Source organism: Flavitalea flava (genome assembly GCF_054461575.1).
In genome coordinates this window covers 1-42,048 of the sequence record NZ_JBTLQH010000053.1, presented here as the reverse complement: position 1 = coordinate 42,048, position 42,048 = coordinate 1, and the positions used below count along the sequence as shown (strand labels likewise).

Sequence of the window (42,048 nt, the reverse complement as noted above, 5' to 3'; positions counted from 1 at the left end):
GTATCATGGAAGCCACTATTCTGAAATGGCACAAACAACCCGGCGATGCCGTTAAGCAAGATGAGACTATATTAGAGATCGCCACTGACAAAGTGGACTCCGAAATTCCTTCCACGACGGAAGGAATCCTGGAAGAGATCTTATTCCAGGTGAACGATGTCGTACCGATAGGAACGGTGATCGCCAGGATCCATACCGGCGCAGGAGTCTCCGCTCCGGTACATGAGGCCAGCCGGGAACAGCTACCGTCCGGCGGATCTATTAATTCAGGCAATTCAGGCAACAATAACCATTACAAGGCATCCTCCTCTTCATCCATCGAACAACGTAACAGCCACCCGGCCCATAGCACGGCAGGCCGGTTCTACTCACCTTTGGTACTTAACATTGCAGCCAGTGAAGGAGTACCGCTCGGCGAACTGGAATCAATTCCCGGAACAGGCAGTGAAGGCAGGGTAACCAAGAAAGACATACTTCAATATATCTCGGAAAGAGGGCCTTCAGAAAGAGGATCATCAGAAAGAGGAGCCTCAGAAAAAGGACCATCAGAAAATAAAGGTCAGGCCGGTCTTCAGAGATCTCCGGCAACCTCAGGCGGCGTCCGGCAACCCGAATCCGAAAATAAGGACCCTAAAGAGGCAAAAGCAGAAGTACCGCAGACATCCTCCCCTGCCGCTGCTTCCTATTCAGGTAATGTAGAGATCCTGGAAATGGACAGGATGCGCAAGCTTATTGCCGATCATATGGTCCGAAGTAAGCACACCAGCCCTCACGTGACCAGTTTTATGGAAGCGGATGTGACAAACCTGGTGAATTGGAGAGAAAAGGTGAAGAAGGAATTTGAAAAAAGAGAGAATACCAGGATTACGTTCACTCCTTTATTTATCGAAGCCATCGTTCGTTGCATCAAAAGGTACCCTCTGGTGAACAGCTCCGTGGATGGAGATAAGATCATCATTAAAAAGGACATCAATATTGGCATGGCCACGGCCTTGCCCAGTGGTAACCTGATCGTTCCCGTGATCAGGAATGCCGATCATCTCAACCTGGTCGGTCTGAGCAAACAGGTCAATGCGCTTGCGGATAGTGCCCGCAATAACAAACTGCGTCCGGAAGATACCCAGGGAGGCACATTTACCATGACCAATGTTGGCACCTTCGGGAGCCTTATGGGTACCCCGATCATTAATCAGCCCCAGGTGGCTATCCTGGCCGTAGGAGCCATTAAGAAGCGCCCGGTCGTTCTGGAAACACCTGAAGGCGATGCCATCGCTATCCGGCAAATGATGTACCTGTCCCTCTCTTATGATCACCGGATCGTGGATGGCAGCCTGGGTGCATCCTTTCTTACCGCAGTGGCACGGGAACTGGAAAATTTCTCTCCGGACCGGGAATATTGATCTTTCGGTTAACCCTCATACTTAATTTTTAATTTCCCCGTTAAATTCGTAGATTCAATAAGGGCATCCTGATCAGCTATTCTTTTGGGGTGCACTCGCCTCCTATAACCAAAATCGTAGCAAATGAAAACCCTTTCTGAAACCTGGTTTGCCGATGGATACATTGATTTTGAATTAAAAAAATACACGCTGCTGGCCTACCTCCAGGAGATCCATCAATGTTTTTCCCAGCACAGGTTATACCCCCAGCTGGCAGATATCATTTTTCATTATAATAATCTGGCGGCTTTCCGGGAAAACAAAAAATTCCTGCAGGAGCAATTCCCCAAGAAACTGACGGGCATCCAGATCGAGAAACTACAGGTACTATATGAACAGATGATCGAGGACGATGATCTGATGCAGGAACTGGAAGAGATCATCAATTATTCTACCACGGAAATGAAAAATGTCATCAGCAATGGCGCGGAGATCTATGAATTTGTAGAAGAAAAGCTGGTTATATTCCCTGTCGGCCTGGTTCCGCTGGATATCCATGAAGGTTATTTTTTCCTGAGTGAAGGCAATTATACCAGCACAAGGGTATACCGGTACCATCTGAGCTTTTTTGAAAAACATGATGAGAAATACCGGAGCATCCGGACCGAATATATCGACAGCTGGCGCCGTAGTCTCGTCAATACTTATGAGAATATAAAAGGAGAACTCCTCCGGATTAAAAGGGATCTGCCTAACCCGGCTGTTTATTCCATCGAGACGGAATTAAAATTCCCGGTGGAAGAGACCTTATTACCCATTGCTAAAAGAAGCCTTGTCCGGTATATCAGTACTCAGGCGGCCTAGAACCGTCCGGTATCGGTTTTCTTTTCGACCAAAGCCGGACCATCTGCAGAACGATGGAAAGAATGATCAGCGCAAAACCAACGTAGAACCCACCGTTCAGATGTTTATCCTCCCTGAATAAGACGAAGGCAAGGAGGATCCCATAGATAGGTTCGAGATTATAAGTCAGATTCACTGTAAAAGCAGAGATATGCTTCAACGCGTTCATGGAAAGCGAAAAGGCCAGTACGGTACAAGCCCAGCTTAACACCAGGAGCCATGCCCAGTCACTGAGCCCGGGAAGTATCCCTGCTACCGGGAACCGATGCAGGTAAAAAGGCAGCAGGATACTCAGGAACAAAAAGCCACCGGTTAATTCATACAACGTTACTGTCTGTGCCGGGATCTTTTGCAATAATTGTCTGTTGAATACAGGGAACAGGGATCCGAGCAATGCGGAAACCAGACCTGTTAGAATGCCGGCCTTATAATGGGGGTCCACCTTAAAGATTAAAAATATCCCCGCTATTACCAGCAAGCCTAAGAACAATTCCACTTTATCTGCCTTATGGCGAAAGATCAGGGGTTCAAACAGCGCGGTAAAAAATCCGATGGCTGAGAAACAGACCAGGGCGACAGATACATTTGAATATTTGATACTGCCGTAGAAAGTCACCCAATGGATCGCAGCAATGGCGCCGACCCCGAAAATACGCCCCAGGTCTTTCGGATTGATCCGGACAGGTTGGCGACGGGCAATGGCCAGAATCCACAAAGTCACGGCAGTAAGCAGCAGACGGTACCAGACCAGGAGGCCTTCATTCAGCGTGATCAATTTGCCGAGTACCCCCGTAAGCCCCGCGAGCAGTACGGCGATATGCAATTGAATAAAAGCTTTTTTCAATTTATTTACTTTCCGTCACAGGTTCCGGTGAAAAGGGTTTCATGGACGAACCTTCGCGGTTCTTGACCCGGTTACGGTAATTCTTAAAGAGAGAATGCCAGCGGAGGTTGAGAACCCCGAGGATACCTTCTTTTACAATGCCTTTATTCATTTTCGAAACGCCGTATTTGCGGTCTTCAAAAATGATGGGCACTTCTTTTATCTTAAAGCCCAGTTTCCAGGAAGCGAACTTCATTTCTATCTGGAAGGCATACCCTACAAACTTGATATGATCGAGGTTGATCGTTTCCAGTACTTCCCTCCGGTAACATACAAAACCCGCAGTAGGATCCTGGACAGGCATCCAGGTGATGATTTGCGTATAAAAGGATCCTCCTCTTGATAATAACACCCGATCACGTGGCCAGTTTACATTACCTCCGCCCTTGACATAACGGGAACCCACGGCAACATCAGCGCCGTTGAACTTGCAGGCTTCGTACAAACGTTCCAGGTCTTTGGGATTATGCGAGAAATCCGCATCCATCTCGAAAATAAAGGAATAATTATTACGGATTGCCCACTTAAATCCATGAATATAGGCTGTACCCAGACCAAGTTTACCCTTTCTTTCTTCCAAAAAGAGTTGGCCGGGATATTTAAGCTGTATTTGCCGGACGATATCGGCTGTGCCATCCGGAGAACCGTCATCGATCACCAAAACATGAAAATGTTGACCCAACTGGAAAACAGCTTCCAGAATGGTAGTTATATTTTCTTTTTCGTTATAAGTGGGTATAATGACAATCTTTTCCAAAAGCCTGTTATGTTAAGGTGTAAAATTACAAATTTAAAAAATGAATGTCAATCCCTTATTGGTTCATTTTTTTTTGTATTATCGCCCTGCATCTACCAAATCCAAAATACCCAGTTACCCTTTTTTCAAGAGGGTCCTGTTAAAGATTTCCGTGAGTTTTTGTTTGGTGTGCAGAGGAAAATCGCCTTTCATCATCCAATCATAATACTGGGGCTCAGCCTTGAGGATATCGGCAACAGCGCGCCCCTTATGTTTTCCAAAGTTAAATACTTCTATTCCATTTTCCATAACAAATCTTCTGGCAAAATCAACGACTTGCTCCTCTCCTATGCATTTGAGAACCGAATCGATATTGGTTCCCAATTGTGGATATTTCCCTACCTGGGCAACCAGGACTTCCCAGGTGGCAGAAGCATCCGCTTCGGCTCCATGGGCCCCTTCCAGCTCTTTATTACAGTAAAAACGGTAGGCGGCACTCAGGGTGCGCTGTTCCATCATATGAAAAATCTTCTGAACGTCCAGTAATTTCCGGCCCTTGCCTTCGAATTCCATTCCAATGCGCAAAAACTCCTCCACCAGCAATGGAATATCGAAGCGGTTGGAATTATACCCGGCCAGATCACAATTATCCAGGAACTGTTTCAGTTCATTGGCTACTTGTTTGAAAGTAGGGGCATCCTTGACCATTTCATTGGTAATGCCGTGAATTTCGGTGGAGAATGGTGGAATGGGCATTTCCGGGTTGATCAGTTTGCGTTTTACCAGCTTTTTTTCATCCGGCATGATCTTTACAATCGCAATTTCCACAATGCGATCGGACCCGAGATTGATCCCGGTAGTTTCCAGGTCAATAATGGCCAGGGGGCGTGTAAGTTGTAACATTCCTTCTGTAGTATTCCGTCTTTAGTAAAAGTAAAAAAATCCTTACTGTGTAATCTTGTTGGCAAGGGTAATCAAATCCAATCCATCATAATTACCAGAACTCATTAAAAGCAAATTAGCATTTTTATAAGATTGTTTCATCAACCATGCCAGTAATTCTTCTTTTTCATTGATAATTACCACCCCTTCCTTACCAAAACCAGCCGCTACTTTTTCCTTGGGCAGCTCGGGCAAACGTTTCAATTCCAGGGCATGTTTTGAAAAAAACACCACGGCCTCATCGGCCTGGTCAAGGGCTCCATGATACTGCGACAGGAATTGTTCATTCAGGCTGCTGTACGTATGCAATTCCAGTACCGCTATCAGTTTCCTTTCCGGGAACTGTTTTCGGACGGCATCCATGGTAGCCTTTACCTTGGAAGGCGCATGGGCAAAATCCCGGTATATATTGACCTCCTCCGTCTTTGCCAATAACTCCAGACGTTTGGAAGCTCCGGTGAAGGGAGCCAGCCCTTTCAAAAAAGCGGAGGCGTCGATGCCCAGCTCCCTGCAAGCCAGGTAGGCGGCATGCAGATTTAATAAATTGTGTTCTCCGAAGACCCTTAATAACCCCTCATGGCCGTCGAGGGTAACCAGGGTCGTGCCGTTTTCGATCCGGTGTACGGGAACGCCATACCCGATCTTGCGTATCCCCGGGGCATTGCCCCCTGCGGTAGATTTCCCCACATGTTCCTCCACCAGCTTTTTTAACACAGGATCCGTTTCGTTGTAGATCAGAACGCCTCCGGGTTCGATTTTATCCATAAAGATCCGGAACTGCTCCAGATAGATCTCAAAAGTCGGGAAAACATTTATGTGGTCCCAGGCAATCCCCGTAAGAATGGCAATATGAGGGAAAAGAAAATGAAATTTTGGCCTTTTCTCCAGGGTGCTGGCCGGATATTCATCCCCTTCACAGACAATGACCGGAGCATGGGTAATATTTACTGACTGGGCGAACCCTTCCAGCCGGGCGCCTACCAGCCAGTCAAAATCCTTACCGGATTCCTGTAAAGCCTGCATGATCATCGCTGTGGTGGTGGTTTTGCCATGGCTGCCACCTACGACGATCCGGGTTTTATCTTTACTCTCCTGGTAAATGTATTCCGGAAAGGAATAAATGGAAAGCCCAAGCTCCTGCGCCTTTAACAACTCGGGGTTGTCTCCTTTGGCATGCATTCCCAGAATAATGGCATCCAATGACTTATGTATCTTTTCCGGGAACCAGCCCATGACAGGTGGTAATATACCTTCCTGATCCAGGTTGGTGCGGGCGGGTTCAAAAATTTCATCGTCGCTTCCGGTTACCTTGTACCCCTTTTTTTTAAGGGCGATGGCCAACTGGTGCATTACGCTTCCGCCGATAGCAATAAAATGTACATTCACATAGATTGATTTAGGATCACCAAAACCCGTTTTTTGGGGAATAGGAATAAAAGTATTCAAGATCAGCTTATTAGCAAAAATTTTCTGAATCTTGCTGAACCGGCTTGCAAAATTCGAAAATATGTATTTACTTTGTCTCAGCAAATCAGCTATTCTCATTCAATTCCTGAAACACCCTTCACAAATTATCCGCATCCCTTCCTCTGAATGACCTGGTCCCATTTCCTCTAACCGCCAGGCAATTAATGTTTAATCTTAAATACCACAAAAATGAGAAAGTCTATTTTAATCATCGTACTCGCTATCGCTGTTGCTTCAGTTTTCACCGCTTGCGCTTCTTCCAGGGGCGGATGTAAAATGAGCCAGGGGTACATAGGATACGGCAGCAGCCGCTAATCCAGCCCTTTCTCTCTGATTTACGGGAAAAGAGTACCCGTCCTTTTACAGGATGGCCATCCAACAATATTTGTATTCAGGTTATCTTTGCGGATAACCTTTTTTTATGCCCTGAACCATTCCCGTCCAAAATGGTTATTTAATACAGAGCTACAAAATCAAGCATTAAAGAACGCAATTTTTAATACAACTAATACGTACCATATGAATTGGATTACTCTCCAGGCAGAATCCCAATTGGATGATATCCGTGAAAAATCAGCAGGCAGACCGCAGGTAATCTTCAAACATAGTACCCGTTGTTCTACCAGTGCTATGGTAAAAGGCAGGCTGGACCGGGGAAAACAGCCGGAAATGATTGATTTTTACTACCTGGACCTGCTGAATAACCGCCCGCTGTCCAATAAAATTGCAGAGGTCTTCCAGATCGGCCATGAATCTCCCCAGATATTATTGATCCGCAACGGTAAATGCGTCTATAATGAGAGTCATACAGGCATTTCCATGGATGAGATAGAGGCTGAGGCTTTTTAATTATTCCAGTACTAGAATAATTTATAGTATTAATAGGGTTTTGCACCGATCCTATTACCCGGGGGCGAATACCGGCAAACCAGGAAATCCTTCTTTTTATTGCTGACCAGGGCACAGCCAACGGATGTGGTCGTCTTCCAGATAATTTGCGTGTAATGCCCTACTACAGCGGACTTGCTGGTACTGCAGTCCGGAAAGATCCCATAGACAAAGTCCTTTTTTTCATTCCCCCAGAAACCGACCATTTCGGTAGGCGTAAAACCTCCTGTCGTTCCCCACCATATATTTTCCCCTTCCTTCCCCCGAATTGACATATCGTGAGCTCCTTGATCGGTTTTAGCCAAATGTTGAGCCCAGTTGAGCGCATCTGAAGCGAGGTCGGGAGACCAGGCAAGTGGCGGTAGGTTCAGGGCAGTCCTGTATTGGTTATGCTGATTCAATACGGCATTAATAAAGGTCGTGTCCTGGTAAACAGCCCCCCTGTCCTGGCTAAATCCGGGCAATGAAACTCCAAACTGAACGGAAATCATCAGGCAAATTATCAGCACGTAATCAATTTTCTTAAGGGCGGAAATTTTCTTCCAACGCATAGCGGATCAATTTTACAATGAATAAGTCAAAAACGTCAGTATTTCGTTTTTACTATGGGGGGACTGTTAAAAATAAGTACAAACCCTTAAAATTTATAAGGAACAAACCTTAAATACTCAGGTTTTAACAGAATCAATAGGTACGATTACCGGGTTTAGTTGTTCTCTGATCTCATGTATATAAGTGTAAACACTTATTAATTCCTACTATCTTGCACTTATCAAAATTCGATTTGACCAATATTCTTTGGGGAATTGTCATTATTAACGATATTTAAATTAGAAAATCTACTCTAAACCCTTAGACAAACCTCAGTTGAAACCCTTAATCTGCCCGATTTCCCACGTTCAAACCTTCTCTTTTGATAACCCTTATCCGTTCAGGATTGCTACCATATACCTATCTGTTGAATCATTTACAGGAATTAACCAGTTGATCGCCCGGGTCCTATCCCGGCACTCTTGAAAAGCTTTATCTTATGCAGAGAAGACAGGTATTGTTAGAGACCATTTCGGCCTTGCTGATCTTGTTATTTTTGTATGCCAGCCTAAGTAAATTTCTGGATTTCAAACTTTTTACGGGGGAGATGAATAATCAGCCCTTCTCCAACGCGTTAACGCCTTTCCTGGTATGGGCCATTCCTTTACTGGAGATCGGGATCTCTATATGTTTGATTTTTGAATGGACGCGTCTGATAGGTTTCTATGGATCCCTTGTACTCATGAGCCTTTTCACCATCTACACAGCGGCGATCCTCCTTCATTTTTTTAAATATGTACCATGCTCCTGCGGAGGAGTGATCAAAAAACTGACCTGGAAACAACACCTTATATTTAACCTGTTCTTCACTGGGCTATCCATAACCGGTATAGTCCTGCAAAAAAGGAAAACACACACACTAATACACTTAACAAAAAACAGTCTCGTATGAAAAAGATCAAATTTAGCCTCATGTCCCTTGCCATTATCGTTAGTATTTGCGGCGCCTTTGCTACCCGACCCAGTTTTGACTGCCGGACGGCTACCCAGTATTATTATAATGGCACAGCGTATATTCAGACCGGGACTTATGGAATTGGTTATATCTGTATGGCTGCTGCCGGCGTTACCTGCACCTATACTTATGACTCCGGCACCCAAACCTATACTGGATGCCGCACGGGCAATTATACTCCGTCCCCTACCCGATAAGTTTCTTTTGTGATTCCCATTCCTCCTGGTTTAAGGTCTTTGATTCTGTGGCATCCCGCTGAGCGAGATCACATCGGGGGGAATGGGCAATACATATAAATTGGAGTTAGGTACAAGAGAATCGGTCTGCCCGTTCAAAATTCTTTTTAGGGTAATATTAGCCCCTTCTTTATTTAATCGTCGTAAGTCTGTCCAACGAAGACCCCTGCAGGGCAATTCTTTTCGTCTTTCCACTAAAATAGAATCCAGTGCCTCTGTCGCGGAAGCTACAGCGACCGGGATAAAATGCCCCGCTGCAAAACGGCATTTCAATAAGGCATTCAGATCATTGAGTGCATCGGTTGTTCTTCCTGCCCTTGCTGAACATTCCGCCCGGATCAGGTAAAGTTCATCGGTAGCCAAACCACTAAAGGGGATATTCGTTCCACTATAACTTCCTTTTAAGGAGGGGACTGAAGTAAAATAAAGTTTACGCCGCAGATCATATGTTCCATACGACTGATATAAACCTGAATCTACTTTTACATCCGGAAAAAACAGACCGATTAGGGTTTGTGAATTAATAAAATTAGTTTGATAAAGGGTTTCTTTGTTAAATCTATCAAAAGGCAGATTTCCATTTTTCACGGTATCATAATTAATCAGTTCGTAGTAGATTTTTAAGGCGCTATCCGCATAATTGCCTGCCTGGTCATAATTACCCATACTCAGACAGGTCCTGGCCAGCATAGCCAGGGCTGCAGGTTTCGAGGGGCGGTTAAGATTTGAGGTGGGAATAAATTCCGGAAGCAAATTGCTGGCTAGTTGCAGATCGGTCAGAATCTGGGTATAAGTTTGAGCTATGGTGGACCGGACAGATTTTGTATTGATATCCGAGCTGAGACGGAGTGGAATTCCTAAATCTGAACTGCCTTTATTCCAGTCGTAGACCGGTGCAAAAAGCTGGGCCAGGTTATAAAAGGCATAGGCCCTTATAAAATAAGCACTGCCCTTGATGGCCTTCCAGGTATCCTTTTTGCTGCTGTCCACCTTTAAACCCGGCAATCCATCCAATATGACGTTGGCATAAAAGACCTGCTGATAGGGTACATTCCAGTCATCCACCTGGCCCTGCCCCTGGTAAATATCCGGAACCCAGATATAGGCATTATATTCCCTGGAGTCCAGGTTCTGCCAATATATATCCTTGATATAAAAATTATCGGCAGACAATTCTCCCAGCATCGGCGTTCCTGACATGACGATATCATTGTCCAACAAACCCTGAAAATCTTCCAGGGTAGTCGGCACTACCAGCGTCGTACTGGGTTTTTTATCTAAGAAATCTTTTTTATTACAGGAAAGAAAAAAGGCTATGACAACCAGGAGACTGGCACAAATTATTCTTTTTGAGTATTCGTAATTTTTCATGTCCTTCAATTTTAAAGATCCAGTTTTAATCCGATCGCCAGACTTCTGGGATTAGGAATATCCGATACATAATCCGGGTCGATCCCCTGATGGTTAGCTTTCCAAATAATCCCAATATTGTTGGCATACAGATAGAACCGAATGGATTGTACCGGCAATCTGGGGAATTTCTTTTTTACCAGGTCATAATAAACCTGGATATCCTGGAGACGAATATGATCCCCTTTTTCAATCAGAATTTCAGACGCTGTATAGAAATTATCACTGGCTGGGTTTAGTGGAAATGACATTGAAGGAATACCTGTAATTTTTTCATCCCCACTTTTTTGCCAACGGTTGATAAAATCAGGGTGTCCGCCAGATAATCCTTTAAATAAATCTGAATAATTAATCGAGGCTCGACGGAAAAAATAGCCAAACTTATACAGAATATTAAAAGAAAGGCCCCATTGTTTCCAGGAGAAACTATTCCGCACGCTTCCGAAAAAAGGTGGATTCGCAGGGCCTTTAAAAACCAGATCATGTAGATTGGATGAATTATAAATTGACGGATAATCTTCGCTGACATGTCCATTTAACAGACCTTGCGGGGCGCCGTATTGGAGGTCCAGCCCCATCCATTTTAGCCCATAGACCGAATACAGAGGCCTACCCACCAATGGATTGATTGAAATTGTGTTAAAATACGCTCCCACAGTGGACAGGCTGTCCCGATAGTTCGTAACCCGATCCCGGACAAAACTGAAGAGGAGTACTGTATTCCATTGAAAAAGGCCCTTGGTATTTTTTGTACTTATTACCATATCTACTCCCTTAGCGATCATATTGGCCGTATTGCCGGTGAATTGTACATTGCCGGTTGTAGGATCCAGGGGGCTTTGTCCAATCAGATCCTGTCCGATCTTGATAAAATAATCCAGGCTCCCTTCAATTCGATTATTCTTGGATGAAAAATCTACAGCAGCGTTAAAAATATTTATCCGCTCCCAACGTAGCGATGGATTGGGAGGGTTAACGATGGAGATCGAAGGAACTCCATAAGAATTGGTCCCGGGATCGATCACGGCAGTCGTAAAGGCTGATACATTACGGTCAACATTACCATTATATCCTTCCGTTACCCTTAGCTTCAAAAAAGGCAGCCAGCGGGAGGTATAAAAATGTTCTCGGGAAATCTCCCAGGCCGCCCCTACCGACCAGAGGGGAACCCCTTTTTGATTGGCCTTTACCCCAAAAAGATTCGACTCGTCCCGACGGGCGCTACCCGATAAAGTATAACGTTGTAAATAACTATAGGAGGCATTGGCATAATAAGACAGGAAACGGTCCGTTGTACCAAAGTTTTGATCCGGAAAAGGGATCTTAATTGGATTACCCGGCGTAGTATATTGGTTGAACAAAGTGGTATAATTAACTGCCTGGCTGGTTTCCTGATCTTTATTATAACCATAGAAACGGCTTATAGCAGTTTGGCCTTCTATATCCCGGAGTTCCACGCCGCCGATGGCATTCAGAGTATGATCTCCCCAGATATGATCGAAATTGAGCTGGAAGCGGATATTATTGGCTTGAACGGTCCTTAAGTTCTTATCCAATATTCCACCCAAAGGTATCGGGCGATAAACATTGCCCGAAGAATCCGGTTGACTATATTGATTGATCAGATTCCGGGTGAAATAGGTCTGCTGGCTTTTAAAACTCTGATTATCGGAGGAAGTCCGGCCATATTGGTAGAAGGCATTAGCCTCCATTCCTTTTAGGATAGTATACTTTATTCCAATATTGATTCGGTAATCTGTTAGCCGGGTGATATTATCCGCTTTTCGGAGTTCGTCAAGCGGTCGGTAATTCCAATCCAATAATTTCCCCCCACCTACCGTATCGACATAACCTTGCCGGAGCAAGTAATTAACGGCCAACGGATTTCCATGGGGATCGGCTAAAGATGCATAGGGGTAGATCACACCACTGCTTCCGATATTATTGTTATACGTTTTACTGGAGGTAAAGGCAAAACTGGTACTCAGCTCCAGTTTTTGCGAAATAAGCGAATAAGTATTATTCCCATTCAGGGTCACCCTGTTATATTCATTGCGTACCAGGTTGGCCTGATCCCTGTCATAACCAGCCGATAAATAATATTGATTCCGTTGTGCACCACCACTGAGATTCATCGAATACTGGCTATTGAGACTATGACGGTAAAAATAACGATCCAGGTCATTACGTGTATCCAGTTGACCCAAAGCATACAACTGGGCATTGGCTTCATCCGAACCGATCTGCATATGTCTTTGTTTAAAAAGGATTTCCACGGCTGGGGTCAGCACCAGATGCGTCGGACTATTTTCTTTCCCATCATAAAATCTTTTATCGAATAAATATTCCTCGACCTGGATATAGTCGGCAGATGGCATTATTCGTTTATAGTAAAGATCGGGTTTGTTGCCAATAGTCTGGCTGGTATTAAATACCAGTTTCGGTGCCTGGTTGAATTTCCCTTTTTTGGTAGTGATCACTATTACGCCATTTCCGGAAAAGGCACCCCAGATGGAAGCCGCTGCTGCATCCTTCAGGACAGTAATGCTTTCCACATCGTCCGGGTTGATATTATTGATATCTCCGTTATACGGAAAATTGTCAATGACGATCAGGGGATCGGGATTGCCATAGATCGTACTTCGACCACGTATCGTGACTACGGATTGGTTCGTGCCATTCACAATGTTTTTATTGGTAGCCACCCCGCTGACCACTCCTTCCATACGGTCCAGGATATTCGGAGAAATATTACGGGTAACCAGTTCATTGTCCATTTTGGCGAAGGCGCCCGTGGCCCTTTCTTTGGGAATACGCTGAAATCCTGTATTCACGATCACTTCTGCATGCCCCAGTTGGCTGACCTTTCTTTGGAGATGGATCCGGTTCTCCTTTCCTTCGATCCAGGGCCATTCTACGGGTTCAAAATTAATACTGCTTATGATCAGGATAATATTAGAGAGGGAATGCGATTTATCCAATTGAAGCCGGAACGATCCGTCCTCCTTGCTGGCAATTCCCGAGACAGGTTTGCCGCCTTTTAGCTGCACCGAAACTCCGGGAAGAGGCTCGTCTTTTTCGTCCAGGATCTTACCCGCGATGTTAATCGTTTCGGTTTCTTTCCCTAAATAAGAAATATGGTTGCCTGCCAACTTATAAGTTAGCGGTTGATCCCGGAAACAACGGTCCAATACCTCGTTCAGCGGCATATTGATAACTTCCAGGGTTACCGGTTTGGTCGCCAGGAATAGATTGGTATTACCCAAAGGAGTATAACCGGTTTGTTTTTCAATAATTTGGAGAACAGATTCGAGGGAGGCATTTTTCACGGACAGAGAAACCAGCGGATTGCCAGATTGGCCATGAACGATAAATCCTTGCAGAAGACAAATAAGCAGTAAAAGGTAAGCAAGCCGTTTGGACGAACCCATTAATCATGGTTTAGATAATAAAGTTACAGCCTGCAATTCATGAATACGTCTAAATAAACTACTTACTTAGAATTACTCAAAATCGCGGCTGTAACTGCGGACTCGGTTCAACGGTTATGGAAAATAATATGGTCAATACGTAGCGCTAATAGGAAATCTATTTGTTTTCGTTAATCTTAAAGTGAATGTCTTGTGATGCCAATTCTTTCAAAATCTCCTGAATACCTTCTTTTATAGGAAACACAGCTGACACTTGTCTATCGGGTATCGCTCCAATATATTGAATATTAACATCATAGGCCCTGGACAATACCCTGGCGATCGTATGCAGGTCATCCTGCTTAAATACCAGGTTACCACTTTTCCAGGATATAGCTCCCACAGGATCGATATCACGCTTCACTTTGATCGGTATATCCATTCCACCAGCCGCAGGGTTCACAATTTGGGCCTGTTCGCCTGGCTGAAGAACAACCGATTCAACACCCCGCATGATCCTTACAGATCCGTTCACCAGGGTAGTCTTGCTTACCGGCTCGTCCACATAGGCCATTATATTAAATTCTGTTCCCAGAACTTCAACTTTGGCATTATTGATCTTAACCCGAAAAGGCATGGCGGCATTTTTGGCTACCTCGAAATAAGCCTCGCCGGCCAACTCCACGCTCCTTTCCTTACCGGTAAAAGAGCTGGGATATTTCAGGGTGGAGGCAGCATTCAGCCATATTTTCGTCCCATCGGCCAAAACCAGATCCTTCTGCTGGCCCATAGGAACATATAAAACAGTTAAAAGAACTCCTGTGGATTTTTTACCCGTACCGGTCATTGATACCGGCTCATGTAAAAACCAATAACCACCTGTCGTTAAAAGTATAAGTACGGAGGCGGCGGCCATCCAAATGTTTCTTCTCCGTTTTCTCTCCGAATACATCTTTTTCACAGGAGCCTGACGTTCATTTTCCTCTGCCACATCTAATTTCGACTCTATTTGGGCAATCCATTCGGCTGATGGTTCCGGACCCGCAGACCAGTCTTCCTGCAAAGACTCGTGTTGATCTGCAATAGCACCCAACTCATCCAGAGAAGCATTTTCTACCCAGTCCAGGAAGCTTGCGTATTCATCCTGGGAGTATTTCCCGGAAATGAATTGTGCAACGAATTCCGTGGCTTCTGTTTTATTCATAAATAAGGTAGTAAAAGTGCTTCAACAATAAAGACACCTTTAAATGATCAGGGGATACCAAAAAAGGTAATTATTTTTTTTAAATCTCAAAAAGAGTTAAAAAAACAACTAAAAGAAGGGACATTTCGCCGTTATCCAGCAGATATTGCCGGACAAAAGAAGTCGCAGCATACAATTGTTTTTTTACGCCCGCGCGGGTAATATTAAACTCCTGAGCGATTTCATCCAGGGTAAGGCCCTGTTCGATGCTCATTTTCAATATTTTCTGCCGGCGCTCGGGCAATTTATCTATGGCAATCAGGGCTATTCGGTAATACTGTTTGAATAACAATTCATTTTCCGGTTCATTTTCAGAAAAAGGCTCATCCGCTGGTTTTAATTCCAATAATTTCTGCTGGACTTTCAGCGCCCGGATATAATTCAGGACAATATTCTTAGTCATCCTGAACAGGTATCCCTTAAAAGCTGTTACTCCGGATAATTTGATACGTTTATCCCAGATTCGGATGAATACATCCTGTGCCAGCTCATTACGTACGATTTCCGAAGACTGAAAAAGAGCTAGATACTGGCGCACCAGTGGATAATATTCCGTGTATAAGGTTTGAAAGGCCAACCGGTCACCCCTGGCCACCTGAATAAGCAGGTCCGTTTCATTATATAGAGGTTCAGACTGCACAGGCAATTAGAATAAATTTGGCAATAAAAATGGAGTGACAGACCTGTTACAAAATGGAGGAGTTTCTCCGGGGAAAAAGAGAGAGACTATGGAACGGAGATTTTCTGGTAGCATACTGAACGATCCGGTGATTTATTTAATTACCCTAAATTAATGAGATATTCCCGTCAAATGCTGATTTCCCGTTCTTTTCAGAAGATTATTTTTTGTAATACGGGATACGTCTTTCATTAATAAGTGCTTACCATTATAAAAAAACCCTGTCCAAAAACGAATGGGACAGGGTTATCACGTATTAAAAAAAATAAATATCAGCAGGATTGATTCGTAAGCTATAGACTCTCAATACCATACATTCTTCATATTCGGCAAATGAGTCCTAAACGTATTTACAAATACTCCTAAAATCATCCTTTACTCAAAATCTGGGTTTAATTCAAATTAGTTGCATCCAGCAATACTACTTTGGCCTTGACTGTTCCGGGAATAGGGAAGTTAGTTCCGGTATCAGTCGGGCGGGATTCAATAGTCACGGTATGCAGAGAATGAGTAACCCTGTAAGATTCAGCACCTAAAACATCCGGAACCTGTTCATAGTCGGACCAGACCCCATTAATATTAAATGAAAGGTAAACAAGAACGCCACCACTCTGATTGATAACATCGTCCAGTTCCGGAACTGTCAGGTTCACCGTATTGGTGAAGTTAGTATTATCAACAACCCAATCTCCAGGCTGGATAGTGTATACAGCCGAAAAAACCTGGTCAACCCGGTTCGTAACATTTTTAGTACATGCGCTCATTCCGAAAACCGATAATACTAAGACTGCGGTGATTTTGGTAAGATTCATAAATATTCCTTTTTAGTGTTTTTAGCCCGGGTTAGATTTTTTGTTTGGACTAATTAATTGTATTCGACTCTAAATATTTCCTTGCGTTTAATTAATCCGGTAAAAGATTTATAATCACATACCCCTGTCAAGAACTATTCCATCTTTCCGCAAATTACTCATTTTTTATATATGATGGTGCCCGGGCTCTTTTTTTCATGGCCTTCCTGTCCCTTCGGGTGATTTTATCCTCTCAAAGCTGGCCAAAAAGGATCCGTATTCCTACCAGCCCAAGGGAGAAAGCCAATGCCTTTTCAATCGCGTTGCCTTTTATCCGGTGGGAAAAATAAGCCCCTAATTGCGCACCGGCGACCGCACCCAGCCCCAGGCATAGAACCAGGCTTTGCACCAGGGGATCCTGATAACTGCCCTGGAGCAGATGGACAATTACGCTTACCACCGACATCACCGCCAGAATAAAATGAGAGGTGGCCGTGGCAATATGAACCGGGAATCGTAGCCAGTTGATCAATGCGGGTACATGGATGATCCCGCCGCCGATACCTAATACAGGAGAAATAAATCCGACAACCAGGCTGATCGCCCATCCCAGGTACCTGTTATAGGAATACCGGTAACATTCCCCGTTCTTATCTGTTATCGCCACTTCCTGGATCTTTCCTACGGGCGAATGCCCGCTCCCTTCCTCCACAAAACCCTTTCTTTCTTTCCCGGGAGAATCCCCCGTCGGACAATTGCCCCCTTCCGATATCGAACCTCCGTTCTTTGTAATAGGATTTTTCTTAAGGAATAAATAAAAGGACATAACGATCAGCAGGATTCCAAAAAAGATGGCAAACAAATATTTTGGGAGATAACGCGTCGCCAGCACGCCCAGGATACTCCCGGGGATCGTAAAGATGGCAAACTGGATCCCCGCCTTATAATCGATACGACCTGCCCTTGCATAAGCAAAAGTACCCGAAATGGCGTTGCAGGCCACGATAGCCATGGAAATTGCCGTTATGCTGTCCGGCTGGAGGGTAGGATACATAAAGATCAGCAGCGGAACCAGGATAAACCCTCCGCCGGCGCCTATTAAGGTACCCAGACAACCAACCGCTAATCCCATTCCCAATAAAAGCCAGACCGATTCTACCATTTATAAATACCTTAAACGGCAAAAATATGTAAATAATTATCCCTAAGGTCTTTGTAATCAAATAATACAGGTAATTTTAATGACCAATTTATCATTTATGGAATCCGGCACCGATATCCAACATACCCATACGACAAGAGGAGGAAAGTTTTTTTTGGGAGATCCCGCCCAACCCACGGCAGAAATGATCTATCGAATGGCCGGTACGCATAAAATGATCATCGATCATACGGAAGTCAGCGAAATCCATCAAGGCGAAGGAATAGGCAAACATCTCATAGCCGCAGCGGTATCCTACGCCCGGCAGAACCAGATCAGGATCCTGCCCCTCTGTAAGTTTGCCAGGGCAATCCTTACAAAAACAAAGGAATACGAGGATGTGCTGAGCTTGTAGCTACAAGTTTCAACAAGCCTCAAGCTTCATGCCTAATGCCTCAACAAGCCTCAGGCTCATTTCCAGACCAGCACCAGCATTCCCCCGAAGATAAGGGCAGCGGCGAGCAGCAGCCTTGGTGTCAGTGGTTCACGGAGAAAGAAAAATGCCAGAAATATGGTAAAGACGATACTCCCTTTGTCGATGATACTTACTTCGGAAACCCTTCCCAGTTGGAGCGCCCGGTAATAAAAGATCCAGGATAATCCTGTAGCGACTGCGGACAAACTGAGAAAGATCCAGTTATTCCGGGAAAGCCCGGACAATCCCGAAGCATTCCCGCGGAAAAGGACAATCCCCCAGGTAATAAAAAGAATGATGGCCGTCCGGATGGCCGTGGCCAGATCGGAGTTAACTTCTTTTAAGCCGGCTTTTGCAAAAAGAGCGGTCAATGCCGCAAAAAAAGCAGATAACACAGCATAAATCAGCCAGGGAGCCAGATTGAACATACGTTAAAATTGATCCTGCTAAAAAAATAATCCTCCCCACGAATATACCTATTATTGATTCTTTCTTTGATCCTTGTCTCCCTAATTGCCCCATTTCCCCTTTTAAGGTACTTTTGTTGTCTTACCCTACTTCCCCATATTCTTCAACAAAATAAATGGTGGTCCCTTGGTAAAATCGACACCTGCCTTGGTTATGGTGGAGAAGTAGGAAAAATTCCCCAGCACGATATCGGTTTTGCCATCTCCGTCCAGATCAGCGGCATCCATGGTCAGCCATTTACCCGATTGGGTTTCCGGCAGGCTGAAAGGCTGAAACTTCAATCCCCCCAGGTTCTCCAGGTAAACAAACCCTTCTTCGGGATGATGTTCAAAATCGGGGAAAAAGGAAATGGTGGCGATATCCAGATCTCCGTCCCCATCAAAATCCCGCGCCATGGCTTTATAACAGCCATTGATGGGAAAAAAATATTGCCGGTTAAAGTGATTGCGGCCATCGTTCATAAAAATATATACCCCGTGGTAAGGTTTCAAAACGGCCGAATAGTCCGCATTATCTCCGCAGGTATAAAGGATGTCCGGGAATCCATCCTTATTAAAATCGGCGAGCTCGAAATAAGAGGAGCCGTACATGGGAGGGAACCGTAAAAGCACCTGCTGATTGAACCGGCCTTTCCCTTCATTGGTGAACAGGAAGATCCCTTCATCACCCTGAGCGAACAGCGCCATAATATCGGGCAGGCCATCATGATTAAAATCCCCGATAACCGCTTTGATCGCTCCGGCAACGGCCCGGATGACATGACGTTCAAAATGCCCTTTCGCTTTATTTTCCATCCAGGACAAGGCCCCGGTCAGGTTTCCATATTCACAGACCAAATAATCGGTCAATCCATCCTGATTTAAGTCTGCTGCCGTTAACTGTACGGGCCTGGCCAGATGGTCGAAAAGGGGGACGGTATCCATTTGCATTTTTTCATCCGGGCCTCCGAGTTTACCGGCGACTCCGGCCTCACCTGCACCGGAAATCCTGATAAATTGCCCCTTCCCTAACTTCCCGTTATGGGGATTCAGCATACCCATATTGCAGGCCACTATTCCCTGGCTTGCTTCAAAACTAAGATCTACAATAGCTCCTGGGGTATGAATAGAGTCCAGAAGCTGCAGGGAAGGAGAGAAACGATAAAACCCGCCGCTATGTACATCGAATACCAGCAGAGAATGCGTTGTTCCCGAGGTGTCTGTCCGGGTCAGGCAGGTTGCCGGATCCGGATAACGAAAAGAGGGAATGACCGCTGTAAAAAGTGATAATTTATTCTTAATCTCCGGGTGCGGTGCCTGAGCAGGTAAAGAATCCGGAGAGGTGGAGATATAGTAATCCAGGATATGCTGCCATTCATCCGCGGTCAATAAGGGTTGGGACGGATAAAATTTGCGGCCCACATTCGTATCGCGTATACTGGAAGGATAGCGTTGGAATTCATGGTTAAAGATCCCAAGGTGCGGCCCCATGTTCGGCAGAACACCCGTTTCCCAGCTCCTTGTATCGAGCATAGAGGGATCTGGCAGAAGGTGACAGCCTTTACAGTATACCCCGGCTAAATGTTCCCCCTCTCGTATACTGGACATCGGTATATCCTGATGCTTACGGTTGCGGATATCATTCCTGCAGGCACATAACCATACAATTCCTGCCAAAAAAGTACAGACCCAAAACTGGTTTTGTTTGATCATCCTGATCGTTTAATTCCCTGTAATCTTCCTCGTATTTCCCTTACCCTTTTTTATTTCAACGGAAATCACCTGCCCGGCAAGATTGAGGAATCTAGCGGACTGGGATAAAAAGGAGGATCCGTAAGCAAACTCTTCCTTACGCACCGATCCGTCCCGATAGGTGATCAGGGCGCTCGTCTCCGCCGGTTGCAGCGGAATACAACGAATGTTCTTTTTCCATTCAAAAATTTGCAGCGGACCTTTGTTCTGGCTGGCCGCCAGTAAACATTTACCTCCGGCGCTTCGCAGCTTGACCAGGGCCTTTTGATTACCAGGAAGGTATAGACCGCTTTCGAGAATGGACAAGGGGGTAAAGTTCCCTTTACCATCCCCTTTCAGGCAAAGGCCATTGAGCGCATCGTACCTGCCTACGGAAACTTCTGTCCCAAAATCATTTCCACTCAGGACGAGGTCCAGTTTTCCATCACCGTCAAAATCCTCTGCTACCATGCCATTGATAATGGAAAGCTGCGCCTGTCCTGGCAGTGGGATCCGGGTGAACCGGCCATTACCGTCATTGCGGAACAGGCAGGTCTGGAAATCGGTGGCCTGCAGGATCAGGGCTCCCTTGCGCTCTTCCGGGGTCAATACCTGGTCCATGGTTGCCAGGCCATAGGATTTATAATCAGGAAATTTTTTTCGCATGGCATTCATCTGCCGAAGCAGATCATCCCTTGATTCAGCGGGGAACTCTTTCATGCTGCCTTCTCTGTCCGGCAGGTAAAGGGATGGGATCATATCATAGATACCATTCTTATCGAAATCGCCGCCATACACACGGACAGGAAATTGAGCACTGGCCTTGTAAAAGGAGTTCTGGCCCAAATTTCCTATGATATAGTCCATATCGCCGTCATTGTCAAAATCGCCGGCTATAATACTGTTCCAAAAACCAGTATGATCGCTGAGACCTGAGGCTGCGGTTACATTTTTAAAAATACCTTTTTCATTCTTAATAAAGGTCGGAGACATCCACTCTCCTGCCAGTACGAGGTCCGGCCATCCATCATTATCAAAATCCGTCCAGATCGCATCGCATACCATCCCGATTGTATTAAGATTTGGGGCTACCGAAGCCGTTACATCCGTGAACCGGATATGTCCATTCTTCGAATCATTGCGAAAAATAAAACTGGAGACCGGTCTTGGGTAATGTCCCGGATCCACCCGCCCGGAAACAAAAAGGTCCAGGTCACCGTCCTGGTCGAAATCCGCCGCCCGAACGCAGAATTTGCTGGTCAGGTTCTCAGGTAAGGCCCCGGGGTCCGGCGAGAAGTGCCCTTTTCCATCGTTTACGTATAATCTATCCTGGTAGATTTCCGGATGAGGGTCATTGCCATACCCCCCATGGGCTATATACAGGTCCAGGTCACCGTCACCGTCTGCGTCAAATAATAAAAGTCCCAGTTCCGCCTGTGTCCGGTTTACCGTACTGTCTGCGGGAATCAGATCGCGTTGCAGGAAGCCGCCGTCAGCCTGCTGCAGGAACAATTGCGGTCCATTTCGTGAGGTCCCGTCGGTAATAATATCATCCAGCCCGTTACCATCGACATCCCCTACGGCAAGGGCGGGACCATATTCGGATAATTTATGAGGCAATAACTTCTGGATATTAAAATCGATCTGGTCTTTTTCGGTATGCCGGTAATGGATGCCCACCGAATCGGTTATCTCACGGAACAGGGTATTTTGGGCAATGCCACTCCCGCCAAATGAATACGGGGTTTGCGCATCCCGTATATCTACTTTTTTCAATTGATCTGCCGGCACCTGGAAGATGACCTGCATTTTCCCATTCGGCCATTTGATCAGGACAGAATCCACCATTTTCGTTTTCCCTAAACCGAAATGGGCTATATCCTGAATGGTCGATAAATAGCCCCGGTAAGGTGTATTTTCATAAACCTGCTGCTGCCCGTGATCGTAGTGAAATTCTACCCGGCATCCAATTCCATTTTTATTCCTGCTGTCGCCGTCAAACTCAATATGAAGAAAATGATTGTCATCCTGGTTTCGTTCCCTGGACATATTCCGGTAGACCATGGCCTCATCGTTGATATTATTGATCACCAGGTCCATGTCGCCGTCATTATCCAGGTCAGCATAGACTGCACCATTGGAAAAGGCCGGTTGGATAAATCCCCATTCTGCGGATACATCGGAGAAGCCCAGTTTGCCGTTATTCTTATAAGCATATTTATTCAGCTTCACTTCCGGGATCTGTTTGAGAAGGTCCGCTTTGGGAAGCAGATCGTTTGCCCTGGCCCGAAAGACGGTAAAATCATGGTCTGTAACATCCTTGGGATATCCATTGGTAATAACGAGATCCCGGTACCCGTCATTATCGAAATCCGTAACCATCGGCGTCCAGCTCCAGTCGGTTGCTGAAATACCGGCGAAAAAAGCTATTTCGCTGAATGCGGGAGGCCCGATAGAATCGTTTTGTCCCATGCTGGGGCCCTGGTTGAGTTGCAGGGTATTCCTTACATATTGATATTGATAGCCATAATAATCAAAGTTCTGATAGGTAAGATAGCTACCTGCGCCCAACATTGTTTTTTTCCGGTAATTATCTTCCGGGTTCATATCCAGCTCTAGGATATCCAACAGCCCGTCATTGTTGATATCTTCCACATCCTGACCCATTCCTGCTTCGGAAGTATGCTTGAAATAGGCTTTAGACCGGTCCGTAAAGGTCCCGTCGTGGTTATTGATATATAGGATATCATTAGAAAGAAAATCATTGGAAACATAAATATCCGCCCAACCGTCCTGGTTAATATCCGTAATGGTGGCCGCATGTCCATATCCTTCCGTTAGTATGCCTGCTTGTCGGGAAACATTGGTGAATACCGGGTGCTTCAGGGAATCGTTCCAATCATTGCGGTACAATCTTCCCGTACTGGGATTTGATCCGTCCGTATGAATGGGCCTGAAAAAATTCGGATTATCCCGGGGGATGTTCTCATTCACCACCAGGTACATGTCGAGATCCCCGTCATTGTCGTAATCGAAAAAAGCAGCCATCGTGGAATGGCTCGTATCATCGAGGCCATATTCAGCAGCCATTTCCTTAAAATGAGGGATCCCCTGTGCATCATTTCCCTGATTTATATATAACAGGTTCTTTCGTTTCTCCGGATCGGTAGAGATGGATGCGCATACATAGAGATCCGGCCAGCCATCGTTATTGATATCCACTACCGCTACTCCTTTACACCATTTATGGGCGCCTTCCACACCGGCGAGGGCAGTGATATCATCGAATTTGAAACCTCCTTTATTAAGATAAAGTTTATTGGAGACCAGGTTGCCTGTAAAATAAAGATCGGGAAATCCATCCCGGTTAAAATCTCCGACTCCTACCCCTCCGCCATTATAGACATTGATCATATCGGAAGGATTGATAGAATCATTCTCTGAGATGATATTGTTGAAATGAATATTCGATTGGGAAGAGGGAACGAGGGTGAATAAAGGGCTCTTGTTCGTGCAGGAGGTAAATACAAAAAAAACAGCCCCGAAAACAAGCAATGCGCAAAAAGGAATCTTTTGCAAGGGAATAAAATTAATTTAAAATTCAATATAATGAAAAAAGCCCAATTCCTGGAGGGCTTATAGCAAAAGGGGTAGAGTAAGATCTCTACCCCCGTTACTATATTGCAAAAAGTTGAATGCTGTTATACCTCATCGCATACAGGCGTATATAGGCGCATACAAGCCCATACAGGATCCGTACTAATATCCCATGTTCTGATGCAGGATCACGGTGCCTGTCGCATTTTCCAGGTCGATCTCTGCCTGAGGAATAGGATAGATCTCATTGGTTCCTTTATGGAATTGCGCACCGGGGTTCACACTGAAAATACTTGCCCTTGTTTTTTCAACGGATTGGTAAGCGTTCAATACGGCTGCCATATCCAGGGGATAATTCGTATCCTTATTCCAGCGTTGCAGGTCAAAGAAACGATGTCCTTCTTCCGCCAGCTCCAGCCTTCTTTCAAAGCGGATAGCCTTCATCGCATAGGCCTTATCCGAAAAAGCATTGGCAGGGTAAGGCTTTATTTTGTAATTATCAGCCAGTTGATAAACAGGTTGATTGGCATTTTGTTTATAGGTATAGCTTCCCGGATCAAAGCTGGCATTACTTTTATACACCCAGGTTTCAGGATGATCTGCAATCCGGTTGCGAACCTGGTTCACATAGCCCAAAGCAATAGTAGGATCCCCGACCTGCACTTCGCATTCGGCCGCCCAGAGCAACAAGTCTGAATAACGAATAACATTCACATTATTGGCTACGATTTGCGTAGGACCCCAGAAACTGGTCTCCGTGGAAGACTGTGACCCTTTCTGACTTAAAGCATAAACATTTTTCTTTGGGCTGAAATAACCATCTGTTCCATCACGCACCCATTTTCCTCCTTGGTGAGGACCAAAATCCAGGTAAGCGATACCGGGTCTTCCCATTACCATGTCTATCCGGGGGTCGAGTGTGCCGGGATATTTGGTAGCGGAATCGATGGCCTGGCCGTCATTGAAAGTATCGAGCATGGGGAGGCCGTTTGCATCTGTCTTATAGGCGTTGGCTAAATTGATGGAGGGGTTGTCGAATCCACAGCAACCGCCGGGACCGCTTCCATCATTTGGGAAATTCAATACGTTGCCATAATTACCATTGGTGACCGAGCCGTCATTGACGGACATTTGAACGGCAAATACTACTTCCGCGCTGTTCTTGGCACTTGCAAGCGGGTTGAAATTATTAGAATATCCACCGGGGTTCCACCCATATTTACTGCCTTGTGTCGTCACCCCCACGGTCAACAATTGATCCAGCAGGGCTTTGGCCTTGGCATATTGAAGTTCATACATATAGGCCTTTGCCAGGAAGGCCATGGCAGCCCATTTGTTGACACGACCTTTATCATTCTGTGTTTCATTCAAACTGTCTATGGCGAATTGAAAATCGGCTTCTATATTGGGCCAGATATCCACCGTATTGGGAAGATTGAAATTATGCTTGGGATAGGTTATCGAATCCCCTACATAAGGTACATTTGCCCAGATTTTCTTAGCCTCAAAATGATAATACCCCCTTAAAAAACGTGCTTCTGCCGTCAATTCCCGGTGGTTTTCCGGGGTCATATCCGAAGCCAGGGCAATCGTGCGTATGACATCATTGGAGCGCTGGACACCGTCATAGATGGCTTGCCATTTACTTTCCAGGTAAGAATTCGAGGCGCTTGACGTTGACCAGGTCTCCAGGGCAACGATATCTCCCTGATCGGAAGGCGTTGATCCTTTATACGCGTCATCGGCGACGACACTTCCAAACACCCAGTTGTCCGGCCCGGAACCGAATGCAAGACCGGAGGTTGCACCGCCTTCGCCGTCCAGCATGGCATAGGCACCTATCAGCAGGGATTTGACACCCGCAGTATTGGAAAGGGTGGAGGGCTGCAAGGCTCCCTGGGGTTGTTTATTCAGGAATTCATGGCTGCAGGAAAAGGAGACAGTAAGCGCAAGCAGAACCCCCGGGATGATAAATTTATAGTGTATTCTTTTCATATAAGCTCTTTATTAAAATAGAAATAATTTGGTTCAATTAAAAGGTGATCTGAACACCCAGGTTATAGTTTTTCTGGTTGGCCGGATAGTTACCGAAATCAATACCGAAATTGGTATTATTATTCAGGTCTGAGGTCTGTAATTCAGGATCGAGTCCGGTATATTTTGTGATCGTGAACAGGTTGGCAACTTGAACATACACCCTGAATCTTGCTAAACCGAAACGGTTAAGGTGGGAAACCGGGATACTATAACCGAATTGCAATTGTTTACATCTCAGGTAAGAACCGTTCTCTTTATAATAAGAATTGAAAACCGTGGTATTGCTGAAATTGGCGGACCTCTCCAGGATTGGTGTTTTTCCGTTCCAGCCCGGCTGTCCAAATGAATGCAGGGCAGCATCCTTACTCATAGCCGCATCGAAAACCTGGGGGAAATCCGTCCAGTATTTTACATAGTTGATTACGTCATTGCCAACAGAAGCATAAAAGAAGGTGGAGAAATCGAATCCTTTATAGGAAGCCCCAATGCTTAAGCCGGTCGTAAATTTTGGATTAGGATTCCCAAAGAAGGTCCTGTCCTTATCGGTGATCTTGCCATCTCCGTTAATGTCCTTGTATTTGAAACGGCCCACAGCCGCATCCTGTTGGTTGGCCTTCGTGACTTCCCCGGCATCTTTGAATATACCCGCCACTTCATACCCAAAGAATTCACCCACCGGCTGTCCCGGCATTAACCTGGTGAAAGCGCCAAAACGATTGGAGCCGGCACTGGTCTTATCCTGATATTTTACTCCGTTCGCCAAACCGATCACCTTGTTTTTGTAAGAAGTAAAATCGGCTGTTATATCAAATTTAAGATCTCTGTTCACTGTCCCATGATAAGTAAGCGCCAGGTCGATTCCTGTATTTTCAACATTTCCTGTATTGGTGAAAGGAACAACAGCGCCACCGGCCGTGGCAGCGATCGGTGCATTGAACAAGAGGCCGCTAACGGTTTTTTTATACCACTCGATCGTGAATTCCAGGTTGTTATTCAGGATTGCTCCGTCGATGGCAATATTCGTGATCTTATCCTGTTCCCAGGTAGTGACCGGGTTGCCAAACTGGCTGGCATAAGTTCCCAGGGATGTGCCTGATCCGCCTGTTCCATTGATGTCATAAGAAGAAAATGGGGCTGACTGTCCGAATAAGCTGAAGGCATTCGTGGTTCTGGCATTACTGAGGGAGCCCAGTTTACCCCAACCGCCGCGGAGTTTCAGGTCGCTCAGCCAGGAAACATCCTTTAGGAAATCTTCCTTTGAGATCCTCCAACCTACTGTAACGGACGGGAAAACCCCAAAACGTTGGTCAGGTAAAAATATGGAAGAACCATCCCGGCGTAAAGTACCGCTTAGGATATACTTATCATTATACGTGTAGTCTACCCTGCCGAAAAGAGAATACAAAGAACTCTGGATGGGATAGGTGACGCCAGCAATAGTGGAGGTATTGGTCTGACCGCTGGGGCTACCAAAATTAAGGGTCCAGAGGTTGGGATCAACCGTTAAATTCGCAGGGTTGGTAATATAATAACTACCTCTGCTGGCCGCCATGACCCTTGTAAAATTTTTAATGGCTTCCGAACCGACGATAACGGAAATAGAATGCCTGTCAAATTTATTCGAATACTTCAGGGTATTGGTCCAAGCCCAGTTACTGCCATATCCGGATATTTCAGAATAGGTATTCGGATTGCTATTGTTCTCCGCATTCTCATAGAAAGTGGGGCCGAACTGGGTATTATAAATATTCTCCACGGTTCCCCCAAAGCTGGAGCGGGCCGTAAAATGCTTTAAGAAATCAACTTCTGCAAATACATTGCCGTTCATCTGCCAGTCATTTGTATTGGCACCTGTTGCCCGGGTCTGAATAGCAAAGGGGTTCTGCGGATTACCCAATCCTTTGGAATTCGTACCGGCAAAATTGCCCTTGATATCGAGGACCGGTATGATCGCATCTTCCCGATAAGAATGGGAGATCGCATTGCCTTCATTCAGGTTATTATTTTGGAAACCGGGGTTACGCCGGTAGATAATAAAAGCATTTTCCCCTATACGGACATGGTCCTTCACATTAAAGGTAGTATTGATCCTGGCAGTATACCGTTTCAAATAGGTATTGAGCATGGTACCCTGCTGGTCCAGGTATCCCAGGGAAAAGTAATAGAGATTTTTCTCATTTCCGCCGCTGCCCGATACCGTATGGCTTTGGATAATGGCAGGTTTGAAAATAGTATGAAACCAATCTGTTCCATTTTTATTGGCCTTCGTGATCTGGTTGCTGTATAAGGCATAGGTGGAAGGGTCTGTATTCGGGTCACCGTTTTTTCCCGCAGTGGGGGTAATATAGTCCGGGATAACCGGTGTGGTTCCATATCCATATTGGCTGTTCTTATACGTAGTGGTATTGATAGGCAGCCCGCTGTTGGCAAATTCCTGCCATACCGCATTGGCCGTCTCCGTAGGATTGGCGATATTAAACACATTACCGGAAAGGGGCCTTTGTGAGCCCATATACCCGTCATAGCTTATCTGCGTCTTGCCCTGCTTGCCTCTTTTGGTCGTTACAATGACGACTCCATTGGAGCCCCGTACACCATAGATGGCTGCCGCGCCGGCATCTTTCAAGACCTGAAGAGACTCGATATCGTTCACATTCAGGTCATGAAGACTTCCGGGTGTTCCGTCTATAATGACCAGGGGATCGGAATTACCGAAGGAAGTAATACCCCTGATCCTAACGTTACTACCCCCGCCGGGAACCCCGGAATTGATTACCGTTACCCCCGGCGCCTGACCCTGTAAGAGGGCTTCGGTTGTACCAGAGGGAACCGATTTGAGGCTTTTGACATCCACAACGGAAACAGACCCCGTAATATCCTTTTTCCGTTGGGAGGTGTATCCGGTCACTACGATTTCATTAAGTGAAGCTCCGGTATTGGATAACATAATTTCTCCAACCGTGCTCCTTCCTGAAAAAGGAATCTCCAGCCGGGTAAATCCCACCGAAGAGATAACTAAAACACCTGTATTATTATCATTTGGCGGTGTGATGGTAAAGCTACCGTCTGAAGCTGATTGGGTAGCGACCTTAGTCCCTTTTACCTGAATAGTCGCTCCGGCTAGCGGCTGTTTATCTGCATTATTGAAGATTTTACCGGTAATTTGTTTTTGAGCAAAAAGGCTGCTTGCAGACAATAGCATAAATGCTAAGCAGCAGCCAATGGCAGCAACGTTAGTTTTGAATGGCATAAAAAGAGAGACGTTTTGAATGGTTAAAAAAAATCCTAATTAGAAACGAATATAATTTTAAAAAGCGTTAAACTTTAATACTATTTTAACATTTGCTGATATTATTTTTTCAGCCTATATGTTTACCCTTAATAATCCTACTAATGCCAACTCCTATTTTTACATTTGACAATCCCCAAAAAGTATGCAATCAATTTTAAAAACACAAACATGCGAATTCTAATAAACACGATATTAAAACTTTATATCGCTGGGCTATTTGCAATCGGTTGCAAAAGGAAATTATCCCCCGCTGAAGGGAAGGAACAATTGCAGGAACATTTAAAAAGTTCCATGTTAACCTATTTACAACATGAGAACGGATATGATTCTACCAGGGAAAGATTCGAGGTACTGGATGTCACCTACTACGAAGACCATCATTTTTACATCTGTGAATTTACCGTGAGGCTTCTTCAGAAGGGAAGGGATACATCGGGAATCATGACGGGAACGGTCTCGAAGGATTTTTTAACCGTACGTCGGAAATCATAAAAAAAAGCAAAAAAAATCCCGTTACCTGTAAAAGAAGCAACGGGAAAATTATCTGAATAGGAAAACCAGTTAAATAAATCTCAGTAACAGGGGTACGAAAATTCTAACTGGTTGCCCAGGCTTTATCTCCTTTTTTATAATCGGTACAACCGACATATTTTCCGGGAACGGCTACATAACGGAGAGCCTTAGTCGCACCAGGTTCGGAAGTGAAATAACCCCAGAGCGTGAGTTCCTTCATCATACGGAAATAATGGGTCGGGTCTTCCGGTTTTTTCTTTGCGCCATAGTCCTTCTGTTCCTTGTCGAGATCCACCAGTAAATTATGTCTTTCTTCAGGAGTACTGTCCATGAAGGATTTGCTGTTCTTTTTCCTGCTGGCTTCATTCAGCTTCTTCATCCCTTCCAGGAAAACTTTCTGATCGTTCTCCGTATAACAATCACGAACGATGCGTGTCATAAATTCACCCACCTTGGCTTCCTTGGCTCCGGGCGTATTTGTTGCCGGCAGGATGGTCTCGGCCACTTCATCGAGAAAGGCGACATCATCATTCGAGAAATTCATACCCGCCGCGCCGATGTTTTTGTCGGTGTTCGTACAACCGGATAAAAAAACCTCCGCCCCGAGAACAGTGCCGCCTAAAAGTAGCGCCACCCTGGATAATGCATCTCTTCTGTTCATATTTCGTGATTTAATAATTAGCGGTTAATAAACTGATTAAAGATTCCCCTTTTTAAGTTCGCTAACGGCAAAGTCAGCGGCTCTTGCCGTCATAGCCATATAGGTAAGGGAAGGATTCACACAGGCGGCTGAGGTCATGAAGGAGCCGTCCGTGACAAATACATTCTTTGCATCCCATACCTGGTTATGAGAATTGACGACAGAGGTCTTTGGGTCTTTCCCCATGCGGGCCGTTCCCATTTCATGAATGCCCCGGCCGATCGTTCCGTCCCCGTCATGTCCCTTGACATTCTTAACACCGACGGCTTCCAGCATCTCGATGGCATCATTCTTCATATCGATACGCATCTTCCGTTCATTCTCCTTCCATTCGGAATCGATAGACAAAACATTAAGCCCCCATTTATCTTTTTTCGTTTTATCCAGGGTTACTTTATTCTCATGGTAAGGCAGGATCTCTCCGAAGCCTCCGATATTCATTCTCCAGGGGCCCGGTTCGGTGAGCGCTTCCTTGAACTCTTTTCCAATACTGTATTCAGCTATCTCGTGACTATAGCCTTCCCGGCCTCCGCCGCCCTGGTAACCGAATCCGCGCAGGTAATCCCGTTTGTCTCCGAACAGGTTCCGGTAGCGGGGTATATAAACGCCATTTGCCCGGCGGCCGGAATAATATTTATCTTCATATCCTTCTACTTCTCCTGCCGCACCTACTCCCAAATGGTGGTCCATCAGGTTATGTCCCAGTTCCCCGCTGCTGCTGCCCAACCCATCGGGCCAGATATCGGTGGCGGAGTTCATCAGGACCCAGGCGCTGTTCAGGGTGGATGCGTTCAGGAAAATGATCTTCGCATTATAGACATAGGTCTTATTCGTTTCGGCGTCCAGCACTTCCACGCCGGTCGCTTTCTTAGTATTTTTATCGTAGATGATCTTAGTGACGATGGAAAAAGGCCGCAGGGTCAGGTTGCCCGTCTTCACGGCTGCCGGCAGGGTTGAGGATTGCGTGCTGAAATAACCGCCGAAGGGACAACCCAACCAGCACTTATTCCTGAACTGGCATCCGGGTCTTCCCTCATGCGGCACCGTTATATTGGCCGTGCGCCCTATGATCATGGCGCGGGCGCCTTTGTAATGATCTTTCAGGCGTGCTGCCACGTCTTTTTCCACGCAGGTCATGTCCATAGCCGGCAAAAAATGACCGTCCGGAAGTTGAGGCAGCCCATCCCGGGTTCCGCTGATGCCCGCAAATTTTTCTGCATGATCATACCAGGGAGCAATATCCTTGTAACGGATAGGCCAATCGACGGCGATGCCATCTTTCGCATTGGCTTCGAAATCCAGATCGCTCCAGCGATAACTCTGGCGCCCCCACATCAGGGAACGGCCACCGACATGATAGCCCCTGAACCAGTCAAAACGTTTTACTTCCGTGTAGGGACACTCGCTGTCCTTTACCCAAAAGTCCAGGTTGGTCTCATTCAGGGGATAGTCCCTTTTGAGTACCGGGTAATCCTTAATCATTTCCTGGGTACGTCTGCCGTGATGGGGATAATCCCAGGCTTCTTTATTGGCATTTACATAATCTTTGATATGCTCGATATTCCGTCCGCGTTCCAGCATGATCACCTTCAGCCCCTTTTCGGTAAGCTCCTTCGCAGCCCATCCTCCGCTGATCCCCGAGCCTATCACAATTGCGTCATACGTATTTTCAGCCATATTGGTGTTTTTTTATGTTTGTGTTAACTCAATGTCCGACTAATCATATTATACATCACAGATCTTGATCGCATTCTTCAGGGACTTCAGTTTATCTTCCTTTGCCGGAATGAACTCCTGGGCTACATAGTCCTTAAATCCGGTGGCAACGATTGCCTTCATGATAGCAGGATAATAAAGTTCCTGGGTATCGTCGATCTCATGTCTTCCCGGAACACCGCCGGTGTGATAATGACCGAAATACTGGTGATTATTATTGATGGTACGGATCACATCCCCTTCGTCGATTTGCATATGATAAATATCATACAACAATTTAAAGTTTTCCGATCCCACTCTTTTCACCAGTTCGACGCCCCATTTGGTGTTGTCGTTCATCTGATCGTGATGATCGACCTTGCTGTTCAGTAATTCCATCTGGATAATTACGCCTTGTTTTTCTGCCTGACCCAGGATCTGTTTCAGACCTTCCACGCAATTCTTAAGACCAGTCTCATCATCCATGCCATCACGGTTTCCGCTGAAACAGATCAGATTTTTATACCCGGCCTTTGCGACCAGGTCGATATGTTCCGTATAATTCTTAAGGAGAACGGGATGATTCTCGGTATGATTGAATCCTTTGGTCAGGCTGATCTCAGCCCCGTTGCACATGGAGGAAAAAAGCCCGTGTTTTTGAAGAACGGGCCAGTCGGCCGGTCCTACCAGGTCGATTGCCGGGATCCCTATCTTTTTAACGCCAATACAAAAATCTTCCAGGGGGATATCTCCATAACACCAGCGGCAAACGGAGTGATTGATATTTCCTTTCAATTTATAGCTTTTTTTATCTTCCGACGCTGAAGCACCGAGGGATGAAAACATGCCTGCGGCTCCCATTGCGGTTGTACCGGCAATGATATTCTTAATGGCAACGCGTCTTGAGGGTTGGTTAGACATAAAATCGTTTCAGTCAGTATTATAAATTAAGTTACAAAATCTTATCATACCCTCACGGCTAATTAACGTGCAGGGGCATTAAAATCGGATTAACGGCTATTTTTCTTGTTATGATCCTGCCCCTCAGGCAGCCAGGGCTGTGTGACCTGCTTTCTTTTTTCCCCGCATATAAATGGTCAATCCCGCAAAAAACAAGATCAGGATCAAAGGTATCGTGAGGGTGAAATTAAGCACTTCCGGCCCGGCCGCTTTTTTGGCCTCTCCAAGAACTGCAGCCATTTCCGTCCCCGGGGCTGCATTGTAATAAGAGGAAGCTTCGGCACCGGCAGGTAATTTTTCCGCAATCAGTTTATCATAATGGCCGCCCATAAAGATCATATACAGAGATACGGCGAACATACCCGCCCCCCCTATCAGATTCAGCCCTACAGCCCCCGTACGCGGCAGATTCTCTGCTACGAACCCGATCATGGTAGGCCAGAAATAACAGACACCCATTCCAAAAACCAGGGCGCCGACAAAAACCATATCACCGGTAGTATGGCCTAACAGATAGAGTCCTGTAGCCGCCAGTACTGCGGAAATAAGCAACACCCCCTGTGGTGAGAAACGATGGACCACAGGTCCGGCAAAGGCTCTTCCGACAACCATCACACCAGTTTCAAGGGTGAGGATTAACAATGCATTATCCGTAACATTTTTCAGAAGTACATCGATCCATTGACCGGTAAACAGTTCTGTAATGGCTGTCCCGAACATACAAATGATCATAAAAAGGAACAGTGGGGTAAAAAGGGCCTTATACATTTCGGAATTGGATATCCCTGCAGCGACCCTTTCGGTCACAGGGAATTCCAGTTTACTGAAAAGATATCCGTAGATAAGGGTTGGGAGCAGCATGGTTCCAACTTCCACCTGCCAGCTAACACCCAGCTTATTCAGACCAAATACAATCAGGGTCCCTATTACAATACCACCAGGGAACCAAAGATGAAAATGGTTCAGTTTGGTGGTCTTGTTATCCGTAAATAAGGAGGCGACCAGTGGATTACAGGCTGCTTCCACTGTACCGTTGGCAATACCGATGAGTAAGGTGGACAGGAAAAGGGTCCAGTAGCCCCCCGCGAAAATCGTAAGCAGGATACCCACTAAATGAAAGATAAAAGCCAATACAAGCAATTTCTTCATACCGATGATATCGACGACAAAGCCCCCGATGATAATGGCCAGGGGAAATCCCCAGAAGGCAGTGGCGGCAATGGTACCCAATTCTGATGCACTGAGATGGAATTGAACGCCCAGATCGTTCAGTATCCCAGCCCGGATGCCGAAAGAAAGAGAGGTTACTAACAAAGCCAGGCAACTGGCTACAAATAATTTATTACGCTGAATGCTGGGAGTCATGGCAAGTTGGTTTAGTAAGTTTAGAGTCGTTAGTCAATATATAGTTTTGAACAGAGTACTGCCGGGCAAAACCGGTAAAATCAATGAATGTCCTTAACCTTTTCAAAAAGACCCGTAAATTTAATTTTTATTTTTAAATAACTATCCTGTAATATACTGTTAAGGTGACATTTTTTTCAAAAGAACGTATAATTGTTTAAATAATATCCGATTTCCATAAAGAAATATTAAAATTGCACCCGGCAATTTTATAGTAAAACATATATAATTAATAGAATACTGAATCCTTAACAAAATACTATGCACAGAAAACTCAGAATGGGAATGATCGGCGGAGGCAAAAATGCCTTTATCGGAGCCGTTCACCGAATAGCTGCCAATATGGACGGACTGATTGAATTGGTATGCGGTGCCTTCAGCAGCAACCCTGACAATTCGCGGGAGTCCGGTCTTGCTTTATTCCTTCCGGAGAACAGGATCTATCTTTCTTATGAGGAGATGATGGAGAAGGAAAATAAACTGCCTGCGGAGGAAAGAATGGATTTTGTGGTCATTGTCACGCCTAACCATGCCCATTTCGGACCGGCCATGCTCGCCCTGGAAAAAGGTTTTCATGTGGTGATCGAAAAACCGATGACCTTTTCCCTGGCCGAAGCCAAACAATTACAGAAAAAAGTAGCGGAAACAGGCTTGCTGCTCTGCCTGACCCATACCTATGCCGGATATCCCATGGTCAAACAGGCCCGTCAGATGGTGAAAGAGGGCGTTTTTGGGAAGATCCGCAAGATATATGTAGAATATCCCCAAGGGTGGCTTAGCCGGATGTCCGAAAAAGAGGGCAGCAAACAGGCCGAATGGCGAACCGATCCCAATCGTTCCGGAAAAAGCGGCTGCATGGGAGATATTGGTACACATGCTGCCCACCTGGCGGAATATATCAGCGGTTTGCAGATCAAACAGCTCTGCGCCGATCTTAGCATTATGGTGGAAGGCCGGGCACTGGACGATGACGGTAATGTATTATTACGGTTTGACAATGGGGCAACCGGTACGCTGATTGCCTCCCAGGTAGCGGCAGGAGAAGAGAATGCACTGAAGATCCGGGTCTATGGGGAAAAAGGTGGATTGGAATGGGCACAACAGGAACCCAATACCCTGCTGGTAAAATGGCTGGACCAACCTGCCCAGATCTACCGGGCCGGAGCGGGGTATACAGACAGACTGTCCTCCTTTGCCCTGCATAATTGCCGGACTCCGGGTGGTCATCCGGAAGGATATCTGGAGGCTTTCGGTAATCTTTACCGGAATTTCGCCCTTACCCTGATCGCCAGGCTGGATGGGACGACTCCATCCAAGGAAGCCCTGGATTTTCCAACCGTCGCGGAAGGTGTCCGCGGAATGGCCTTTATCGACAATGTGGTTCGCAGTAATGAGAGCCTGGAGAAATGGACCTTTTTCGAAGTGTAAATCAGCTGCAGGCTGCAAGCCCGAAAAAATGGCTACAAGCTGCAGCTTAATAAATAATTCATTAAACAACAGTAAATATGACAACAATAAAAGGTCCGGGCATATTCCTGGCCCAGTTCCTGGGCGATCAGGCTCCTTTCAATTCCCTGTCTTCCATCTGTAAATGGGCAGCAGGGCTTGGTTATATCGGCGTTCAGATCCCCACCTGGGACAGCCGGTGTATCGATCTGCAAAAGGCTGCTGAAAGCAAGACCTATGCCCAGGAAATAAAAGGAATTGTAGAGGAAGCCGGTCTTCAGATCACCGAACTTTCCACCCATTTGCAGGGGCAGCTGGTAGCGGTACATCCGGCCTATGATGCACAGTTCGACGGATTCGCACCTGCGGCGGTACACAATAACCCAAAAGCCCGCCAGGAATGGGCCGTACAACAATTAATGTATGCTGCAAAGGCTTCACAGAACATGGGGCTGATTGCCCATGCCTCTTTCAGCGGCGCTTTGCTTTGGCCCACCATGTACCCCTGGCCCCAGCGTCCTGCCGGATTGGTAGAGACCGGCTTTAAAGAACTGGCCGCCCGCTGGGTACCGATTTTGAACGAATTTGACCGCAATGGAGTGGATCTCTGTTATGAACTTCATCCGGGAGAAGACCTGCATGACGGCATCTCCTTCGAACTGTTCTGGGAACATACTGGCCGTCATCCCAGGGCCTGTATACTCTACGACCCCTCCCATTTTGTGCTGCAATGCCTGAACTACCTTGAATTTATCGATATTTATCACGAACGGATAAGGATGTTCCATGTAAAGGATGCCGAATTCAATCCCACCGGCAAACAAGGGGTTTATGCGGGTTATCAGGGATGGGTGGACCGCCCGGGTCGTTTCCGTTCCCTGGGGGATGGTCAGGTGAATTTTAAATCCATTTTCAGCAAGATGGCCCAATACGATTTCAAGGGATGGGCAGTACTGGAATGGGAATGTTGTATCAAACATCCGGAAGACGGAGCTAAAGAAGGAGCACCTTTTATAAAGGACCATATCATCCGGGTAACGGAGAGAGCCTTCGATGATTTTGCCAATACGGGCAGCGATGAAAATTTTAATCGCAGTATTCTAGGCTTGAAGTGATTTATTTCGGAACTTGGGCTTCGTTTTTAAAACATAATTAATTTACAGACACAGCAGACATCAATCAGTAAAGACATCAAACAGTAATTTTAGCAATTATGAAGAAATTAGCAGTCATTCTATCCTGTACCATCCTGGCCGCCGCCTGCGGCAATTCAGGGGAAACAAAATCCACGGAAACAAAAAAAGATACGGTAGCTACAGCCGGCGCGGCAACGGCTCCTGCAACCGCATCTGCCAATGAAAAAGGATTGGAACTGATCGGCGGCAGTGATTGTACCACCTGTCACCGTCTCCAGAAAGATGCCAGCGGACCGGCCATCGGACCAGCATATAGCGAAGTGGCCAATAAATACAGCCCTGCTGCGGACTCCACGGTCAACAGAATTGTCAAGAAAATCATTTCCGGGGGTAGCGGAGTTTGGGGAACCATCCCGATGACCCCTCACCCATCTTTAAAAGAAGAAGATATTCATGAGATGGTTAAGTATATCCTTTCCCTGAAAAAATAGTAAGCCAGGAATCACCACTCCGTTCTAAAATAAAATATCGTTGTATGAAAAATACGCTCTTTGTTTTACCTGCCATCCTGCTGATGTCAGCCATTCCTTTTTCCAGGAATGCGAATCCAGCTTCTGAACAAAAGCCCAATACCCTTAGTCCGGAAGAAAAAAAAGAAGGTTGGTCATTATTGTTCGACGGAAGCACTACCAGTGGTTGGCATACTTACGGGAAAACAACGGTACTCGCACAATGGGAAGCAAAGGATGGAACGATTCACCTGAATAAAGGCGCGGGAAAGGATCAGGGCGGCGATCTGTTGACCAATCAGGAATACAGCGACTTCGATCTCAAACTGGAATGGAAGATCTCACCCAAAGGAAATAGCGGAGTCATTTTTTATGTGCATGAAGATGCCGCCAAATATGAAGAGCCCTACCATACCGGCATGGAGATGCAGGTATTGGATAATGACGGACATTCCGATGGGAAAATTCACAAACACCGCGCCGGTGATCTTTATGACCTGATCGCCAGTTCCAAAGAAACCGTCCGTCCGGTGGGGCAGTGGAATGAAGTGGAGATCCAAAGTAAGAACGGCCAGCTAAAACTATTTCTCAATGGAACGAATGTAGTGACCACTACTCTTTGGGATGCAAACTGGAAAACCATGGTTGCCGGCAGCAAGTTCAAACAATGGCCTGATTTCGGGACCTTCCGCAATGGAAAGATCGATCTGCAGGATCATGGAAATGAAGTCTGGTACCGCAATATCAAAATAAGAAAATTGTAAAACAACCTTCAAACCACAACCTTCAAGCCTGAAGTTCAAAAAGTCATCCACATGAGAATAAACATGCCCTCACGATACCTGACAGGAGTTCTTTGTCTTTTCGTTTGCCTGTCTATGACCAGTGCCACCGGCAGGTTGCCCGGACCGGAACTTTTTTCCAAACCCCGTGTACTTATCTTTTCCAAGACCAACGGGTTTCGCCATTCCAGCATTCCCGTCGGTATAGCCGCCATCCAAAAACTGGGACAGGAGAATGGCTTTGAAGTGGATGCTACGGAAGATTCCACCTGGTTCCGCAAAAAAACTCTGAAAAAATATGCGGCCCTTATCTTCCTTAGCCCCACAGGTACTGTTTTTGGACCCGCTGAAGAAAAAGCACTGCAGGAGTATATTCATCACGGCGGAGGGTTCGTAGGTATTCATGCCGCCACAGATTGTGAATACAACTGGCAATGGTATGGCGATCTGGTAGGCGGTTATTTTAAATCCCATCCCAAACAGCAGCAGGCCAGGATCGTGGTGATCGATAAAGAAAACCCGGCCACCAAAGATCTCCCGGAAACCTGGGAACGTTTTGACGAATGGTATAACTTCAAATATCTCAATCCTAACCTTACCATTCTTTTAAAGATCGACGAGAAATCCTATACCGGCGGAGAGAACGGCGATAACCATCCGATGGCCTGGTATCATGAATATGAAGGCGGAAGAGCTTTTTACACCGAGCTGGGTCATACTGACGAATCATACGCAGACCCAAAATATCTGGGACATCTTCTGGGAGGTATTCAATACGCTATCGGAAAAAATTAATCGGTATCTTCGGCAGATGCTAATCACGCCAAATTGCAGTCAACGTATCCTTCTCGCCGATGATGACGAGGATGACTGTCTTCTTTTTGAGGACGCGTTAAGGGAAATATGTCCCGAAAACCGAAACCTCAGGACAGCTGGTGATGGCCGGCAATTAATGCAATTATTACAGGACAAAGATCCTGTTTCCCCGAATGTAATCTTCCTGGATTTGAATATGCCGGTCAAAAACGGTTTTGAATGCCTGGACGAGATCAAACAAAATGAGAAACTGAAGGACATCCCTGTTGTGATCTTTTCCACATCCCAACAATCCGAAACCATTAGTACGGTCTATAAAAAAGGGGCCAACCTGTATATCCGGAAGCCGGGTACTTTTCACCAGTTAAAAAGGGTGATTGAAAGAGTACTTTCTATAGATTGGGGCAATAATGGTCTCCAGTTCCCCCAAGAAGAATTTGTACTGTAAAAGAGTTCCATGAATCTATTCCTGAACATCGTCAAACAGGCGCCTGTCGGCATTACCATATTCCGCGGAAAAGAGTTCATCGTGGAAATGGCCAATGCGACCTATTTACAGATCGTGGACAGGACAGAAGCCTCCTTCGTAGGGAAACCTCTTTTTGAAAGTTTGCCGGAAGTAAAAGAGGCCGTAGCGCCTTTATTGAACCAGGTACTGGAAACCGGGATACCCTACTATGGAAATGAATTCGAAGTACAACTCAACCGGCATGGCCACAAAGAAACAACCTATTTTAATTTCATTTATCAGCCTTTATATGAGGATGCCGGCAATGGTAAAAGACCAGAAAGCGGCAAGGCTTCGGGGATTATGGTCGTAGCCAATGAGGTAACCGCTCAGGTATTGTCCAAACATATTCTTGCGGAAAGCGAGAAACAGTTCAGGGATGTGGTTACGCGCTCTCCCATTGCCATGACGATATTCCGGGGAAAAGATCTGATCATCGAAATGGCAAATGAAGTCTTGCTGAATAAAATCTGGAAGAGAGCCTTACATGAAGTACAAGGCAAAAAATTACTGGATGTATTTCCCGAACTGAAAGGCCAGCAGTTCCCCGGTTTATTGCACAAGGTACAGTCTACGGGGATCGCCCATAGTGAAAATGAGGCAGTAGCCTTTGTAAATGGGCCCGAAGGCCTTAAAAAATATTGGCTGGATTATGAATATGCCCCTTTATTTGAAAAAGATAAAAGTGTTTCAAGGATCATGGTCACGGTAAATGATGTTACCGAAAAAGTGGAGGCCCGCCAAAAGATAGAGGACAACAAAGAACGTTTGCGTCTGGCCACGGAAGGCACCCGTCTGGCGACCTGGGACCTCAATCTGCAGACCCTTGAAATTATTCATTCTCCCCGCCTCGCGGAAATATTCGGGTATCCTTCGTCTGCAATCATCAGTCATCCCCAAATGCGGAGCGACATTCACCCTGACGATCTGCCTATCGTTAAAAAGGCCTTTGAACTGGCTTTACAAACGGGAATCTATTATTATGAAGCGAGAGTGGTATGGCGCGACCAGACGACAAGATGGATACGAACGAGAGGCCAGGTCATTTTCGATGACAGCCATACGCCGCTCCGGATGCTGGGCACGTTGATGGATATCACAGAAGCACGGTCCAATGAAGAAAAGATCGTTAAGACCAATAAAACCCTGGAACTGGCCCTCGATGCGGGAAGGCTGGGAACATTCGAGCTGGATGTCACAACGGGCCTTTTCAATTTTAATGACCGGTGTAAAGCCAATTTTGGTTTTCCTTTGGATGAACAGAACCCAATATCCTTGCAGAAGGTGTTGAGCGCTATTCACGGGGAAGACAAAACTCAAATGGAGTCTGCCCTGCATAATGCGTTGGAAAATAAAAAGCCATTCCAGGCAGAATACAGGATTGTCCTGCCTGATCAAACCCTGCGCTGGATAGCCTCTTCCGGCCGTGGTATCTATGATGAGACGGGGAGCCTGGTTAAACTGGTGGGAATTACCTCCGATATTACGGAGCGCAAGAGCATGGAAGAAGAACTGGAAAGAAAGGTTCAGGAAAGAACAAGGGAATTAAAACAAGCCAACGAGGTGTTGGTGAAGGTTAACCAGGAACTCAGTTCTTTCGCCTATATTTCCAGCCATGATCTGCAGGAACCCTTGCGCAAGATCCAGACCTTTGCCAGCCGGTTGATAGATACCGAGAAAGACCAGCTTTCGGATAAAGGAAAGGAATACCTGGGACGTATGGAAAATGCGGCAGAACGTATGAGGACCCTTATTGGAGACATCCTCTCCTATTCCCGCACCAGCAATACGGAGAAGATCTTTAAAGAGACAGATCTGAATGAAGTGATCTCCGATATTAAAGAAGAATTGAAAGAAAGCCTGAAGGAAAAAAATGCGGAAATGGAAGTGGGATATCTTCCAACCTTTAATGGTATCCCGTTCCAATTACATCAGTTGTTTACCAATATCATTTCTAATTCGATCAAATTTGCCAGACAGGATATTCCTCTTCATATCCGCATCAATGTCCGCATGATGGAAGGCAATGATGCCCCCGGCTTCAAAATCGATAAAAGATATTACCATATATCGGTTACTGATAACGGTATTGGTTTTTCCCAGCTATACAGAGAACGAATCTTTGAAGTATTCCAGCGATTGCATGGCAAAAGCGCCTATGCCGGTACAGGTATCGGTCTGGCCATCTGTAAAAAGATAGTGGAGAATCATGAGGGAATTATCCTGGCGGAAGGAATAGTAAATGAAGGCGCTACCTTCCATATCTATTTCCCTGTGGCCTGAACCACCCAAACTTAGGGAACCAGGAAACTTAGAGAACCGGCAATTGGTAACCGCTCCTGTATTG

At 45.8% G+C, this 42,048-nt stretch carries 35 protein-coding genes; 15 read left to right on the top strand and 20 right to left on the bottom strand.

Features of this window, described 5'->3' with window-relative positions:
* Nucleotides 1-2 precede the first annotated feature (2 nt).
* Together ACX0G9_RS27840 and ACX0G9_RS27835 are read left to right on the top strand one after the other, a co-directional pair.
* Entirely contained in the window at nucleotides 3-1,400 is a 1,398-nt protein-coding gene (locus ACX0G9_RS27840; protein WP_459068258.1) for a dihydrolipoamide acetyltransferase family protein, read from the top strand.
* A gap of 123 nt (nucleotides 1,401-1,523) precedes the next feature.
* Complete coding sequence (locus tag ACX0G9_RS27835) at nucleotides 1,524-2,243, top strand: hypothetical protein (protein WP_459068257.1); 720 nt, start codon at nucleotides 1,524-1,526, stop codon at nucleotides 2,241-2,243.
* Here ACX0G9_RS27835 and ACX0G9_RS27830 read toward each other — a convergent pair.
* From ACX0G9_RS27830 to ACX0G9_RS27815, 4 genes are all read right to left on the bottom strand, one after another.
* A complete protein-coding gene (locus ACX0G9_RS27830) occupies nucleotides 2,224-3,126 on the bottom strand; it encodes a DMT family transporter (RefSeq protein WP_459068256.1) in 903 nt (300 codons plus the stop codon). The two genes, ACX0G9_RS27835 and ACX0G9_RS27830, sit on opposite strands and share 20 nt — an antisense overlap.
* A gap of 1 nt (nucleotide 3,127) precedes the next feature.
* A complete protein-coding gene (locus ACX0G9_RS27825) occupies nucleotides 3,128-3,922 on the bottom strand; it encodes a polyprenol monophosphomannose synthase (protein WP_459068255.1) in 795 nt (264 codons plus the stop codon).
* Between the two features lie 114 nt (nucleotides 3,923-4,036).
* Nucleotides 4,037-4,804, bottom strand: a complete 768-nt coding sequence (locus ACX0G9_RS27820) for an exonuclease domain-containing protein (RefSeq protein ID WP_459068254.1) — start codon at nucleotides 4,802-4,804, stop codon at nucleotides 4,037-4,039.
* Between the two features lie 42 nt (nucleotides 4,805-4,846).
* Nucleotides 4,847-6,229 (bottom strand): UDP-N-acetylmuramate--L-alanine ligase, encoded by a 1,383-nt coding sequence (locus tag ACX0G9_RS27815; protein WP_459068253.1) that lies wholly within the window; start codon nucleotides 6,227-6,229, stop codon nucleotides 4,847-4,849.
* Nucleotides 6,230-6,499: 270 nt separating this feature from the next.
* Between ACX0G9_RS27815 and ACX0G9_RS27810 the strand changes: the two genes are divergently transcribed.
* Together ACX0G9_RS27810 and ytxJ are read left to right on the top strand one after the other, a co-directional pair.
* A complete protein-coding gene (locus ACX0G9_RS27810) occupies nucleotides 6,500-6,625 on the top strand; it encodes a hypothetical protein (protein WP_459068252.1) in 126 nt (41 codons plus the stop codon).
* 204 nt (nucleotides 6,626-6,829) lie between these two features.
* The gene (ytxJ, locus tag ACX0G9_RS27805; protein WP_459068251.1) at nucleotides 6,830-7,159 is read left to right on the top strand and encodes a bacillithiol system redox-active protein YtxJ; all 330 of its coding nucleotides are present in this window, start codon (nucleotides 6,830-6,832) and stop codon (nucleotides 7,157-7,159) included.
* Between the two features lie 29 nt (nucleotides 7,160-7,188).
* On the opposite strand, the gene ACX0G9_RS27800 is transcribed toward ytxJ, so the two are convergent.
* Nucleotides 7,189-7,749, bottom strand: a complete 561-nt coding sequence (locus ACX0G9_RS27800) for a CAP domain-containing protein (protein WP_459068250.1) — start codon at nucleotides 7,747-7,749, stop codon at nucleotides 7,189-7,191.
* A 479-nt stretch (nucleotides 7,750-8,228) separates the two neighbouring features.
* Here ACX0G9_RS27800 and ACX0G9_RS27795 point away from each other — a divergent pair, with 479 nt between their 5' ends.
* Together ACX0G9_RS27795 and ACX0G9_RS27790 are read left to right on the top strand one after the other, a co-directional pair.
* Nucleotides 8,229-8,681, top strand: a complete 453-nt coding sequence (locus tag ACX0G9_RS27795; protein ID WP_459068249.1) for a MauE/DoxX family redox-associated membrane protein — start codon at nucleotides 8,229-8,231, stop codon at nucleotides 8,679-8,681.
* Nucleotides 8,678-8,941: a DUF6520 family protein gene (locus ACX0G9_RS27790; RefSeq protein WP_459068248.1), complete on the top strand. Its 264-nt coding sequence runs from the start codon at nucleotides 8,678-8,680 to the stop codon at nucleotides 8,939-8,941. The genes ACX0G9_RS27795 and ACX0G9_RS27790 overlap by 4 nt, the downstream gene beginning before the upstream one ends.
* Before the next feature lie 30 nt (nucleotides 8,942-8,971).
* Here the strand turns inward: ACX0G9_RS27790 and ACX0G9_RS27785 are convergent, their stop codons facing one another.
* The 6 genes from ACX0G9_RS27785 to ACX0G9_RS27760 all read right to left on the bottom strand — a co-directional run bounded on the left by ACX0G9_RS27785 (nucleotide 8,972) and on the right by ACX0G9_RS27760 (nucleotide 17,675).
* Nucleotides 8,972-10,351, bottom strand: a complete 1,380-nt coding sequence (locus ACX0G9_RS27785) for a RagB/SusD family nutrient uptake outer membrane protein (protein ID WP_459068247.1) — start codon at nucleotides 10,349-10,351, stop codon at nucleotides 8,972-8,974.
* Nucleotides 10,352-10,362: 11 nt separating this feature from the next.
* The gene (locus tag ACX0G9_RS27780; RefSeq protein ID WP_459068246.1) at nucleotides 10,363-13,821 is read right to left on the bottom strand and encodes a SusC/RagA family TonB-linked outer membrane protein; all 3,459 of its coding nucleotides are present in this window, start codon (nucleotides 13,819-13,821) and stop codon (nucleotides 10,363-10,365) included.
* Between the two features lie 157 nt (nucleotides 13,822-13,978).
* Nucleotides 13,979-15,004, bottom strand: a complete 1,026-nt coding sequence (locus ACX0G9_RS27775; protein ID WP_459068245.1) for a FecR family protein — start codon at nucleotides 15,002-15,004, stop codon at nucleotides 13,979-13,981.
* A 79-nt stretch (nucleotides 15,005-15,083) separates the two neighbouring features.
* Nucleotides 15,084-15,683: an RNA polymerase sigma factor gene (locus tag ACX0G9_RS27770; RefSeq protein WP_459068244.1), complete on the bottom strand. Its 600-nt coding sequence runs from the start codon at nucleotides 15,681-15,683 to the stop codon at nucleotides 15,084-15,086.
* A gap of 431 nt (nucleotides 15,684-16,114) precedes the next feature.
* Nucleotides 16,115-16,534, bottom strand: a complete 420-nt coding sequence (locus ACX0G9_RS27765) for a hypothetical protein (protein ID WP_459068243.1) — start codon at nucleotides 16,532-16,534, stop codon at nucleotides 16,115-16,117.
* Nucleotides 16,535-16,766: 232 nt separating this feature from the next.
* Nucleotides 16,767-17,675, bottom strand: a complete 909-nt coding sequence (locus ACX0G9_RS27760) for a sulfite exporter TauE/SafE family protein (RefSeq protein WP_459068242.1) — start codon at nucleotides 17,673-17,675, stop codon at nucleotides 16,767-16,769.
* A gap of 97 nt (nucleotides 17,676-17,772) precedes the next feature.
* Here ACX0G9_RS27760 and ACX0G9_RS27755 point away from each other — a divergent pair, with 97 nt between their 5' ends.
* Nucleotides 17,773-18,069, top strand: a complete 297-nt coding sequence (locus ACX0G9_RS27755; protein ID WP_459068241.1) for a GNAT family N-acetyltransferase — start codon at nucleotides 17,773-17,775, stop codon at nucleotides 18,067-18,069.
* Nucleotides 18,070-18,125: 56 nt separating this feature from the next.
* Here the strand turns inward: ACX0G9_RS27755 and ACX0G9_RS27750 are convergent, their stop codons facing one another.
* The 5 genes from ACX0G9_RS27750 to ACX0G9_RS27730 all read right to left on the bottom strand — a co-directional run bounded on the left by ACX0G9_RS27750 (nucleotide 18,126) and on the right by ACX0G9_RS27730 (nucleotide 29,190).
* A complete protein-coding gene (locus ACX0G9_RS27750) occupies nucleotides 18,126-18,557 on the bottom strand; it encodes an EamA family transporter (protein WP_459068240.1) in 432 nt (143 codons plus the stop codon).
* A gap of 126 nt (nucleotides 18,558-18,683) precedes the next feature.
* Entirely contained in the window at nucleotides 18,684-20,288 is a 1,605-nt protein-coding gene (locus ACX0G9_RS27745) for an FG-GAP repeat domain-containing protein (RefSeq protein WP_459068239.1), read from the bottom strand.
* 9 nt (nucleotides 20,289-20,297) lie between these two features.
* Nucleotides 20,298-23,885 carry a VCBS repeat-containing protein gene (locus tag ACX0G9_RS27740; protein ID WP_459068238.1) on the bottom strand — a complete coding sequence of 1,196 codons (3,588 nt, stop codon included), beginning with the start codon at nucleotides 23,883-23,885 and terminating at the stop codon, nucleotides 20,298-20,300.
* A 180-nt stretch (nucleotides 23,886-24,065) separates the two neighbouring features.
* A complete protein-coding gene (locus tag ACX0G9_RS27735) occupies nucleotides 24,066-25,898 on the bottom strand; it encodes a RagB/SusD family nutrient uptake outer membrane protein (protein WP_459068237.1) in 1,833 nt (610 codons plus the stop codon).
* Between the two features lie 37 nt (nucleotides 25,899-25,935).
* Entirely contained in the window at nucleotides 25,936-29,190 is a 3,255-nt protein-coding gene (locus ACX0G9_RS27730) for a SusC/RagA family TonB-linked outer membrane protein (RefSeq protein ID WP_459068236.1), read from the bottom strand.
* A 210-nt stretch (nucleotides 29,191-29,400) separates the two neighbouring features.
* Between ACX0G9_RS27730 and ACX0G9_RS27725 the strand changes: the two genes are divergently transcribed.
* Complete coding sequence (locus tag ACX0G9_RS27725) at nucleotides 29,401-29,724, top strand: hypothetical protein (protein WP_459068235.1); 324 nt, start codon at nucleotides 29,401-29,403, stop codon at nucleotides 29,722-29,724.
* A gap of 103 nt (nucleotides 29,725-29,827) precedes the next feature.
* Here ACX0G9_RS27725 and ACX0G9_RS27720 read toward each other — a convergent pair whose 3' ends face one another.
* From ACX0G9_RS27720 to ACX0G9_RS27705, 4 genes are all read right to left on the bottom strand, one after another.
* Entirely contained in the window at nucleotides 29,828-30,406 is a 579-nt protein-coding gene (locus tag ACX0G9_RS27720; protein ID WP_459068234.1) for a gluconate 2-dehydrogenase subunit 3 family protein, read from the bottom strand.
* A 36-nt stretch (nucleotides 30,407-30,442) separates the two neighbouring features.
* A complete protein-coding gene (locus ACX0G9_RS27715; protein ID WP_459068233.1) occupies nucleotides 30,443-32,122 on the bottom strand; it encodes a GMC oxidoreductase in 1,680 nt (559 codons plus the stop codon).
* 48 nt (nucleotides 32,123-32,170) lie between these two features.
* Nucleotides 32,171-33,061 (bottom strand): hydroxypyruvate isomerase family protein, encoded by an 891-nt coding sequence (locus ACX0G9_RS27710; protein WP_459068232.1) that lies wholly within the window; start codon nucleotides 33,059-33,061, stop codon nucleotides 32,171-32,173.
* Between the two features lie 123 nt (nucleotides 33,062-33,184).
* Nucleotides 33,185-34,465: an MFS transporter gene (locus ACX0G9_RS27705; RefSeq protein ID WP_459068231.1), complete on the bottom strand. Its 1,281-nt coding sequence runs from the start codon at nucleotides 34,463-34,465 to the stop codon at nucleotides 33,185-33,187.
* Nucleotides 34,466-34,765: 300 nt separating this feature from the next.
* Between ACX0G9_RS27705 and ACX0G9_RS27700 the strand changes: the two genes are divergently transcribed.
* The 7 genes from ACX0G9_RS27700 (at nucleotide 34,766) to ACX0G9_RS27670 (ending at nucleotide 41,984) form a co-directional block, all read left to right on the top strand.
* Complete coding sequence (locus ACX0G9_RS27700) at nucleotides 34,766-35,932, top strand: Gfo/Idh/MocA family protein (RefSeq protein WP_459068230.1); 1,167 nt, start codon at nucleotides 34,766-34,768, stop codon at nucleotides 35,930-35,932.
* 77 nt (nucleotides 35,933-36,009) lie between these two features.
* Nucleotides 36,010-37,065 carry a sugar phosphate isomerase/epimerase family protein gene (locus ACX0G9_RS27695; protein ID WP_459068229.1) on the top strand — a complete coding sequence of 352 codons (1,056 nt, stop codon included), beginning with the start codon at nucleotides 36,010-36,012 and terminating at the stop codon, nucleotides 37,063-37,065.
* 98 nt (nucleotides 37,066-37,163) lie between these two features.
* Entirely contained in the window at nucleotides 37,164-37,577 is a 414-nt protein-coding gene (locus tag ACX0G9_RS27690) for a c-type cytochrome (RefSeq protein WP_459068228.1), read from the top strand.
* A 44-nt stretch (nucleotides 37,578-37,621) separates the two neighbouring features.
* Nucleotides 37,622-38,359 (top strand): 3-keto-disaccharide hydrolase, encoded by a 738-nt coding sequence (locus ACX0G9_RS27685; protein WP_459068227.1) that lies wholly within the window; start codon nucleotides 37,622-37,624, stop codon nucleotides 38,357-38,359.
* A 51-nt stretch (nucleotides 38,360-38,410) separates the two neighbouring features.
* Nucleotides 38,411-39,172, top strand: coding sequence for a ThuA domain-containing protein (locus ACX0G9_RS27680; protein WP_459068226.1), 762 nt, complete (start codon nucleotides 38,411-38,413; stop codon nucleotides 39,170-39,172).
* 16 nt (nucleotides 39,173-39,188) lie between these two features.
* A complete protein-coding gene (locus tag ACX0G9_RS27675; RefSeq protein WP_459068225.1) occupies nucleotides 39,189-39,641 on the top strand; it encodes a response regulator in 453 nt (150 codons plus the stop codon).
* Nucleotides 39,642-39,650: 9 nt separating this feature from the next.
* A complete protein-coding gene (locus ACX0G9_RS27670) occupies nucleotides 39,651-41,984 on the top strand; it encodes a PAS domain-containing protein (RefSeq protein ID WP_459068224.1) in 2,334 nt (777 codons plus the stop codon).
* Nucleotides 41,985-42,048: the final 64 nt, after the last annotated feature.

Excerpts from the sequence above, each read along its gene's own strand:
- ACX0G9_RS27835 (WP_459068257.1), top strand. The coding sequence starts at position 1,524 with ATGAAAACCCTTTCTGAAACCTGGTTTGCCGATGGATACATTGATTTT.
- ACX0G9_RS27820 (WP_459068254.1), bottom strand. The coding sequence starts at position 4,804 with ATGTTACAACTTACACGCCCCCTGGCCATTATTGACCTGGAAACTACC.
- ACX0G9_RS27810 (WP_459068252.1), top strand. The coding sequence starts at position 6,500 with ATGAGAAAGTCTATTTTAATCATCGTACTCGCTATCGCTGTTGCTTCA.
- ytxJ (WP_459068251.1), top strand. The coding sequence starts at position 6,830 with ATGAATTGGATTACTCTCCAGGCAGAATCCCAATTGGATGATATCCGT.
- ACX0G9_RS27800 (WP_459068250.1), bottom strand. The coding sequence starts at position 7,749 with ATGCGTTGGAAGAAAATTTCCGCCCTTAAGAAAATTGATTACGTGCTG.
- ACX0G9_RS27795 (WP_459068249.1), top strand. The coding sequence starts at position 8,229 with ATGCAGAGAAGACAGGTATTGTTAGAGACCATTTCGGCCTTGCTGATC.
- ACX0G9_RS27790 (WP_459068248.1), top strand. The coding sequence starts at position 8,678 with ATGAAAAAGATCAAATTTAGCCTCATGTCCCTTGCCATTATCGTTAGT.
- ACX0G9_RS27785 (WP_459068247.1), bottom strand. The coding sequence starts at position 10,351 with ATGAAAAATTACGAATACTCAAAAAGAATAATTTGTGCCAGTCTCCTG.
- ACX0G9_RS27780 (WP_459068246.1), bottom strand. The coding sequence starts at position 13,821 with ATGGGTTCGTCCAAACGGCTTGCTTACCTTTTACTGCTTATTTGTCTT.
- ACX0G9_RS27775 (WP_459068245.1), bottom strand. The coding sequence starts at position 15,004 with ATGAATAAAACAGAAGCCACGGAATTCGTTGCACAATTCATTTCCGGG.
- ACX0G9_RS27765 (WP_459068243.1), bottom strand. The coding sequence starts at position 16,534 with ATGAATCTTACCAAAATCACCGCAGTCTTAGTATTATCGGTTTTCGGA.
- ACX0G9_RS27760 (WP_459068242.1), bottom strand. The coding sequence starts at position 17,675 with ATGGTAGAATCGGTCTGGCTTTTATTGGGAATGGGATTAGCGGTTGGT.
- ACX0G9_RS27755 (WP_459068241.1), top strand. The coding sequence starts at position 17,773 with ATGGAATCCGGCACCGATATCCAACATACCCATACGACAAGAGGAGGA.
- ACX0G9_RS27750 (WP_459068240.1), bottom strand. The coding sequence starts at position 18,557 with ATGTTCAATCTGGCTCCCTGGCTGATTTATGCTGTGTTATCTGCTTTT.
- ACX0G9_RS27745 (WP_459068239.1), bottom strand. The coding sequence starts at position 20,288 with ATGATCAAACAAAACCAGTTTTGGGTCTGTACTTTTTTGGCAGGAATT.
- ACX0G9_RS27735 (WP_459068237.1), bottom strand. The coding sequence starts at position 25,898 with ATGAAAAGAATACACTATAAATTTATCATCCCGGGGGTTCTGCTTGCG.
- ACX0G9_RS27730 (WP_459068236.1), bottom strand. The coding sequence starts at position 29,190 with ATGCCATTCAAAACTAACGTTGCTGCCATTGGCTGCTGCTTAGCATTT.
- ACX0G9_RS27725 (WP_459068235.1), top strand. The coding sequence starts at position 29,401 with ATGCGAATTCTAATAAACACGATATTAAAACTTTATATCGCTGGGCTA.
- ACX0G9_RS27720 (WP_459068234.1), bottom strand. The coding sequence starts at position 30,406 with ATGAACAGAAGAGATGCATTATCCAGGGTGGCGCTACTTTTAGGCGGC.
- ACX0G9_RS27715 (WP_459068233.1), bottom strand. The coding sequence starts at position 32,122 with ATGGCTGAAAATACGTATGACGCAATTGTGATAGGCTCGGGGATCAGC.
- ACX0G9_RS27710 (WP_459068232.1), bottom strand. The coding sequence starts at position 33,061 with ATGTCTAACCAACCCTCAAGACGCGTTGCCATTAAGAATATCATTGCC.
- ACX0G9_RS27705 (WP_459068231.1), bottom strand. The coding sequence starts at position 34,465 with ATGACTCCCAGCATTCAGCGTAATAAATTATTTGTAGCCAGTTGCCTG.
- ACX0G9_RS27700 (WP_459068230.1), top strand. The coding sequence starts at position 34,766 with ATGCACAGAAAACTCAGAATGGGAATGATCGGCGGAGGCAAAAATGCC.
- ACX0G9_RS27695 (WP_459068229.1), top strand. The coding sequence starts at position 36,010 with ATGACAACAATAAAAGGTCCGGGCATATTCCTGGCCCAGTTCCTGGGC.
- ACX0G9_RS27690 (WP_459068228.1), top strand. The coding sequence starts at position 37,164 with ATGAAGAAATTAGCAGTCATTCTATCCTGTACCATCCTGGCCGCCGCC.
- ACX0G9_RS27685 (WP_459068227.1), top strand. The coding sequence starts at position 37,622 with ATGAAAAATACGCTCTTTGTTTTACCTGCCATCCTGCTGATGTCAGCC.
- ACX0G9_RS27680 (WP_459068226.1), top strand. The coding sequence starts at position 38,411 with ATGAGAATAAACATGCCCTCACGATACCTGACAGGAGTTCTTTGTCTT.
- ACX0G9_RS27675 (WP_459068225.1), top strand. The coding sequence starts at position 39,189 with ATGCTAATCACGCCAAATTGCAGTCAACGTATCCTTCTCGCCGATGAT.
- ACX0G9_RS27670 (WP_459068224.1), top strand. The coding sequence starts at position 39,651 with ATGAATCTATTCCTGAACATCGTCAAACAGGCGCCTGTCGGCATTACC.